Below are 56,010 nucleotides of genomic sequence, written 5' to 3' on the forward strand. Positions count from 1 at the left end.
CACCGCCGCCCAGTTGGAGGAGACGGCGGCCCGGGTGGAGGCCCTGCGCCGCCGGGCGGAAGGGGCCCGCGCCGAGGAGGCGGCCTGCCGCGCCGCCCTGCCTGCCGCCCTGCAGGGGGTGCAGGACCTGCCCGCCCAGGACGCCGCCCTGAAAGATGAGCTCGCCCTGCTGGCGGCGGAGGAGCGGCGGTTGGCAGACCAGGTGGCGGCCTTTATCCCCCTGGACCAGCTGGCGGCCAAGGGGCTGGACACCCCTGCGGGCTGCGAGCTGGCCGCCTCCCGCCAACAGAGCCGGCGGGAGGCCCTGGAGGAGGAGCGGGGGCAGCTGGCGGACCTCCCCCTCCCCCATCAGTTGGAGGGGGAGGCCGCCGCGGCCGAAGCTGAGGCAAAGACCCTGGCCGAGCAGATCGCGGCCCGGCGGGACGCCTTTTCCCGGGCCCAGGAGCGGCAGGCCAGCCTGCAAAAGGCGGTGGACATCTACGCCGAGAGCGCCCGGGAGGCGGCTGCCGCCGCCGAGGCGGAAGAGGAGACGGCCCGCCAGAAGTTTGCCCGCCAGGGGCTGCGGGCCGACGCCCTGCCCCAGGGCGGGGAGGAGGAGATCCGCCGCCTGGAAGGGGAGATCGCCGCCTACCGGGAGCGGGGGGCCCAGTGGCGGGCCCGGCTGGAGGGATTGGCAGAGTACGAGGGAAAGACCCCCTGCGATCTGGAGGAGGCCGCCCGCCGGAGCGAACAGCTGGCCGCCGAGGAGGAGGCCCTAGAGCGGCAGCTGTCCGAGGGACAGGTCGCCCTGGCCCAGAACGGCGGTTGCAGGGAGGCCATTGCCGCCCTGCTGGCCCAGCGCGACCGCTGGGGCGAGGGCTACCGGGACGCGGTGGACCTCTACCGGGTGGCCAGCGGCCAGAACGCCAAGAAGCTCTCCTTCGAGCGGTACGTCCTCTCGGCCTATTTCGACCAGGTGGTGCGGGCGGCCAACCGCCGCTTTGCGGGGATGACCGAGGGCAAGTACACCCTGCTGCGGCGCACCGAGCGGGAGAAGGGAAACCGCGCCTCTGGGTTGGACCTGGAGGTGCTCGACAGCCTCACCGGCAAGACCCGCCACGTGAACACCCTCTCGGGGGGCGAGAGCTTTCAGGCCTCCCTCTCCCTGGCGCTGGGGCTGGCCGACGTCATCCAGCTCTTCTCCGGCGGGGTCAGCCTGGAGACGGTCTTTATCGACGAGGGGTTTGGCAGCCTGGACGCCGAGGCGCTGGAGTGCGCGGTGGACACCCTGGAGCGGCTGCGGCGGGAAGACCGGGTGGTGGGGATCATCTCCCACGTGGAGTGGCTGGAGGAGCGGCTGCCGGTGGCGCTGGCGGTGCGACCCCTGCCGGGGGGCGGCAGCCGGGCGTCGGTGCGCCGGGGCGGCCGAGAAAGCGATTGAAACTTTGTCGCCCGTTTGCTATACTAAAGCCAGACAGAGCGAGACGAGAGAAAAGGGGTATATGAGATGAACATCTGGCACGACATCGAACCCGCCTGCATCAAGCCCGAGACCTTTACCGCGGTCATCGAGATCCCGGCGGGCACCAAAAAGAAGTACGAGTTGGACAAACACACCGGCCTGCTGCGGCTCGACCGCATCCTCTACACCTCCACCCACTACCCGGCCAACTACGGCTTTATCCCCCGCACCTACGCCGACGACGGCGACCCCCTGGACGTGCTGGTCATGTGCTCCGAGACCCTGGATTCCCTGGTGGAGGTGGACTGCTACCCCATCGGCGTGATCCGGATGATCGACGGCGGCGAGGTGGACGACAAGATCATCGCCATCCCTTGCCAGGACCCCACCTGGAACTTCTACCAGGACATTTCGGCCCTGCCGCCCCACATCAGCGACGAGGTCAAGCACTTTTTCGAGGTGTACAAGGGGCTGGAACACGGCCACACCACCACCTCTGAGGCCCTGGGTCGCCAGCGGGCGGAGGAGATCATCGCCGAGTGCATCCAGCGCTACGAGGTGCACTTTTGCGGCCTGAGACTCAAGGGCGAAGAGAACTAGGAATCACTTGACACAAAGAGAGAGCGGGCGGGTGCGATCGGTTTCGCACCCGCCCGCTTTTTTTGCCCTTCGGTGCACCAAACCTCTGGCTCTGCCGGGAAAGTCAAGTGGCTTTGGCAAAAGACCTTCGGAACGGAAACGCGCTCAAGGCGAAAAAAGGCGATTTTGGGGGGGACAGACGACGCGAAATGGGGTCCTAGATTGCCGTTTTGCCGGCGGCAATGTGTGGTGATGAAATAGCATTTAGTGCCCCTTGAGGGGCTACGCCTGGATGGCGCCCTTTTCGGGCCGGTGCGTGCTGTACGTTTTACCGATGGCTTTGACTGCGCTGTTAAAAGAGGCGGCTCTGCTGGATTTCATCCCCCTCCGGTGGAGCGCACCGCTCTCTGTCCAACAGGGGCGGCGTCTGTCCCAGCAGGGCGAGGGCGGCGCCGGTGTCGGTCAGCCACCCCTCCAGCTGGCCGGGGGCGAAGAGGACTGGCATCCGGGGGTGAATGTCGGCCATCGAGGCGTTGGCGGCGGTGGTGAAGAGGGTGTAGCGGGCCTCTCCCCCCTCCAACCGGTAGCAGCCGGCCAGGTAGAACAGGGGCTGGCCCGGCAGGGTGAAGCGGTATTTGGCGCTGGGGCGGCAGGATCTGTCCCACTCAAAAAAGCCGGTGGCGGGGACGGCGCAGCGGCGCTCTAGTAGGCTGTCGCGAAAGAGAGGGCGCTCGGCCGCCGTCTCCGCCCGGGCGTTGATGACAAGCCCCCCACCCTTGGGGGAGGAAAAGCCCCACCTGGCCAACCCCGCCGCCACCCGCCTGCCGGTGTGGGCGAGGACGGGGGCCCAGTTGGAGGGAAAGACCTCTCCGCTGGCGGTCTGGCTGGATTTTTCGGGGTAGCGGCGGGCGATCTCCGCCAGAATGGCCCGCAGCTGGGCGTTTTCGCGCTCGGTGTACAGGCTATAGCGGCCGCACATAAAAACTCCCCCTTCCCTTTGCGCTTTTTTTCATTATAGCGCAAAGAGAGGGGGGAGAAAAGCGGGAGAAGGGGGAAACCCATCACTGGTCGATGTTGACAATGCCCCGGCAGCGGGGATAGTTGGTGCAGCCGTAGAACTCCTTCCCCGCGTTGGGGCCCCGGGTGGCCCGCCGGCGCACCATGGGGGCCCCGCACCGCGGGCAGAGAAGCTGGGGGGAGTGCGCGGCAGAGGAGGGGGGCGGATCGGCCTGGGGTTCGGCGGATTCGCCCTGCTGCTGCCGGTATTTGGCGGTAAAATCGGCGGAAGCGGGGTGGTGTTGGGCGAGGAAGAAGCGGGCCAGGGCCTCCATCTCTTTGTTGCTGGCGGAGGACAGGTTGGACTGGGCGTTGGAGCGCCGGATATAGTCGGCCAGTTGGTCGGCGCGAATGACTATTTCCCGCACCTCCCGCTTGGCGTAGCGGGTGTTGAGGACAGTTTTGGGGTTGGCCAGCACGATGACCGACCGATAATTTTCAGAGAAGTTCTTTTCAAATAGGGAGCGGATGAGGACGTTGCTCTTTTCCGCCCGGCGCAGCTCAAAAATCAAGTCCAGGTGGCGCTGATTTTGGGTGATGGGGGAGTAGATGCCCTCTTTCTGAAAGCGGCCGCCGTAGGAGAGGGTGCGCACAAAGTCCCCGCCGCTGCCAATTTCGATGTTCCCGTACAGATTCTTGCACTCCACCACGTAATTGCGGCGGCGGGTGATGAGCAAAAAGTCGATTTGGGCTTTCTTCCCGTCAAACTCGAGATTTAAATCGCGGAGGACAAACATGGGCAGATGGCTGTTCTCCAGTTCAAAGAGGATGTTTTTCTCCCCGGCGATCCCAGCTTGTAGGGCGCGGATGTCCCGGTCGATTTGCTCTTGGAGCGCCGGTGGCACGGTTTCCCGCAGCGCTTGCAGGGCCGCCAACTGTTCGTCGGCGCTGCTGTCCCGCTTTAAAAAGACCGGCTCTTTGATTTTCTCGAACAGCCCCATGTCCCTCTCCCCCTGTTGCCGCGAGCGCTTGTGCCCGCAGCTTTTAGTGCAGTGTACTGCCATTGTATCAACAGGGCGAAGATTTGTCAAAAAAGGGGAAAAAGAGGAGGGCCCGCAACGGTTGCGCCGATATGGACAAAAGAAAACAAAAAAAGGCACCCGGTCATCGACCGAGTGCCTTTGGTGCAGACGATGGGATTTGAACCCACACAGGCTTACGCCCACTACCCCCTCAAAGTAGCGTGTCTGCCAGTTCCACCACATCTGCATGTAAACGGCCCGGAAGCCGTTTAACAGGTTGTATTATAGCATCTATCTCCCCGTTCGTCAACTGGGAAAAGAGAGATTTTTTTGTGCCATCGGTCAGCGGTCCCACTTTTCGCACAGGGCGATGATCTGGTCGCGGAACCTGCTCAAATCCTTGTTGCTGCCGCCCTGGTTGTGGGCAATTACATCCAGCAGGCGGGTCCCGGCCGCCAGCAGCCTGCCGAAGGCCTGGTTGGAGGAGCCGTTTTTGCGCTCGCACTTGGGGCGCAGCTGCTCAAAGGGCACCCCGGCGCTGACGATCTGCCCGGCGGCCAGGTCGTACACCTCGCTGAAGTTGGGGGCGTGGGCCGAGAGGCCCCGCGCCTCCAGCGCCGTGCAAAACTGCCGGCAGACCCCGTCCTCCCCGTGGACCACGAACACGTGGGCCGGGGCGGGGGAGAAGGCGCCGATCCAGCGCAGCAGGCCGTTTTTGTCGGCGTGGGCCGAGAGGCCGGGGAAGTTGACGATGCGGGCCTTGACGGCGATCTCCTCGCCGAAGAGCTTGACCTGCCGCGCCCCTTCCAGCAGGGCGCGCCCCAGCGTCCCCTCGGCCTGGTAGCCCACAAAGACCACCGTGCACTCGGGTCGCCAGAGGTTGTGTTTCAGGTGGTGGCGGATCCGCCCGGCCTCGCACATCCCGCTGGCCGAGAGGATGACTTTGGGGGTGGGATCGGCGTTGAGGGCCTTGGACTCCTCGCTGCTCTCGCACATCCGCATCCCCTCAAATTCCAGCGGATCGCTGCCCAGGTGGAGCAGTTTCAGGGTGTCCTCGTCGGCATAGGGAAGCAGGTCGCTGCTGTAGATGCGGGTGGCCTCGGTGGCCAGGGGGCTGTCCACGTAGACGGGGAAGTGGGGGTTGGCTCCCACCAGGTGCCGGTCCTTGATCTCCCGCAGGAAATAGAGCAGCTCTTGGGTGCGCCCCACGGCAAAGGAGGGGATGACCACATTGCCCCCCTTGGCGAAGGTCTGGTTGAGGATGTCGGCCAGGTCGGCCACATAGTCGGTGGAGGGCTCGTGCAGCCGGTCGCCGTAGGTGCTCTCCATCACCACGTAGTCGGCCTGGGTGAGAAATTGGGGGTCGCGGATGATGGGCTGGTCAGTGTTGCCGATGTCGCCGGAAAAGACCAGTTTCTTCTCCACCTGCCCCTCCCGCACCCACAGCTCGATGGAGGAGGAGCCCAACAGGTGCCCCGCGTCCTGAAACCGGGCCCGCACCCCGTCGGCGATCTCCACAAACTCGCCGTAGCGGCAGGGGGTCAGCAGGGGCAGGACCCGCTCCGCGTCCTGCACGGTGTAGAGGGGCTCCACCCCCTCGTCGCCGGAGCGGCCGCGCTTGCGGTTTTCCCACTGGGTGTCCACCTCTTGGATGTGGGCGCTGTCGCGCAGCATGATGGAGAGGAGGCGACAGGTGGCGTCGATGGCGTAGATCTTGCCCTGAAAGCCGTCCTTTACCAGCAGGGGCAGCCGGCCGGAGTGGTCGATGTGGGCGTGGGTGACCAGCACCGCGTCGATGCTGGCGGCGGCGAAGGGGAGCTGCTGGTTGTCCTTTTCGTCCCGCCCCTGCTGTAGGCCGCAGTCGACCAGCAGGCGGGTGTTCCCCACCTCGATGCAGTGGCAGCTGCCGGTGACCTCGTGCGCGGCGCCGTAAAATGTCAGTTTCACAGGTCGTTCCCCCTTTTGGAGGGGGATTCAAAGAGCCCAGAAGCCCCTTCCCCCTCTGCTTTCATTGTAAGGGCACTTTATGTCCGGTCTGTGCGCAGTTTTCGCAATTTCTGTGAACGGATCGCGATTTTGGTGGACTTCACAAAACCGCTTTGTTTTTTGTAGCAAAAGGGCAAAGGGCGGCGGGCGGCGCATATCTGCCCGGCGGCGGGGAAAAGTGAAGGGTGAAGGCGGCTGTTTTCGGCGGCCGCCAACCCAAAACCAGGGAGGGACACAGGATGAGCGATGCCAAGAAAAAGGTAAAAGCCTATATGGACGAGCAGATTGCCGTGCTGGAGGAGGGCCTTGACCGGCTGTACGCAGAGGAACGGCAACCCGCCAAAGAGGGCAACCTCTACAACGGAATGCTCAAGAGCACGGTGGAGTTTGAAATCACCCACATGCGCCACCTGAGCGAAGACCTGCAGAAACTGTTGTAGCCAAAAAAGGCCCCGCCCTCTCGCAAAAAGAGGGCGGGGCCTTTTTTCATTTGTCCGCAGTGGGAGCGGCCGGTGTGTTTTGCCGGCAGAGGGCTTCAAACGCGTCCGCCGGGAGAGGGCGGGCATAGAGGTAGCCCTGGGCGTGCTGGCAGCCGATCTGCAGCAAAAAGCGGGCCTGTTCCGGCAGTTCCACCCCTTCGCTGATGACCAAGATCCCCATCTCGTGGGCCAGCTCCACCACCTTTTGGACAATGATCTGGGAGCGGGGGGAGGAGAGGGCCTTGTCCATAAAGGTGCGGTCGAGTTTGATGGTGTCCAGCGGAAATCCCCCCAGCAGGGAGAGGGAGGAGTAGCCGGAGCCGAAGTCGTCGATGGAGAGGAGAAAGCCGATCTCTTTGAGCTGCCTTCCCAGTTCCTCGAGGTGGCCCAGCTCGTTGAAGGCCGTCTCGGTGAGTTCCAGTTCGATCAGGCCGGGGGGCACCCGGTGGCGCTCCACCATCTCCGTCAGCCGCTGCAGGTACCCCTCCTCCTGCAGGTGGAGGCGGGACTGGTTGACCGAGATGGGAAAGGCGGGGAGCCCGCTGTCCAGCCGGCGGCGCAGCAGGGCGCAGGCCTGGTCGAGGACGCAGAAGTCCACCTCGGTGATAAAGCTGTTTCGCTCGAACAGGGGGATGAACTGGTCGGGGTAGTAGAGGTGAGAGGGGCCCCGCTGCCAGCGGACCAGGGCTTCCGCCCCGCAGACCTCGCCGGTGGCCATGTTGAATTTGGGCTGGTAGTAGGCCACGAACTCCCCGTCCGCCAGGGCCTGTTCCATCTGGTCCTCCATCTCCCTGTTTTGGCGCAACTGCTCTTCCAGCTCGCCGGAGAAGAAGAGGACCGGGTCGGGGCGGATGCGGGCCTCGCGGCGGGCGATCTCCGCCGCGTCGACAAAGGCGGTAAAAGGGGTGTGATCGTCGCCGATCTCAGCGACCCCAAAATTGAAGCGGAGCTTGATGTGGTGGCTGGCGGCGGCGTAGTCGCTGTTTTGGGCGCCGAATCGCAGCAGGGCGGCGCGGGTCCCCTCCTCGCCGGAAAAGGGGAGCAGCAGCAGAAAGTGGTCGGCCTTGACCCGGGCCAACAGCGCTTCCCCGCCAAAGGTCGCCTGCAGGGCTTTGGTCACTTGCAGGATGATGTCGTCCCCCATCTGCCGGCCGTAGCTGTCGTTGATGGTGCTGAAATGGCTGATGTCGGTGGAGACGACGCAGAGGCTGTGGGGCGCGGCGGCCCGCCGCCGGCGGGTGCCCTCTTCCTCAAAGTAGTTGGCGTTGGCGATCCCCGTCAGCAAGTCGGCGTAGGCCAGCCGGTAGAGGTGCCGGTTGAAGCGCTGACGAAAGAGGAAGACCGCCACCAGGATGGCCAAAAAGGCGCCCAGAAAGAGGAGCAGCAGGTTCAGGGGGGAAAAGGCATGGGGGAAGAGGACCATGCCGGTGCCCCACAGAAGGGCAAAGAGCCCCGCGCAAAACAGGGCGGAGAGAAGGATGAACTTGTTGTCAGTAATGCGTTTCACGAATGGACCACCGCCTTTCAAAATGGGGTGGAAATACGACCCGACAGAAGGGGCTTGCTCTGGGGCCACGGCTGATGCGAGGCCCCCTTGTTCTATTTTCACTTTACCATCTTTTTCTCGCGAAGTAAAGAAAGAATGGGGAGGGGGGATCGGTGCGGCCTTTTTTAATAAAGGAACGCTCCCGCCGGCTGGGCACAGCGGCAAAAAAGAGGGCCGCGCCGGCCGGCGCAGCCCTCTCCTCCGGCCCTCGGCCGGTCAGATCCCGTATTTCTCCAGATAGGCCTCCATCCGGGCCTTCATCTCGTCGTCGATGTAGACCTTGCCGTCGATTTCCCGGCCGTGCAGGTAGGAGATGATCTCCCGCACGGTGACGATGGGGTAGGCGTCGATGCCGTACTGCTCCTTCACCTCTTGGATGGCGGACTTGTCGCCGGTGCCCTTTTCCATCCGATCCACCGAGATGACGAGGGCGCGGATGTCCACCTTGGCGGCGCCCTGCAGCACCGGCAGGCACTCGCGGATGGCGGTTCCGGCGGTGATGACGTCTTCAATGATGGCGACCCGGTCGCCGTCTTGCAGCTTGTAGCCCACCATGGTGCCGCCCTCGCCGTGGTCCTTGGCCTCCTTGCGGTTGAAGCAGTAGTTCACGTCCTGCCCGTACTGCTCGTAGAGGGCGATGGAGCAGGACACCGCCAGGGGGATGCCCTTGTAGGCGGGGCCGAAGAGGGCGTCCACCTGGTCGCCCAGGTTGTCGTGCAGGCAGGCGGCGTAAAACTGCCCCAGTTTGGAGGCCTGATAGCCGGTCTTGTAGTTGCCGGTGTTGATGAAGTAGGGGGTTTTGCGGCCGCTCTTGGTGGTGAAGTCGCCGAAGGTGAGCACCCCGGAGCGCACCATGAACTCGATAAATTCCTCTTTGTAGGTCATCTCTTCCAACATCCTCCCGTCGCCGGCGCGCCGGACAGCCCCGGTGCGGGGCCGCCCGGCGGCGCGGACAATCTTTACTGTGCCCAATTATACCACAGCCCCGCCGGGCGGCACAATCCCCCGGCAGAGGGGATCTCCAGCTGTCCCAACAAAAAAAGAGGAGCAGTGCTCCTCTTTTTTACTTCTGGGCCGTGACGGTAAAGGCGGCGCTGTCGCCGGTGCGGTCAAAGCGGTAGACGCGCTGGTTGTGCTGGTACTGGGTGTGGATCTCCTCCTCGCCGGTCGCTACCTTTGCAAAGGCCAACTCCTCAATGAGGGTGTTGAGCTCCTCTCCCCGCAGGTTGTTGTCCATCACCACCATCAGGATGCCGGCGCAGCCGGAGAAGTTCTTCATGTGCTCCTCGCTGTCGAGTTTGCCGGTCAGGGAGACGGCCGAGACCACGCCCCCCTCCTTTTCGGCGGTGTAGGCGAGGGTCATCTCCTCCCCCGTATAGGTGGCGTCCCCGGCGGCCTTGAAGTTGGGGAATTTGCCGGCGGCCTTGGCGTTGAAGGTGTCGGTGACCTGCTTGGCGGTGAGGATAAAGGCCCCGTCTTTCACGTCGTTTTTATAGCCGGTGTCGCAGCGCACCAAAACCAGCAGGGCGCAGGCGATGGTCAGGATCCCCACCAGGATCAGGGTGGCGTGTCTCTGCTTTTTGTCCATTCTCTCTGTCAAACCGTCCTTTATCGCATTTCGCTCGATACTGCCTTTCAGTATAGCGCATTTTGCCCGTTTGCGCAATCGGCCGGGCGGCGCTTTTCTTTTTGCGGGCAGATATGCTATACTGCTGTTACAAAATTTTTCTTTTCCCGACAAAAAAGGAGGCCGTTATGGGTCCTGACCGAGCCCGCGCAAAGGGCCGCCTGCTCCACCTGGGGCAGACGGTCTTGATCTTGCTTGTCTGCACCGCCGTGGCCGCCCTCTTCGACCGCGTCGGCATCCGCCAGGAAAACATCACCATGGTCTATCTCACCGGTGTGCTGGTGATCGTGGTGGAGACGAGCGTCTTTTTCTGGGGGATCGTGGCCTCGCTGGTCTGCGTCTTCGTCTTCAATTTCCTCTTCACCCAGCCGCGGCTGACCTTTCGCATCGCCGACCCCAGCTACATCGTCACCCTCATCCTCTTCTTGCTGGTCTCCCTCATCGCCGCCAGTCTCACCTCCCAGCTGCAAAGGCACGCCCAGCTGGCCCGCAAAAAGGAGGACCAGACCCAGCGCCTCTACGAGATCAGCCGCAGCTTCCTCAACCTCTCGGGGCTGAAAGAGGTGGTCTGCCACGGCGTCGCCAGCATCTACGAAGGGGTGCAGCGGCGGTGCGTGGTCTATCTCATCGAAGAGGGCGGGGGCCTCTCCCAGCCCTACTACCTGCCCGGCCACTACCTGGACGGGGTGGAGGTGGGGGATGACACCCTGGCCAAGTGGTGCCTAAAGGAGGGGGAACCCTGCGGCTGCGGCACCGAAAATTTTGCCATCTCCCAGTGGCGCTATGCCCCCTTTAAGAGCGGCAGCCGCCCCCTGGGGGTGGTGGAGGTGTACTGCGGCAACGCCCCCTTGGGGGAGGAGGAGACCCTGTTCATCGACACGGTGATCAGCCAGCTGGCCCTGGCGGTGGAGCGGGAACAGCTCTACGCCCTGCAGCAGCGCAACCAGGTGGAGATCGAAAAGGAGAAGCTGCGCAACAATCTCCTGCGGGCGGTCTCCCACGACCTGCGCACCCCTCTCACCGGTATCGGCGGCTCGGCCGAGTTTTTGCGCCACAGCTACGACCAGCTGGACCGGGAGACGGCGATGAAGCTGTTGGGCGACATCTCCGGCGACGTGGCCTGGCTGGAGAGCATGGTGGAAAACCTGCTCAACATGACTCGCATCCAGGACGGCAAGCTGGCGCTGCAGGTGAAAAACGAGGTGGTGGACGACGTGGTGGCCGAGGCCACCGCCCGCCTGGCGAGGCTGCCCCACGCCCGCCCGGTGGCGGTCTCCCTGCCCGACGAGCTGCTGCTGGCGCCCATGGACGGCAAGCTGATGGTGCAGGTGCTGGTCAACCTGCTGGGCAATGCCGTGGCCCACACCCCCGACAGCGCCGCCATCCGCCTGGCGGTGCGCGGGGAGGGGGAGCGGGTGGTCTTTGAGGTGAGCGACAACGGCGGGGGCGTTGCCCCGGAGCTGCTGCCCCACCTCTTTGACAGTTTCGTCACCTCGCCGGGGGACAGCCGGCGGGGGATCGGCCTGGGGCTCTCCATCTGCCAGTCCATCGTGCAGGCCCACGGCGGGGGGATCGAGGCGGAGAACAACGACATCGGCGGCGCCACCTTCCGCTTTTGGCTGCCGCTGGAAAAGAGCGAGGAGGAGGGCAAAAAATGTTTGCAGAGCGCCGTATTCTGATTGTCGAGGACGACAAGAGCATCTCGAACTTCCTCTCCATCTCCCTGCGCACCAGCGGCTACGACATCCAGGTGGTCACCACGGGGATCGAGGGGATCGGGCAGGTGATGAACGACCCGCCCGACCTGGTGCTCCTGGACTTGGGGCTGCCCGACCTGGACGGGCTGGAGGTGCTGCACCAGATGCGCTCCTTTTCGCAGGTGCCGGTGATCGTGGTGTCCGCCCGCACCCAGGAGAGGGAGAAGGTGCAGGCCCTGGACGGCGGGGCCAACGACTATGTGACCAAGCCCTTCTCCATCGGCGAGCTGTTGGCGCGGGTGCGGGTCGCCCTGCGCACCCCGCCCGCCGCCCTGCCCCAGGAGGAGGTCTTTTCCACCGGCGACCTGACGGTGGACTTTGGCCGGCGGCAGGTGCGGGTGAACGGGGAAGAGGTGCACCTGACCCCCATCGAGTACAAGCTGTTGTTGCTGCTCATCGAGCACCGGGGGAAGGTGCTGACCCACAGCTTTATCCTCAAGGAGATTTGGGGGTATTCCGGCACCGAGGACTCCCAGTCCCTGCGGGTGTTCATGGCCAACATCCGCCGCAAGATCGAGACGGACACCGCCCACCCCCACTACATCCTCACCGAGGTGGGGGTGGGGTATCGGTTTGTGGACGAATAAAACTTCGTGGGTCCCCATCCCACGAAGTTTCGACATCCTCCCTTCGCCCACTTAAGTGGGCGATTTTGCTTTGCAAAACCGGGCGGATGTCAAGGGAAGGGAGCTTTGGGGGGCGTTGGGTCCCCATCCCACGAAGTTTCGACATCCTCCCTTCGCCCACTTAAGTGGGCGATTTTGCTTTGCAAAACCGGGCGGATGTCAAGGGAAGGGAGCTTTGGGGGGCGTTGGGTCCCCATCCCACGAAGTTTCGACATCCTCCCTTCGCCCACTCAAGTGGGCGATTTTGCTTCGCAAAACCGGGCGGATGTCAAGGGAGGGAAGCTTGGAGGGGGGCATTGGGTCCCAACCCCGCGAAGTTTCGACATCTGCCTTTCGCCCACTTTGAGTGGGCGATTTTGCTTTGCAAAACCGGACAGATGTCAAGGGAGGGAAGCCTTGGGGGGCATTGGGTCCCCATTCCACGAAGTTTCGACATCTGCCCTTCGCCCACTCAAGTGGGCGATTTTGCTTTGCAAAACCGGACAGATGTCAAGGGAGGGAAGCCTTGGGGGGCATTGGGTCCCCATCCCACGGAGTTTCGACATCTGCCCTTCGCCCACTCAAGTGGGCGATTTTGCTTTGCAAAACCGGGCGGATGTCAAGGGAGGGGAGCTTTGGGGGGATATTGGACCCCTATCCCACGGGGGTTCAGCGTTCGCTCTTCGCCCGTTTGGGGCGAGCGGATGTCGAGAAATATGGATTCGGAAAAGACTGGGCGGCTATCTCATACAATATACAATGGGGTGTCCACCTCTCCCTCTCAAAATCGAGTGGACTGACCGTGAAAAAGAGTTGGCTGCCGGGCAGCAGAAGAAGGCCGCGGAGCGGCTGCCCTTGGAAGGGGAAAATGCCGCTCACACCGGGGGAGGTGGGATGGATTTCTGCTTGCAACCCGGGGGCGGATATGGTACAATTATTTCGTTATGAAACAGGGCAAACGCGCACTCTGGTATGCGGATATGCGGGTCCTGTGCGACAGGACGCCGTGAACCATGTCAGGCGGGGAACCGAGCAGCATTAAGCGGGTCGTCTTGTGTGCCGCAGATCAACCTGTGTGTCCGCATACCACAGTGTACGGGCCCTGTTTTTGCGCTATTTTCAAAAAAGGAGGTGGCCGCCATCTACCGCGCTCTCTACCGCAAATACCGCCCCTTGACCTTTGACGACGTGATCGGGCAGGAGCCCATCGTCACCACCCTCAAAAACCAGGTGGAGACGGGGAAACTCTCCCACGCCTACCTCTTTACCGGTTCCCGGGGCACCGGCAAGACCACCTGCTCCAAAATCCTGGCAAAGGCCATCAACTGTCCCAACGTCAAGGACGGCCAGCCCTGCGGGGTCTGCGACATCTGCACCGGCATCGACGAGGACTCCATCACCGACGTGGTGGAGCTGGACGCCGCCAGCAACAACGGGGTGGACAACATCCGCGCCCTGCGGGAGGAGGCAAACTTCGTCCCCACCCGCTGCAAAAAGCGGGTCTACATCATCGACGAGGTGCACATGCTCTCCCCCAGCGCCTTCAATGCCCTGCTCAAGATCATGGAGGAGCCGCCCGAGCACGTGGTCTTTATCCTGGCCACCACCGAGCTGCACAAGCTGCCGGTGACCATCCTCAGCCGCTGCCAGCGCTTTGACTTTGCCCGCATCACCGCCGAGCAGATCGCCGGGCGGCTGGCGGTCATTGCCGAAAGGGAAGGGGTGCAGCTGGACGACGACGCCCGCTTCTTGCTGGCCAAACTGGCCGACGGCGGGATGCGCGACGCCCTCTCCCTGCTGGACAAGTGCGCCTCCACCGGCGAGCGGGTGAGTTTGCAGATGGTCAAGGACCTCTGCGGCGTGGCCGACAAGAGCTACCTCTTTGACCTGTTCGACTGCCTGCTCGACCGCGACCTGGGCCGGGCGATCGCCCTGCTCGACGACCTCTTCGCCCACTCGGTGGACATGGGCCGCCTGGCGCAGGAACTGCTCAGCCACGGCCGGGACCTGATGCTCTGCAAGGTGATGGAGGACTTTGACACCCTGGTCCTCTGTCCCCCCGACGACCGCCAGCGCTATGTCGAGCAGGCCGCCCGCATCCCCCAGGGGGAGATGATGGGCTGGATGGCCCGGCTGATGAAGGGGGCCGACGCGGTGGGGCGGGCCGCCTCCCCCCGCATCGCCATGGAGATGCTGCTGGTGGAGATCACCGCCGCCGCAAATCAGCCGGCGGCCCCGCAGGTCACTGCAGTCCGGGTGTCCGCGGCCAAGCCGGCCGCCGCGCCCCAGGCCAAACCGGTCGCCCGCCCCGCCCCGGAACCGGCGCGGGAGGAGCGGGAAGAGGAGGTGCCCCTCCCCGACGCCCCGCCCCCGGCGGAGGACGCCGGCTGGCAGGAGCCTGCCGCCCCTGCCCCCGCCGCGCCACCGGTCCCGGAAGCAGTTCCCGAAAAGCCGGTGGCGGCAGCCGCTCCGGCCGCAGGGGCCGCCCCCCAGCCGCTGGCGGAGTGGCCCCAGGTGCTCGACGCCCTGGCCAACCACAACCGGCTGGCCGCCGCGGCCCTGGCAAACTCCCGGGCCTACCTGTCGGGCGACCTGGTGCTCATCGCCTCGGAGAACGCCACCTTTTTGAAGATGATGCGGGAAAACGCCCGCACCAAGGCGGACATCCGGGCGGCGGTGAGCGAGGTGACCGGCAAGACCTGCCGCCTCGGCCCCTACCGGGAGCCGGAGGACGAGGCCGCGCCCACAGAGGGGGGCGGCCAGAAGCTGGATCAGCTCATCGCCCGGGCCCAGGCCCAGGGGATCGACGTGACGATCAAGGAATAGGCGGCTGTTTCGGACAGCCGATGAGATGGAAAAAGGAGTGCAATCGCCCATGAAAGCCAGACTGCCCCAGGGCTACGGCCCGAAGAATATGAACCAGATGATCAAGCAGGCCCAGGAAATGCAGGAGAGGATCGCCCAGGTGCAGGACGAGATCGAGGAGAGCGAGTTCAAGGTGTCGGCCGGCGGCGGGATGATCGAAGTCACCATCAACGGCAAGAAGGAGCTCACCGCCCTGGAAATCAAGCCCGAGGTGGTGGACCCCAACGACATCGAGATGCTGCAAGACCTGATCATGGCGGCTGTCAACGAGGCGGTGCGCAAGGTGGAGGACGAGGCGTCCTCCCGGATGGCGGAGGTCACCGGCGGGGCCGCCGGCCTGCCCGGGATGCCCTTCTAGGCCGTGTCCTACAACATCAACGCCCTCAGCGAACTGTCCGAGCAGTTTGAAAAGCTGCCGGGCATCGGCCGCAAGACGGCGCAGCGGCTGGCGTTTTACGTGCTGGGAATGAGCGCCGAGGACGCCCAGAGATTTGCCGAGACCATCGTTCGGGCCCACCGCGAGATCAAGCGCTGCAAGGTCTGCCAGAACCTGTCGGACACCGAGGTCTGCTCGGTCTGCGCCGACGAGGGGCGGGACCGGAGCACCATCTGCGTGGTGGAGGACCCGCGGGACGTCTTTGCCTTTGAGCGCACCAAGGAGTACTTTGGCATCTACCACATTTTGGGGGGGCTCATCTCCCCCATTGACGGGATCGGGCCGGACAAACTCTACATCAAAGAGCTGCTGGCCCGCCTGAACAACAGCGAGGTCAAGGAGATCATCATGGCCACCTCCCCCACCGTGGAGGGGGAGGCCACCGCTATGTACGTCTCCCGGCTCATCAAGCCCCTGGGGATCAAGGTGACCCGGCTGGCCTATGGCATCCCGGTGGGCGGGGTGCTGGAATACGCCGACGAGGTGACCCTCTACCGGGCGCTGGAGGGGCGCAGCGAACTCTGACACAAAAACCAGCCCTGCCCCCTGTTGCGGGGTGCATGAAACGGAGCAAAACGGCATACCCTCTCCCAGAGAGGGGCCGAAGAAGGAGGGGAGACCCGTGGGGAACAAAGAGGCCATCAAGACCATCGCCCAGAACAAAAAAGCCCGCCACGACTACTTTATTTTAGAGAGCATTGAAGCGGGGATCTCCCTGGCCGGGACCGAGGTCAAGTCCCTGCGGGCGGGGGCGGTCAACCTGAAGGACAGCTGGTGCGACATCTACAAGGGCGAGGTCTACGTGCTGGGGATGCACATCAGCCCCTATGAAAAGGGGAATATCTTCAACCGGGACCCGGTGCGGGAGCGCAAACTCCTCCTCCACCGGCGGGAGATCAACCGCCTGCTGGGCCAAATCAAGCAGGAGGGGTTGACTTTGATCCCCATTTCGGTATACTTTAAGGGGTCGAAGGTCAAGGTGCAGCTGGGCCTGTGCAAGGGCAAAAAGCTGCACGACAAGCGGGCGTCCGCCGCCGAGCGGGACGCCAAGCGCCAGATCGACCGGGCGCTCAAAGAGCGCACCCGCTGATAAAAGCCGGCACACCCAGGCGTCCGCAGGGGCGCTTAGATAAGGGGGCGCAATGGTTTCGACGGGGATCGTGAAGCACGGGAAGCGAGTGGCGGTGCGGGACCGCCTCAACAATCCGCACCTTAAAAGTAAACGTCGATAACAACGATTACGCTTTAGCGGCCTAGTGCCGCTCATCCGGCGCGGGGGGGCCACGGACCGCGTTCGGGTGTCATTTTAGTGGCGAACATGTATACGCGAGGGCCTCGTAGCGTATCAGGTATATGAGGATACTTGGCCCGCGAGCCTGACCACCGGCGCGCGGGGCGGGGAATGTAAAAGATGGTCTGCACTCGGAGATGCCCGTGGGGAGCGGTTTTCGGACACGAGTTCGATTCTCGTCGCCTCCACCAAAAGTTTGTTACTCGAACTTTTATCTCTAAAAAAATTTGAGTAACTTTGTATAAACGTGGAATTATCCGCAAAAATGCCGCATCCGGGTTTATCCAGAATGCGGCTTTTTGCAATACTATTGTTCTCAGAATCTTTGCACTCAGTAGGTGCGAGAATCATATCGAATGGTGGCCTATATTCATGCTCGATTGTTAAAGGGGCATCTTCGTTATAGGTTACATAGATTTTCTCAAATAAGGCCTGGTTCATCAGGCGCTTAATCTTATCGCTGGCCTGCCTGTATGCTGCACCGCAATCATTGAGCATCTCCAGCGCATAGGACAGATTTTTCGAGATTTCATCAAAGGTCACCTCATGTTGCTTGATTTCGTGTTCGACTGCAGCCAGCTCTTTTGTGATTTTTTGCTGCTCAGATTTCATAAAATCCAGCGGGATCGCGTCCATGTAATGGACCTCCATCAGCTTAGCACGTTTATGCTCCAGCTCGTTTTTCCTGCCCTGCGAACCTTCTATTTCTGTATCATATTTCTGCTTTTCGGAAGCAATCACAGTTTGTAACTGTTCTTCCAGTTTCGCTTTTATGTCATCGGGGATTTGGATTTTATCGTAGAGTTTTTCGACTTCGCGTTCTACCGCCGAGATCAGAATGTACTTTGTTTTGCAATCGCGACGGCGTTTGCTGTGCCGACCGGCACAGACAAAATATGGATAGACCGTACCCTCATTCTTTTTCTCGTTGCTAATAATCATACGTTCGCCACAGTAGACGCAATAGACGGTGTTTTTGAGATAGTGCGGATGTTTGTTTGTGCGCTCTCCATTCGCGCGAGAACTCATAATAAGCTGTACTTTCTTCCATGTTTCATTGTCAATAATGGGTTCATGTGAGCCTGGATACTCGGCGCCTTTATATCGCACGATGCCCTTATAGTACGGGTTGGAAAGCATTTTGTGGAGCATCTGGATGGGATAGGCTTCGATGGAATCTTCGGCGTAGAGCGCGTTGTAAGGCCACACGCGCCGAGATAATCCACCAGACTAACTTGTCCACTGTTCCGATGCATAGGCCTCAAAAGCCATTTTTACCAGTGGAGCACGCTCTGGATCAAGGATAACCGTGTGCTCCTCGCGGCCTTTATCGTCGACACGGCGAACATTTTGATAACCAAGCGGTGCACGAATTGTACCGCCGCCTTTAATTTTCTCGTCCATGCCTTTTTTGACTTCGGTAGCAAGGTTCTGTGAGTAGAATTCTGCAATAGAACTCTAATGCCATGAAGCAACATACCTGCCGGAGTTTCATCGATGCTTTCTGATGCCGATACCGGCTGAACGCCACATTCGCGTAGCGTGCGCATGATGTCACTGTCGTCATCGTGATTACGGGCGAGACGATCGACTTTATGGACTACTACATAATCCACACGATTAGCATTTTCTTTAACATATTCCAGCATCGCCTGAGGCTGTGAGCGGGCAGCAGATTTTGCCGATGCGCCACGGCCGACAAATCCCTTACCAATCATTGCGCCTAATGATGCTGCTTTTTTCTTGTTGGCCTCACGCTGGGCGGAATTGAGAAACCTTCATCATACCCACCGCCGCGTTCAGTCTGTCCTCGTGTGGATACACGGAGATACGATACAGCAAATTTTGGTGCCATGGATTCCATCAACGCCTGTGCCGTATTCGCCATAGTTGTGGTACTCATATAGAGCTACCTCCTTTCTCTATTAGTCATCGCATGATAGCTCTCTTTTGAGAAGAAAGCCAGTCTTTCTGCGAAGAGTTTACAATTTATTATCTTCTTCGGTTTTGCCTTCGAATGGGTATTTGGATAACTATCTGTCACTTAGTATTGACAGACGCTCGGAAATGTTATCCCCACTTGCAACATAGCAAAGATTTTGTCAAGGGAAAATAAACCCGAATCGCAACTTTTGGAACGATGCTGCCATCGACAAGATATAGCTCGCTCCTGTAAAAAACAAGCGTTCCGGGAAAGTATTAGCACCGATAATACGGTGTTGTGATATTTACAATAATAGGCGAATTTTGGCACAAGCACGATACGGACAGAGAATTTTGGGAAGTCCGGTCGTCTGACCTGTCGCATCGATCATCATGAACATTTTTGCGGCACCGTTCCGGGATTTGTTCTTTTCTTTGGAAAAGACGGATACTGCTTTTCGCGTATCCTTTTACCCTTGGTAGGCGCACATCTAAGCTAGTTTGCTATATCTGACTTTTATTTGCTTTATGAGACATTTTTGTGATATATTAATGTACAGATGACGCATATGGATATTTTGCGAGGAATCAGAAAATGAATGTTAGTTATAAAAAGCTTTGGAAACTACTTATTGATCGTGACCTAAAAAAGAAAGATCTTGAACAGATGGCTAATATAAGCCACTACACAATGAACAGACTCACTCATGGCGAGAATGTTACTACAGATATCGTTGGACGTATTTGTAGGACACTAAAAGTTACGATGGATGATATTATGGAGTTTGAAGGCTAAGAATTCTAAAACCACTGAATACGACATGAGAGGATAGATATATATGACGAAAAAAACTGAGGATATGGTAAGAGATATCGCACGCGATACGCTAGGTTTAAGTAAAAGAGAACATGCACAGTATGGCGTGGGTCAGCTTACTACATTTAATCAGCTGGGATTCCCCGGAGTTGCAGACAAACCGGATGGCTGGTATTTACCAGATAATCATGCTGATGTAGCTTTGATATTGGAAACTAAAGCCTCAACTGTAAGTCTTGGAGCCAAACAAGTTGATGAGTTGCTAAAAAATATCAAGATTGCAAACACACAGTACAACAAGGTTATCGGTATTCTTTATAATGGTGATGATGTTCGTGTCTTTATGAATGATACGGAAATGGAAACCGTAAAACAATTGCAACGACTGGAATATTATCTCGCTTTGTTTAAAGCAGATACCATCGATAAAGAACATATCTATGAGCTGACTGCTAAAATTAATAATTATTTGCACTTTGAATTTGGTATTAAAAATTTGTATCACCGCATGATTTTTACGGCATGTGCATTGGTAGCGAAGAGATACGACGCTCTCATGGTTAGGGGAATGGGATATTCAGAATTTCATAATGCAATTTTGAACTGTCTAAATAAGGAGCTGATTCGTGATAAGCAGCAGAATCGCAAACTTAGTATTTTGACGGATGTGTTTGCTCGCATTGAAATGAATCTGGATGTAGATTCAGAGGATGCAAAGCAGCAGCAGCATGTTAAAGAGTTGATTGCTGAGTTTATCGAATGGGTTACGGACATATCTGACTGCTTGAATTCTGATGCATGGCGCGGCGAAGACGTGATGGGTATCTTCTTCAATGAGTTCAACCGATATAAGAAGAAATCTGAAGCGGGTCAGGTATTTACCCCTGAGCATATTACTGATTTTATGTACCGAATTCTTCAAGTGGATAAAGACGACCATGTTTTGGACGGATGCTGCGGCAGTGGAGGGTTCCTAATAAAATCCATGGCGAACATGATTCAGGAAGCCGGCGGAGTGCAAACGGATAAAGCTAAACAGATTAAGTGTGAACAGCTTTACGGTATCGAATTTGATAAGGAAATCTATGCGCTTGCCTGTGCCAATATGCTGATTCATAAGGATGGTAAGACAAATCTGGAACAGATGGATGCCAGAACAGAAGAAGCCAGTAAATGGATTGCAAAGAAAGGTATTACCAAGATTTTGATGAATCCTCCGTATGAGAACAAGTACGGATGTATGACGATTATCGAAAATATGATGGACAGCGTTCCGGCACATACGATGTGCGGATTTATTCTCCCTGACAAGAAACTAGAAAAGGCAAGCAAGACACAGACTAGACGCATCTTGAAAAATCATCGGTTGAAAAAAATAATCAAACTGCCGGAAGACTTGTTCTTTGGCGTTGGGGTGACAACCTCTATTTTCGTTTTCGAAACAGGCATCCCGCAGGGAGATAACGAGATTTTTGGCTGCTATATGGAAACAGACGGCTTGCAGACCGTCAAGAACAAGGGGCGGCATGATGTTCGAGGTCGATGGGGCGACATCGAGAAATACTGGGTAGACAGCGTCTTAAAGCTCCGCGACGATAAGTATGATACGGCGCAGTGGATTAAACCTTCAGAACATCTGTCATATCAGATGCCAGAGAAGCCCTTTGAGGTCTTTGAAGAGGACTTCAGGAAAACTGCTATGGATTATCTGATGTTTCAGCGTGGGATTGATACCAAGGAGTTTGGCGATAAACTGCTGAATGCAGTGATGTATTCCAGTCGAATTTCTGATAGTGATGATTTAGTTAGCATTGCGCTTGTGAAGGGCGGTGATACAGATGGCGAGGATTAATACAAGCAATTGGGGTGAATTTGAGATTGGGACTCTGTTCGAGGTCAGTCGACCTGCAACTCGATCACAGGCGAAATATGAGGATGGTGGTATTCCGTTCGTAGCATCCGGTAACTATAACAACGGTGTTGTTAAATACTGCAAACCGTTGGGTGATGAAATTTTAGATAAAAAGGACTGTATTTCGGTTAGTCCCTTGGATGGATCGGCTTTTTATCAACCATACGATTTTCTTGGTCGCGGTGGGGCTGGTTCCGCAATTTTGCTGCTCAGAAATGAGAATATGAAAGAAATGAATGGACTGTTTATCTCATCTGTGTTGCGTGCAGCATTGACAAAGTTTTCGTACAATGACCAGATAAATTCCCATTCCATTCTTACTCAAACAATCAAACTTCCCGTCACATGTGATGGTTCCCCAGACTGGGATTGCATGGAACAGTATATGCAGCAGATTTTTGAAGAATCTAAGGCAAGCCTTGAGAATCTAGGGCAAGCCGATAGTGAACCTACTAGAGTCGATACGGAGGATTGGGGGAATTTTGTTATCGGGGACTTATTTCCTGCAATTATAAAACCTCCAGTATATCATACACGGGAGGTTACTGAGGACGATAATGGGATTCCATATGTCGTAAGAACGAAGTTTGATAATGGGATTAAATGCCGAGTAATCAAAACGGAAGATATGGATCCGAGTCCGGCAGGTGTGATTACATTTGGTGCCGAAAATGCTACATTCTTCTATCAGGAAGAAGAATTTGTTTCGGGACGCGATATTTATTATATTGATGTTCGGGGCATCAATAGATTTGCGTGTTTATTTTTGACGGCCTGTTTGCAACCTGTAGCGCAGAAGTATTCTTACAATTACGGTATGTTTCCTGATTTAGTTAAACAGGATATTATCAAACTTCCTGTCACATCCGAAGGTGCGCCAGATTGGAATTATATGGAGAATTATATGAAACAGGAGTTTCAAACTGCTGAAAGACATCTTGAAGTATTGCAATGACATTATAACTCGTAACTCCATCTGGTTCGCTTAGTAGAAATATTGTGCCGCTTCAGGCACTTATATATCGCTCCGTCGCAGACGCTGAGTGTTTTAGCGATTTCAGATACAAGCTTCATTTTGTCTACATATAGATGAATAACTTCTTCCGGCCGATATTTTCTACCCTCGATATGTTTATCTATAATGATACCGTTTTGCTTTAGTATGTTGCAGCCCGTAATTCGGTGACAGCCATATTCTTTCGCTAATGTATTGGTAGATATGCCGGAGTTATATTTACGGATAATCTCCTGAACTTCACGGTCAGATAGATGTTTCTGTTGTTGCTTGAGTGATTTTACGGTGCAATCAGGATCATAGGATGTGTCAGTGATGGATGAGTCTATTGGCTCCTCGACAGCGGTAGTATGCAATCTTCTTCGGTATTGCACAACAGCTATATAATTCTTCGAGTTATCATCCGATAGCCCTGCCAAATGAAAGCGCATGACAAAGCCATTTGTCATGCGCTTTTCTCTTTTCATAACCCACTTTATAACCCGTTTTTGGCGCAAAATAAAAGGCCCCGAGCAAGGGGGGCCTTTTATCTGTGGAATATATCTGCGCAGTACAGTGTCAGTGAGCTGGACTGCTCGCCCCCCTCTCCGTCTGCTTGCGGGGAAAGCCGTTTTTTACTGGCAGTTTTCATATGTGCACTGTCAAAATATCAACGCGCTGTCAAGGGACGTCCTCATCGAGCTTGTAGACCATATTGAGGTTTGCGAAAACGGCAATAGCAAGGTGCGGTTTAAGTTTGCCGACGAACCCAAACGAATTGTAGCGTGTATCAAAGTTAGCACCGACACCCCCGGTCAAGCGGCGGGTTTATCCGCTTGACCCCCTTTCTGGCAGCTTGTTTCCCTAATAAAACGCAGTCATATCTAGTATAATTTTCTTACTGGCAGGGATGCAGCAAGCCGGAACACATTGGTTTTTTGCTGATCGTATTCCTTTTTTATACAATTCTCTGTTTTAACAAATAGCAGTTTCACGAGGCTTTCTGTCAGTGTTATTGCATCCATTGTTTTGCAAAGCTCTATTGGTCTGTAAACAATTGATCGACTGGATGATTTTTACAGTTTGCGTCGCGGTGTAAAAGTGGCGTTGGACAGCAAAGACCACTTCCTTCAAATGACGTCGGGCGAAGAGGGGAAGGCGTGTTTTGTTTTTAACTTGCAAATTTTTCTTGACTTTTTGTCGACTAAATACTACAAGATTTTTAGCCGACGGAAAGTGAGGTGAATTCATGTCGGGGAAAAAGATGGGGCGTCCGCCATCTGAAAACCCCTTATCGGAGCGAATCTACCTGCGGGTGGACAGAGAGACCAAAGAGGTCCTCGACCAGTGCGCCAAACAAATGCACGCCACCCGCTCGGAAGTGGTCCGCAAGGGGATATACCTGGTGAGGGATGCCCTCAAAAAATGAGAGGAAGCGGCTTCCTCTTCACAAAAGCAGCCGCTTCCCAACACCACTCGCCGCCCGAAGGCAACTTGCAGCGCAAATATGATACCATGCGCGGCGGTTTCTTTCAAGGGTCGGCGACCGACTGAGAAGGGAGCAAACCGATGACAGACAACACGCTGTTGGAACGGCTCTTTCGCGGAGAACTCTGTCCGCAAGATACAATCGATCCTTGCAGCGACGCCTACCGACAGACGGCAAAAGCCCTGTGTGACGGACTGGACTGGTGGAAGGACAGGTTGTCGCCGAAGGAGCTCATCGAGCTGCAAGAGATGCAGCGGCTGTGGAACGACCGGTACAGCATGGAGCAGAGCGAGGCCTTTCGCTGTGGGGTGACCTTGGGCGTCCTCTTCTTGATGGAGGCATTGGAGGGCCGCGAGGCATTCCTTCGCCAAGGGCAGTTCAGTTGATACCTCCGAAGCATTAGATAGATTCAATAGAGGAGAAGAGGCCGACGGAGAGCAGTTTCCCGTCGGCCTCTTTTTGTTGTGGGGCAGAGACAGAGCGGCCGGTTTGCCCAGCGGAGAAAAGGGCCAGAAAGAAGGGCCCCGCCCTGCCACTGTAAAAAAATTTAGAAAGGGGGTTGCAATTCAAACTGAAACTGATATAATAACAGTTAGAAACTGATACAAAACAAATTACAGTTTGAGGTGAGTCGAGATGAAGAAAAAGGGAAGGGCACTGGCGGCCGCCCTGTTGGGCTCGCTGCTGGCCCTCACCGGTTGCGGCGGGGCGGGCGGCGGGTCAGCCGCCTCCGCGGCCGCGGGGGAGTACCACAAGATCTCTCCCCGAGAGGCCAAGGAGCGGATGGAGGCCGGCGGGGCGACGGTGGTGGATGTGCGCACTGCCGAGGAGTATGGGGAGAGCCACATCCCCGGCGCGGTGCTGGTGCCGCTGGACACCATCGGCAGCCAGCGGCCCGCCGCCCTGCCGGACACTGGGGCGGAGCTGCTGGTCTACTGCCGCAGCGGGGTGCGCAGCAGGGCCGCCGCCGAGCAGCTGGCGGCCCTGGGGTACCAGCAGGTGTACGACTTCGGCGGTATCATCGACTGGCCCTACGAGACTGTCAGAGGGGAGGAATAGGGGTTGACCAGTGAATTCAATGTGGCGGTGCACGCCCTGGTCTATTTGAGCCACCGGGGCGGCACCCTGTCCAGCGAGGAGCTGGCCCAGAACATCTGCACCAACGCCGCCCGGGTGCGAAAGGTGCTCTCCAAGCTCAAAAAGGCGGGCCTGGTGGAGACAAAGGAGGGGGCCGACGGCGGCTACCTCTTTGACCGGGACGCGGGCGAGGTGACCCTCCGCCAAATCGGCGAGGCGCTGGACTGCTGCTTTGTCTCGGCCAACTGGCGCAGTGGGGACACCGACCTGCCCTGTCTGGTGGCCTCTGGCATGGGCAAAATTATGGACGACATCTACGGCGAACTGGACGAGTGCTGCAAGGCGCGGCTGGAGGGGATCACCATCCGCTCCATCGGCCAGAAGATATTCGGCAAGCAGCCCTGACACAGGGCTTTCCCAGCCGCAGGCCTTTCCCCCGCGGTTTGGGTCGATACACGCGGGCGGGCGCCCAGTGCGCCCGCCCTGTCAAAAGGGAAAAGAGGTCTTTTCGTTGAAAAAGTACGACGCCATTGTGATTGGATTCGGCAAGGGGGGCAAGACCCTGGCCGGGGCCCTGGGAGCAGCGGGCAAACAGGTCGCCCTGATCGAGCGCTCGCCCGCGATGTACGGGGGAACCTGCATCAATGTGGGCTGCATCCCCTCCAAGTCGCTGGTCCACAGCGCCGCCCTCTCCAAGGTGCAGGGGGGCAGCTTTGCGGAGAAGGCGGCCCGGTACCGGGAGGCCATCGCAGAGAAGCGGCGGCTCACCGGCGCTCTGCGCCAGAAAAACTACGACAAGTTGGCGGGCAACCCCAATGTCCAGGTCATCGACGGGACGGCCAGCTTCCTCGGCCCCCACGCGGTGCAGGTGACCGACGGGGCGGGGCAGGTCCAGCTGCTTTGGGGGGAGAACATCTTCCTCAACACCGGCTCCCACCCCTTTGTCCCCCCGATCCCCGGCTTACAGGGGAACCCCCGGGTCTATTTGAGCGAGGGGCTGCTGGACCTGGAGGAGCTGCCCCGCCGGCTGGCCATCATCGGCGGCGGGTACATCGGGATGGAGTTTGCCTCCCTCTACACCTCCTTCGGCAGTCAGGTGACGGTAATCCAAGACGGCGGCCGCTTCCTCCCCCGGGAGGACGGGGAGATCGCCCAGGCCGTCCTGCAGCGGTTGCAGGGCCTGGGGGCGGAGGTGCTCCTCTCCACCCAGGTGAAGGAGGTGCGGGAGGAAGGCGCCCAGGCGGTCCTCGCCCTCGAGACCCCCGACGGCCCCCGCGACCTGCAGGCCGACGCGGTGCTGGTGGCCACCGGCCGCCGCCCCAATGTGGAGGGGCTCGCCCTCGACGCGGCGGGGGTGGAACTGACCGAGCGGGGCGCCGTCAAGGTGGATGAACAGCTGCGCACCACCGCCCCCCACATTTGGGCCATGGGCGACGTGGTGGGGGGGCTGCAGTTCACCTACATCTCCCTGGACGACAGCCGCATTGTCCGCTCCCAACTGCTGGGGGACGGCAGCCGCACCACCCAAAACCGCGGCGCTGTGCCCAACAGCGTCTTCCTCGACCCCGCCTTCTCCCGGGTGGGCCTCAGCGAGGAGGAGGCCCGGGCCAAGGGCTACCGGGTGAAGGTCGCCCGGCTGGCGGCCGCCGCCATCCCCAAGGCGCAGGTGCTGCAAAACCCGGCGGGGCTGCTCAAGGCGGTGGTGGACGGGGAGACCGGCCAGATTTTGGGGGCGCACCTCTTCTGCGAGGAGTCCTACGAGATGATCAACCTGGTCAAACTGGCCATGGACGCGGGCCTGCCCTACACCGCCCTGCGCGACGGCATCTACACCCACCCCACCATGAGTGAGGCGCTCAACGACCTGTTTGCCGCCCTCTCCTGAGCGCAGACAGCGCCGATTCTTTTCAGTGAAGGAGGTCCTCTATGGGCTTGTCCATCGAGACCGACGTGCCGGTCCTCACGGTATTTTTGCAGGGGCTGTTGAGCTTTTTCTCCCCCTGCGTCCTCCCCCTGGTGCCCCTCTATGTGGGGTACCTGGCGGGGGGGACCAAGTCGCTCGGCCCCGACGGGCAGATCCGCTACAAGCGCAGCACGGTGCTGCTGAACACCCTCTTTTTTGTGCTGGGGGTCAGCTTCGCCTTCTTCCTGCTGGGCTTTGGCTTCACGGCCCTGGGCAAGTTTTTTAGCGGCAACCGGGCGCTCTTCGCCCGCGTCGGCGGGCTGATCGTCATCCTCTTCGGCCTCTACCAGCTGGGCTTTTTCGGCGGCAAGGGGTTCAGTCGGGAGCACCGCCTCCCCCTTCGGATGGACCGCTTCGCCATGAGCCCCCTGGTGGCCCTGGTGCTGGGTTTCACCTTCAGCTTTGCCTGGACCCCCTGCGTGGGCCCGGCCCTGGCCTCGGTGCTGCTGATGGCCTCCTCGGCCGGCTCCTCCCTGGTGGGCTTTGGGCTGGTGGGGGTCTACACCCTGGGCTTTGTCCTCCCCTTTCTGGGGGTGGGGCTCTTTACCAGCAGCCTGCTGAACTTCTTCAAGCGCCACCAGAAGGGGCTTCGCTACACCGTCAAGGTGGGGGGCGCGCTGATGATTTTGATGGGGGTGATGATGTTCACCGGCTGGATGAACGGCATCACCGGCTATCTCTCGGGCATCGGCACCGGCGGCACCGAGCAAAACGGGGCCTCCCAGAGCGCCTCCTCCTCCACCAGCGACGCGGGGGAGGGGAGCACCTCCTCCGGCGGCAGCCAGTCCCAGGGGGGCAGCTCGCAGACCAGCGCCTTCCCCGCTCCCGACTTCACCCTGGTGGACCAAAACGGCAGGACCCACACCCTGTCGGAATACAGGGGCAAGGTGGTCTTTCTCAACTTCTGGGCCACCTGGTGCGGCCCCTGCCAGCGGGAGATGCCCGACGTGCAGGCCCTCTACGAAAAGTACGGAGAGAACAGCAGCGACGTGGTGGTGCTGGGGGTGGCCAACCCCAAGAGCGCCAAGTACCCCCGCAACCAGGACGTCAGCCGGGAGGAGGTCGTCTCCTTCCTGCAGAAAAACGGATACGACTACCCGGTGGTGATGGACGAGACCGGCGCGGTCTTTGACGGCTACGGCATCACCGCCTTCCCCACCACCTATATGATCGACCGGGACGGCAATCTCTTCGGCTATGTGCCGGGGATGCTCACCCGCTCGGTGATGGAACAGATCGTACAGCAGACCCTCGACGGCAGCAGCCGGTCTTGAGGGAGGAGAAAGGATGCGTTTGCAAATGGAACCACTGGTGTTGACAGAAGCCAATTTTGAAGCGGAGGTCGAGCGCTACGACGGCCTGGCGGTCATCGACTTTTGGGCCCCCTGGTGCGGCCCCTGCCGGATGTTTTCCCCCATCGTCGACGAGATCGCGGCCGACCCGCCCGCCGGGGTGAAGGTCTGCAAGGTCAATGTGGATGAGCAGCCCGGCCTGGCGGTGCGCTACCAGGTGATGAGCATCCCCACCCTGCTGCTGGTCAAAGGCGGCCGGGTGGCGGCCACCAGCATCGGCTTTCAGGACAAAAAGGCGGTCCTCGCCCTCATCGAAAAACACCGCTGAACAGCGCAGAGAGGCGCCCCGCGCCCCCACAGGGGGGAGCGGGGCGCCTCTTTTGTGGCGGAGAGAAGTCATAAAATATTCAGAAAAAAGGGCGCTGGATGGCGGGGGGATCGTGTATACTGGTAAGCAGAGAAGAGAGAGGGGGAAGAGGGGATGGAGCACAGAGAGGCCAGGCGGCTGGTCCGCAAAGCGCTGCCCAACCTGCTCATCGTGTTGGCGGGGGTGCTGCTCTACGCCTTTTTCTCCCACTTTGGGGAGATCTCGCGGGCCGCGGGGGCGGCGCTGGGGCTGCTGGCCCCCTTTTTGGCGGCCTTTGGCATCGCCTATTTGCTGGCCAAGCCCCTCGGGTGGATCGAGCGGCGCTGGCTCTGCGGCGTCAAGAGTCCCCGCGCCCGCCGCATTGCGGCGGTGGGGATCGTCTACCTGCTCTTTCTGGGGCTGATCGCCGCCCTGGTCGCCCTGCTCATCCCCCAGCTCGTCGCCAGCATCCGCAGCCTCATCGCCCAGAGCGGCGGCCTCATCGCCCAGGGGAGCGCCTTTTTGCAGCGGGTACTGGCCGAATACGGCATCGGCCCGGACCGGATCGCCGGCGTCCTCCAGTCCTGGGAGGGGATCTGGGACAAGGCCATCGCCTTTTTGCAGGCCGCCCTGCCCAAACTGGTGGGCTGGTCGATGTCGGTGGGGGGCTTTTTGGTCAAGGCCCTGCTGGCGCTGGTGGCCTCGGTCTACCTGCTCTACAACAAAGAGCGGTTTTGCTCCCAGTGCAAGCGGGTCCTCTACGCCCTCTTTTCGCGGCGGCGGGTGGATGGCGCGCTGCGGGTGGGGGCGCTGGCCCACCGCACCTTCGGCGGCTTTCTCACCGGGCAGATCGCCGACTCGCTGCTGGTGGGGGTGCTCTGCTTCATCGGCACCTCCCTGCTCAAAATCCCCTACGCGCCGCTGGTGAGCGTGGTGGTGGGCTGCACCAACGTCATCCCGGTGTTCGGCCCCTTTTTGGGCGGGGTGCCATCGGGGCTCATCATCCTCATCGCCGACCCGGTCAAGTGCCTGTGGTTTGTCCTCTTCATCCTCTGCCTGCAGCAGATCGACGGCAACTTCATCTGCCCCCGCATCCTGGGCCAGTCCATCGGCCTCTCCCCCTTCTGGGTGATGCTGTCCATCGTGGTGGGTGGCGGTCTTTTCGGCCCCCTGGGGATGTTTCTGGCCGTGCCCACCTTTTCGGTGCTCTACACCCTCTTTGGCGAGTTTGTCGGCCGGCGGCTGCGGCGCCGGGGCCTCGCCCCCGCGGGGGAGGAGGGCTCGCCGCCCCCTCTCGAGGGGAGGGCCGAGTGACCGTCCCCGCCCGGCGGGTCGCCCCCATGCAGAGGGGCGGCCCGCTTTTTTTGCGCCGGTTGACAGGGGGGCGGGCAGCTTGTAAACTAACAGAGAAAGGGGCGCTTGTGACCGGTGCGGGCCGCGCCGAAAGCGCCTTGACAAAAGGGCTGTGCGGGCCCGGTACAGAAGGGGTGTTTTGCAGTGGAGAGAGAGCGGGTCTGGCTGTTGGATTCCACCATGCGCGACGGCGCGCAGGGGAAGAACATCTCCTTTTCGGTGGAGGACAAGGTGGAGATCTTGCGGGCCTTGGACCGGCAGGGGATCCCCTATATCGAGGCGGGGAACCCCTCCTCCGGGCCCAAGGACCTGCTCTTTTTTGAGCGGGCGCGGCAGGTCCCCCTGGAGCACAGCAAGCTGGTGGCCTTTGGCGCCACCTGCCGCAAATTCCTCGCCCCGCAGGAGGATCGGGGGATCGCCGCCCTCTGCGAGGCGGGGACCCCGGCGGTCTGCATCTTCGGCAAGAGCTGGGACCTCCACGTGAAGGACGTGCTCAAGACCACCCTAGAGGAAAACCTGCGGATGATCGGGGAGACCGTCGCCTACCTGAAGGGGCAGGGGAAGGAGGTCCTCTACGACGCCGAGCACTTCTTCGACGGCTACCGCCAAAACCCCCGCTACGCCATGGAGACCGTCCGCGCCGCCCGGGACGCCGGGGCCGACTGGGTCGTCCTCTGCGACACCAACGGGGCCACCCTCCCCAGCGAGGTCCGACGGGCGACCCAGCAGGTCTGCCGGGAGCTGGGCTGCCCGGTGGGCATCCACTGCCACAACGACATCGGCTGCGCCGTGGCGGCCAGCCTGGCGGCGGTGGAGGGCGGGGCGCGGATGGTGCAGGGCACCTATGTGGGCTTTGGCGAGCGCTGCGGCAACGCCAACCTCTCGACGGTGCTCCCCACCCTGCAACTGAAGATGGGCTACCCCTGCGTGGAGAAGGAGCAGATGGCCCGCCTGACCAAGACCGCCCGCATCATCTCCGACGTGGCCAACCTCACCCTGCCCGACAGCATGCCCTATGTGGGGGGCGGCGCCTTCTCCCACAAGGCGGGGATGCATGTGGACGCCGTGCACAAGAACAGCCGCACCTTTGAGCACATCTCCCCCGACCTGGTGGGAAACAAGCGCCACATCCTCATCAGCGAGGTGGGGGGGAAGGCGGTGCTCTACCACAGCATCCGCAAGGTCGACCCCACCATGCCCCCCGACGCCCCCGAGATCACCGAGGTGCTGGAGGACGTGAAGGCCAGGGAGCTGCGGGGTTACCAGTACGAGTCGGCCGAGGCCAGCTTGCAGGTGCTGATCCTCAAGCACCTGGGGATGCACCGCCCCCACTTCAAGTTGGAGCTCTACCGCATCTTCAGCGAACAGGAGTCGGGGGTGTTCAGCACCTCCTCGGCCATCTGCAAGGTGCGGGTGGGGGACCAGTACGAGATGACCGCCGACGAGGGGCGGGGCCCGGTCAACGCCCTGGACAACGCCGTGCGCAAGGCGGTGACCCGGTTTTACCCCGCCATCGCCCGGGTGCGGCTGACCGACTACAAGGTGCGGGTGGTGGAGCAGAGCGCCAACTCGGCCTCCCGGGTGCGGGTGCTCATCGAGTCCACCGACGGCGAAAATGTCTGGACCACGGTGGGGGTCTCCCACGACATCATCCGCGCCTCCCTGCGCGCCCAGGTGGATTCGCTGGAGTACAAGCTCCTCCGGGACGACGGCATCCTGTGACCCCTCATTCGCCCCCTAAAACTGGAAAAGGTGTACAGAATTTGAGCGATTGTTTGCGCCCTCTGGTGGAATTGCCAAAAACAGAGGGCGCCTCTGTTTTTCTGTTGACTTTAGCGTGCTACTATGCTACTATGATGAAGCAACAAGGCGGAGACGCCGACACGATGAAAACCAATAGGGGGAATCACAGATGAAACAGATGGATCGAGTGAAGCAAATTTTGGGCATCGCCCTGGCGGCGATGATGGCGCTGGCCACCTTTACCGGCTGCGGCGCAGCGGCAGCCGACGCCTCTTCCAAGGGAGAGGGGCAGGATCTGCTGGCCCAGATCAAAGCCAAAGGCAAGATCGTTGTGGGAATGAACGCGGAATTCGCCCCCTATGAATTCCACGCCATCGTGGACGGCAAGGACACGGTCTCCGGGTTTGACGTCGAGCTGGCAAAGGCCATCGCCAGCGACCTGGGCGTCGAGCTGGAAATCAAGGAGATGGAGTTTGAGGGGCTCATCAGCGCCCTCAACGCCGGGCAGTGCGACGTGCTGATCTCCGGCCTGGCCACCACCGAGAAGCGCCGCCAGCAGGTGGACTTCTCCGACCCCTACTACACCGGCAAAAACCTCCTCTTGATGAACAAGAAAAACACCGAGGGGATGGACAGCGTGGCCGAGTTGGCCGACAACAAGATCGGCATTCAGATGTCCTCCACCCAGCAGGTGTACGCCCAGAACAACTTGGAGCCCCAGGGCACCCAGGTGACCTACATCGGCAGCATGAACACCCTGCTCATGTCCCTCAAGGCCGGGCAAATCGACGGCATCGTCACCGACGACACGGTCTGCCGCACCATGGTCATCTCCAACCCGGACCTGGTCATCAACCAGAACTGCACCTTCCCCAGCGAAAACCCCGGCGAGGACTCCACCGCCGTGGCCATCCCCAAGGGGGAGAGCAGCCTGACAGCCGAAATCAACAAGACCATCGCCCGCCTGAAAGCCGACGGACAGATGGAGAAGCTGGTGGACGAGGCCTGCGCCCTGGCGGCGCAGAACGCCGGCAGCGAGGAATAGCACCCCACACCGCAGAGCAAAAACGGGCGAGCAAAGCCGCCCGTTTTCCTTTGCCGAGATCCCGGCCGGCCCGGCCGGATGCAAACGGGCCAGCGACCGGCCCCCGCCCCGGCGGGAGGGGGCCAGAGAGGAAGATGTCACCGTGAATTTCAGTTTTTGGAGCGGGTACAAGGCCAGCTACTTTTCCAGCCTCTGGATGACTTTGAAGCTCTCCCTTGTCTCGATCCTCTTCGCCACCCTGCTGGGGGTGCTGCTCTATTTTCTCAAGACCTCCCGGCTGGGGTATAAAAAACTTCGCCCCCTGTCCCTCCTCGCCTCGGCCTTTATCGAGGTGATGCGCTGCGTGCCCATGCTGCTTTTGATGATCATCGTCTACTCGGGCAGCAAAATCGCCCTGGGCTTCAACTTCACCTCCTTTCAGGCGGCGGTGATCGCCATTGTCATGAACGCCAGCGTCTACATCTGCGAGGTGGTCCGCGCCGGGATCGAGGCGGTGGACCGGGGCCAGATGGAGGCCGCCCGCAGTCTGGGGATGAGCCGCCGCAAGGCCATGTGGCTGGTGGTGATGCCCCAGGCGGTCAAGAACATCCTGCCGGCCATCGGCAACGAGTTCGTGGGGGTCATCAAAAACTCCTCCATGGCCTCGGTCATCGGGGTGGCGGAGCTGCTCTTCACCTCGAAAAACATCTCCGGCGCCACCTTCCTGCCCCTGGAACCCCTGCTGGTGGCCGCCGCCTTCTACTTCGTTTTGACCTTTACCCTGGGGCGGCTGATGCTCTGGGTGGAGAGGAGGTACAAAGTCAGTGATAACCGTTAAAGATCTGTACAAATCCTTCGGCGAAAACGGGGTGCTCAAGGGCATCTCGGAAACGGTGGAAAAGGGCGAGGTGGTGGTGGTCATCGGCCCCTCCGGCTCGGGCAAATCCACCTTCCTGCGCTGCCTCAACCTGTTGGAGCGGCCCACCTCGGGGACCATTGTCTTTGAGGGGCAGGAGATCACCGGCAAGCGCTTTGACGAGGACAAACTGCGGGAGAAGATGGGGATGGTCTTTCAGCAGTTCAACCTCTTCCCCCACAAGACGGTGCTGCAAAACGTGACCATGGCCCCCATCAAGGTCAAGGGCCAGAAGCCGGAAGCCGCCCGGAAGCGGGGGCTGGAACTGCTGGAGATGGTGGGCCTTTCGGACAAGGCCGACAGCTACCCGAACTCCCTCTCGGGCGGGCAGAAACAGCGGGTGGCCATCGCCCGCGCCCTGGCCATGGACCCGGACGTGATGCTCTTTGACGAGCCCACCTCGGCCCTGGACCCCGAGATGGTGGGGGAGGTGCTGGCGGTGATGAAGCAGCTGGCCCAGGGGGGGATGACCATGGTGGTGGTCACCCACGAGATGGGCTTTGCCCGGGAGATGGGGGACCGCATCCTCTTCATGGACGACGGGGTCATCGTGGAGCAGGGCAGCCCGGAGGAGCTCTTCGGCAACCCCCAAAACCCCCGCACCGTCGACTTCCTCTCCAAGGTGCTTTGAGCGGGGGGAGGGGCAAAAAAGAAATTGACAAACCCCAACCGGTGGGGTATGATGAAGTCGCTATCAAAAACAAATAGTCAAACGGGGGGCTGGCGTAAACCGGCTGAGATTGGGCAGTGACCTGCCCTGACCCGCGAACCTGTACGGATAATGCCGGCGTAGGGATTTGTCAGCAAGGGAACAGACTGCCAAGGCTGTACGGGTGCGCGCCCGTGCAGCCTTTTTTGCGCTGCGATGAGAGAAGGAGGAAGAAAAAATGAGTGAAAAACAGCCGGAGTGCAGCATTGCCATCCAGGTCCTGCCCAAGGTGGAGGGCGAGGAGGTCATCCGCGTGGTGGACGAGGTCATCGCCTACCTGAAATCCAGCGGTCTGCCGGTCTTTGTGGGCCCCTTTGAGACCACGGTGGAGGGCCCCTTTGACCAGTTGATGGAGATGGTCAAGGAGTGCCAGAAAATCTGTATCCGCGCCGGCGCGCCGGGGGTCAGCTCCTACGTGAAGATCGCCTACAATCCGAGTGTGGGGGTGTGGTCCATTGACAAAAAGGTCACGAAGCATCACCAGTAAACTCTACCCCTTTGCCCTCATCGCCCTGCTGCTGGCGATCTGGAGCGGCATCTCCTACTTCGGCGTCCTGCCGGGGTATATGCTGCCCTCCCCCTGGGCGGTGGCGCGGGCCTTTGTCAAGGACTTCGGGCTCTTGATGGACCACGCCCGCATCTCCCTCTGGGAGTCCTTTCTGGGGCTGTTTTGCAGCACCGCCCTGGCCTTTGTGCTGGCGGTGCTGATGGACCGCTTCCTCTTTTTGCACCGCTCGGTCTACCCGCTGCTGGTGCTCACCCAGACGGTGCCCTCCATCGCCATCGCCCCGCTGCTGGTGCTCTGGTTTGGCTACGGCCTCACCCCCAAGGTGTTGCTGATCGTCATCGTCTGCTTTTTCCCCACGGTCATCGGGCTGCTCTCGGGCTTTGCCGCGGTGGACCGGGACGTGATCCGCCTCTTCACCTCCATGGGGGCCTCCAAGTGGCAGATCCTGTGGCAGGTGAAGATCCCCTCGGCGCTGCCCCACTTCTTCTCGGGCTTTCGCATCGCCGCCTCCTACTCCATTGTGGGCGCGGTGGTGGCCGAGTGGCTGGGGGGCGAAGGGGGCCTGGGCGTCTACATGACCCGGGTGCGCAAGTCCTATGCCTTTGACAAGATGTTCGCCGTCATCTTTTTGGTGAGCATCATCAGCCTGCTGCTGCTCAAGCTGGTGGGCTGGGCGGAGAAGAAGGCAATGCCCTACAACCAAAAACAGAAGTCTTGAAAATCGAGGAGAAAAGAAGAGATGAAGATGAAAAAGTGCTTGGCTGTCCTGCTGGCCCTCACCCTGTGCGCCCTGCCCATGAGCGGGTGCAGAAAAGGCGACTCCGGCGAAAAAGACGGCCTGACCGACATCACCGTGGTGCTGGACTGGGTGCCCAACACCAACCACACCGGCATGTACGTGGCCCTGGAAAAGGGCTATTACGAGGAGGCGGGGCTCAAGGTGCACATCCAGCAGCCCCCCGAGGACGGCGCCCTCTCCCTGCTGGCCGGCGGCAAGGCCCAGTTCGCCGTCAGCGTGCAGGAGCAGATCGCCGCCGCCCTCGCCTCGGACAGCCCGCTGCCGGTGACCGCCGTGGCCTCCATCATCGACCACAACACCTCCGGCATCATCTCCCTGAAGGAGACCGGCATCCGCTCCCCCAAAGACCTGGAGGGCAAGCGCTACGCCGCCTGGGACAGCCCCTTTGAAAAGGCCACCCTCACCGACATCATGTCCGCCGACGGGGGGGACTACGACAAGGTGAAGATGATCCCCAACAGCGCCACCGACCTGATCACCGCCCTGAACACCGACATCGACGCCGCCTGGATCTTTTACGCCTGGGACGGGGTCGCCTGCAAGGTCAAGGGGATGGACTTTGACTACATGAACATGAAGGACCTGAACCCCGTCTTTGACGAGTACACCCCCCTCCTGGCCTCCAGCAACGCCTTTTTGCAGGAGCACCCCGACCAGGCCCGGGCCTTTTTGGCCGCCACCGCCAAGGGGTACCAGTACGCCATGGAAAACCCGGAGGACGCCGCCAAGATCCTGGTCAAGCACGCCCCCGAGATCGACGAGGCGATCGCCGTCGAGAGCCAGAAGTGGCTGGCCGACCAGTACCAGGGCGACAAGCCCCACTGGGGCACCTTTGACCCGGTGCGCTGGGGGAACTTCTTCAAGTGGATGGAGGAGAAGGGCCTGGTGGACAGGGACATCAGCACCGAGGGCTTTACCAACGACTACCTGCCCGCCCAGTGAGGGGAAACGCCATGTCTTTTTTTACCGCCGAAAAAATCACCAAGTCCTATGACGGGCGCACCATCATCCGCGACATCGACCTGCGGGTGGAGGAGGGGGAGATCGTCTGCCTGCTGGGGGTCAGCGGGATCGGCAAGACCACCCTCTTCAACGTCCTCTCCGGGCTGGAGCCGGCCGACAGCGGCCGGGTGACCCTGGACGGGGCCGACATCACCGGCCGCACCGGGGTGGTCAGCTACATGCAGCAAAAGGACCTGCTGCTCCCCTTCAAGACGGTGCTGCAAAACGTCTGCGTCCCCCTGCGGCTGCAGGGGGTGGGGCGCAAGGAGGCCCGGGAGCGGGTGCGCCCCTACTTTGCGCAGTTCGGCCTGGCGGGGTGCGAGGACCAGTACCCCAACCAGCTCTCGGGGGGGATGCGGCAGCGGGCCGCCTTTCTGCGCGCCTACCTCTTTTCCAGCAAGATGATGCTGCTGGACGAGCCCTTTGGCGCCCTGGACGCCATCACCAAGTCGCAGATCCACAGCTGGTACCTGCAGGTGATGGAGGCCGTTCGCTCCTCCACCCTCTTCATCACCCACGACATCGACGAGGCGATCCTCCTCTCCAACCGCATCTACATCCTCACCGGCGCCCCCGGGGAGATCGGGCTGGAGCTGCCGGTGCGCTGCAGCGGCAGGCGGGACGCCGACTTTCCCCTCACCGACGAGTTCCGGGAGACCAAGCTGCGCATCCTCCACTTCATCCGCCAGTCGGTGGAGGGGGAGTAAAGGGCAGCCCGTTCGCCTTCCCACATCGACAGCCCGCCCGGATGGCGGGCTGTTTTTGGTTGCAATTTTGGCGGCCCCTTTCCGGGGAGGGCCAGAGGGTCTTCACACCGGGCTTCCCGAGAGGGAAGGGCGCGAAAGGCGCAATGAGCAAGGCGATTTTGGAGATGGATGGCAAAAAATAGTCGCCCAGACGACCGGTTTGCCGGTGGCGGTGCGGGTCGTGTGGTCCTGAAATTTCGGTGTCCCTCGCGGAACGAAACCCGCATGATGTCCTTTTAGGGCCGGCGCATCCCACCTGTTCAACGGGCGGCTTTGATTGCCCGCACCGCCCTCCACTCCCTTTTTACGGGCCCTTTTTCCGGCGGCAGGGAGGGGTCCCCGCGGAGAGCGCCTTTCACCGGTTGGAAAAAAAGTGAAAATTTTACCGCTTTCCACCTTTAAAATCCATCGGGAATGGAGTATAATAGGCCCATCGAAAAAGGAAAGAAAAGGAGGATCTTGCAAGTGAAACAGACCTTTATCACCGGCGGCAACATCGTGGATGTGGAGGCCGGAACGGTTCTCACCGGCAGCAGCATTTTGGTGGAGGACGGGCTCATCAAAGAGGTGGGTGTCCTACAGGCCCCCGAGGGGGCGGAGGTGATCGACCTCAAGGGCGCCACCGTCCTGCCGGGGCTCTTCAACTGCCATACCCACATGAACCTGGCGCCGGTGGCCAACCCCACCTACACCGAGACCGACGCCCAGGTCACCATGTTCTCCCTGGAGCAGCTGAAGATGCACATCCAGTCGGGAGTGACCTTCATCCGCGATGTGGGCGGCATCCACTACATCGACGTGGACATCCGCGACGAGGCCAAGGCCGGCAAGATCCTCGCCCCGGACATGCAGGTCTCGGGCAAGTGCATCTGCATGACCGGCGGACACGGCTGGTCCATGGGGCGGGAGGCCGACGGCCCCGACGACTGCCGCAAGGCCGCCAGAGAGCAGCTCAAGGCGGGGGCCGACTGGGTCAAGGTGATGGCCACCGGCGGCGTCATGACCAAAGGGGTGGAGCCGGGTTCCCCCCAGCTGGGCGAGGACGAGCTGCGGGCCGCCATTGAGGAGGCCCACAAGGTGGGGGCCAAGACCTGCACCCACGCCCAGGGGATGACCGGCATCAAAAACGCCCTGCGGGCGGGGGTCGACTCCATCGAGCACGGCTTTTTTATGGACGACTGGTGCTTTGACTACATGAAGGAGCACGGCGTCTACTACGTGCCCACCCTGGCGGCGGTGCACTGGATCGTGGTCAAGGGCACCGAGGCGGGCATTGCCGACTACGTGGTGCGCAAGGCCGAAAATGCGGTGGAGGCCCACCTGGACACCTTCCGCCGCGCCCACGAGGCCGGGGTCAAGATCGCCCTGGGCACCGATGCGGGCACCCCCTTCAACAGCCACGCCATGACCGCCTACGAGATGGTGCTGATGGTGAAGGCGGGCATGACCCCCATGGAGGCCATCCGCACCGGCACCATCGACGCCGCCGAGCTCTGCTCGGTGGAGGACAGCTTGGGCAGCATCGCCCCGGGCAAAAAGGCCCACCTGGCGGTCTTTGCCGAGAACCCGGTGGAAAACATCGAGGCCGCCCTCAACTGTGTGATGACCATCAAAAACGGCGAGGTCGTCTACCGGGCGTAGGACCCCCTTGTAAAGAGCGCCAAAAGGCCTGGAAAACCAAACGGTTTTCCAGGCCTTTTTTGCCCGTTTTGCCCGCCGCGGGAGAGGGGGGCGGTTACAGCCACTCGCCCCAGCGCCTGACATAGAGCCGCTTGACCAGCTGGGAGGCCACGCAGTAGCCGCCCAGCAGCAGGGCCAGACAGGGGAGGAAGGCCAGGGGCAGGGGGCGCAGGTCGATGGCCGCAGCCGCCGGCCCAAAGCCCAGAAAGAGGGCCACGGCCCCCACCACCCCGGTGGAGAGGGCCAGGGGCAGGGCGGCCCTGCTCTGCACAAAGGGGATGCGGGCGGTGCGGATCATGTGCACCACCGCGATCTGCGACAGGGTGCCGAAGACAAAGCAGCCGCACTGAAAGAGGGGGGCCAGCCCCGCTGTATTCGCCCCCAGCCAGAACCAGAGCAGCAGGTAGAGGGCGATGTCGAACAGCGAGCTGAGGGGCCCCATGATCAGCATGAAGCGCTGGATGGTGCCGGTCTCCCAGCGGCGGGGGGAGCGGAGGTAGGAGGCGTCCACCCGGTCGAAGGGGATGCCCAGCTGGGCGAAGTCGCAGAGGAGGTTTTGGATGAGGATGTGCACCGGCAGCAGGGGGAGGAAGGGGAGAAAGAGGCTGGCCACCATCACCGAGATCATGTTGCCGAAGTTGCCACTGGCGGCCATTTTGATGTATTTGACGATGTTGCCGAAGGTGCGACGCCCCTCCAGCACCCCCTCTTCCAAGACCATCAGGTCCTTTTTCAGCAGGATGATGTCGGCGGTCTCCTTGGCGATGTCCACGGCGCTGTCCACCGAGATGCCCACGTCCGCCTGGCGCATGGCCGGGGCGTCGTTGATGCCGTCGCCCATGTAGCCCACCGTGTGCCCGGCGCGCTGAAAGGCCTCCACCACCCGGCTCTTCTGCAGGGGGGAGAGCTTGGAGAAGAGCTGGCAGCGCTGCACGGCCTCGCCCAGGGCGCTGTCGTCCATCTCCTCCACCTGGGCGCCGGTGAGCCGGTGGCCGGTGTCAATGCCCACCTTGCCGCAGACCTTGACGGCCACCCCCTCGCTGTCCCCGGTGAGGACCACCGTGCGCACCCCGTGTTGGCGCAGGGCGGCGACAGCGGCCCCGCTGCTCTCCTTGGGCGGGTCGAGAAAGCCGATGAAGCCCAGCAGCACCATCTCCCGCTCGTCGGCCACCGAGAAGTTTTCGGCCGCCGGGAGCTCGTTTTTCTGGGCGACGGCGATCATCCGCAGCCCCTCGGCGCTGTGGGCGGCGCAGAGGGCGAGGGCCGCCTGCCGCACGTCGGGGGTCAGGGGCAAAATGGCCCCGTCCAGCTCGGCGAAGGCGCAGATCGAGAGCACCTCCTCCACCGCCCCCTTGGTGATGAGCTGCCGCTTGCCGCTGCCGTCGGACAGCACCACGCTCATCCGCCGGCGGCTGAAGTCAAAGGGGATCTCGTCCACCCGGGTGTAGCCCTCCAGCAGCGGGGGGAGGCCGTTTTCCCCGGCGCGGCCGATGATGGCCAGGTCGATGAGGTTTTTGAGCCCGGTCTGAAAGGCGCTGTTGAGGTAGGCGTGGCGGAGGATGCGCAGGTCGTCCCCGCCCCGCACGTCCATGTACTTTTCCAGCACGATCCGGTCCTCGGTGAGGGTGCCGGTCTTGTCGGTGCAGAGCACATCCATCTCGCCGAAGGTCTGGATCGAGCTGAGGGTCTTGACGATGGTCTGGTGTTTGGACATGGCCACCGCCCCCTTGGCCAGGGTGGAGGTCATGATCATGGGCAGCATTTCGGGGGTGAGACCCACGGCGATGGTGACGGCGAAGAGGAGGGCGCCGCCCCAGTCCCCCTTGGTGAAGCCGTTGACCAGAAAGATGACCGGCACCATCGCCAACATGAAGCGGATGAGCAGCCGGCTGACCCCGTCCACCCCCCGCTCAAAGCTGTTTTTTGCCCGGTCGCCCGACAGGCTCTGGGCCATGGAGCCGAAGTAGGTGTTGTTCCCGGTGGCCACCACCAGGGCGGTGGCGCTGCCGCTGATCATGTTGGAGCCCATAAAGCCCAGGTCCCCCAGGTCGGTGAGGGCCCCCTCTTCGCCCCCGGGCAGCTGGGCGAACTTCTCCACCGGGGCCGATTCCCCGGTGAGGGCCGCCTGGGAGAGAAAGGCGTCCTTGGCGGCGAGGAAGCGGACGTCCCCGGGGATGATGTCCCCCGCCGAGAGGCGGACCACGTCCCCCGGCACCACCTGGTCGATGGGGATGGAGCGGGTCTCGCCCTCCCGCACCACGTCGACCTGGTTGGAGATCATCGACTGCAGGGCGGCCGCGGCCTTGCCCGAGCGCTCGCCCTGCACAAAGGAGACCAGGCCCGACAGCCCCACCAGGGCCAGCACGATGACGACGGTGGTGACGTCGCCGCTCTGGGAGAGGAGCACGTCGGTGACAAAGGTGATGGCCGCCACCAGCAGTAAAACCAGGTTAAAGGGGTTGACAAAGGCCTGCCCCAGCCGGTAGAGAAGGCCGTGGCGCGCCTCGCTGCGGATGCGGTTGGGGCCGCACTCCTCCAATCTCTCGGCGGCGGCAGCGGCCGAGAGGCCGCGGGGGCCGCTGCCCTGCAATTGCAGGGCCTCCTCCCCGGTGCAGCGGGCGTAGGGGCGCAGCAGCTCCTCGCTGGCCCGGCGTTTTTGAATGGCGCGGTTGGAACCGGCGCCGCTGTGTCTTTGCAGAAACATCTTGCATCATCCTCTCCATTCCAGTGTTGCCAAAAATGCAGAGCTGGATGAACAGGACCGAACGAAACTGTCTTTTTTTCGCCGCCTGGGCGACGGACTGCGCGCCCCCTACCGAAAGCGGGAGGGGAGAGGCCGCGCAGCGGCGCACAGGGCGATTCGCCCCGGAAGGCAGTCGGGTCCGGCCGATCTGTCCCTCCACCTTCGAACGCGCATCCTCTCTCACCTCCCGATGTGCACAGTGTATGGGGGCGCCTGTCTCTGCGCCCCCTTTTGGCCCTCCCATTATACGGCCGCCAGGGGGTGGGAACAAGGGCCAATTGCCACGAAGATGGGGGTGCGTCCGGGCAGAATTTTGGGCATTTGGGGCAGAAAAGCGCCCCCTGCCTTGGGGCGGCTGCGGGGAAAAAAGGCGGTTGACAACCGCTGTCGGGAAGGGTAAACTAAAAACGAAGTTACACGCTGCTAACCGCTGGGCGCGGCGCGCTGTAAAGGGGAGAGAGGGTGGCCGCAAAGACCCGGGCAAAGGGGCTATGCGGGGCGCAGCTGACAGCGGCAAGGCTGCGCTACCCGCTCATTTTGAAAGAGGGCGGGCGGCTGCGCTCGGCCGACCGGGCGCGGCGGCTGGGGGGCACCCGGGCCAGCGTCGACCGGATGCTGCCGGCCCTGGCGGCAGACGATCTGGTGACCCAGCGGGAGGGGCGGCCCTGCCTGCCTCCCACCGGAGGGCAGGCGGCCCGGGCGCTGGCGGCGCGCTACTGACAGGTGGGGGAGTGCCTCTGCCGCCTCCTCGACCTCTCGCCCCAGGCGGTGCTGGCCCTCGGGCTGGACAGCCGCTGAAGCCCGGCTTTTGACTGGCACGCGCCGCCGAGCTGTGGTACACTAGAAGAAAATTGGGAGAGAGGAGGGGAGAGCGATGCGGGCTTTTTTGTCCCCCGCTAAGCAGATGCGCCCCTACACCCGCCCCGACGCGGTCCTGCGCGCCCCCCGCTTTGCCGCCGACGCTGCGCAGCTGGCGGGGCAGCTGCGGGAGTTGGCCCCCTGGCAGCTGGAGAGTTTGATGAAGATCAGCCCCAAGCTGGGGCTGCAGGCCTTTTCCCTCTACCAGGAGTTTGGGGTGGAGCGGCCCCTGGCCCCCGCCCTCTACGCCTATGTGGGGCTGCAGTACAAGTACCTGGCCCCCGAGGACTTTACGGGCGAGGAGCTGGCCTTTGCCGACGCCTGCCTGCGCATCGGCAGCGGCCTCTACGGCCTGCTGGCCCCCTGTGACGGGGTGTCCCCCTACCGGCTGGAGATGGGCTGCAAGCTGGCGGTGGGGGAGAGCCGCGACCTCTACGCCCACTGGGGCGACCGGCTGGCAAAGGCCCTCTTTGAGGGGGGCGAGCCGGTGCTCAACCTGGCGTCGGGGGAGTACGCCCGCGCCATTGCCCCCCACCTGGGCGGCGGGGAGGAGTGGATCACCTGTCGGTTTTTGGTGCGCCGGGGGCGGGCGCTCAAGTGCCTCCCCACCGAGGCGAAGATGGCCCGGGGGCGGATGGCGCGCTACCTGGTCAAGCACCGGGTGACAGACCCGCGCGCCGTCCGGGATTTCTGCGAGGACGGCTACCAGTTCTTGCCCCGGCTGTCGGGGGAGCGGACCTACACCTTTGCCAAGGGGCTGTAAAAAGGGGCTGGACCCGCATGGGTCCAGCCCTTTTTCTCATTTTTCGCCGGCCATCCCCTCGTCGGGGGAGGGCTCCTCCTGGGGGAGGAGGCGGCGCAGGGTGGCCAGATAGGTGGGGATGATCAGGGCGCAGGAGCCCAGCCAGGCCAGGGGGGAGGCCAGGCAGACGCCGGCGTAGCCGATGAACCGGGCCAGCACCAGGGCGGCGGCCACCCGCATCACCAGCTCAAAGACGCCGGCCACCATGGGGACCATGGCCCGCCCCATCCCCTGGATGGTGTTGCGGTAGACAAAGACGCAGCCCAGCAAAAAGTAGAAGATGGAGACCAAGTTGAGATAGGTCTGGGCCTGGGTGAAGACGGTGGGGTCGGCCTCCCCCACAAACAGCCGCACCAGCGGGTGCCCCAGGCCGATGACCAGCCCCGCCCCGGCTAGGGAGAACGCCAGGGAGAGAAGGGTGGACTTGCGCACCCCGTCCCGGATGCGGCGGTACTTTCCGGCGCCGTAGTTCTGGGCGGAAAAGGTGGCGATGGCCACCCCGATGGAGGCCAGGGGCTGGGTGGCCAGCTGGTCGATCTTCGAGGCGGCGGTGAAGGCTGCCACTGTAGTGGAGCCAAATCCGTTGAGCACCCCCTGCACCACGATGCTGCCCACGGCGATGATGCAAAACTGAAAGGCCATGGGGGTGGCGATGCGCAGGTGCTCCCAGGCAAAGCGGCCGCGCCAGACCCAGTCCTCCCGGTGCAGCCGCAGGATGGCAAAGCGCCGAAAGATGTAGAGCAGGCAGAGCAGCCCGGAGAGGACCTGGGCGATGACGGTGGCCCAGGCGGCCCCGGCCACCCCCATGCCGAAGTTGACGATGAAGACGATGTCCAGCACCACGTTGCAGACCGAGGCGATGATAAGGAAGAACAGCGGGGTGCGGCTGTCCCCCAGGGCCCGAATGACGCTGGAGAGGAGGTTGAAAAAGAGGGAGGCGAAGATGCCGGCGAAGATCACCGACAGGTAGCGGTAGGCGTCGTCGATGATGTCGGCGGGGGTGTTCATCCCCTCCAGCAGGGGGCGGGCGGCCAGCAGGCTGACGGCGGTGAGCAGCAGGGTGAACCCGGCGCTGAGGAGGATGGAGGTGGTGAAGGAGCGACGGACCCCCGCGGCGTCCTGCGCGCCGAAGCGCTGGGCGGTGATGACCGCCAGCCCCCCGGCCAGGCCCTGGGCAAACCCCAGCACCAAGAACATGATGGAGCCGGTGGCCCCCACCGCGGCCAGCGCGTTCACCCCCAGGGTGCGCCCCACGATGATGGTGTCGGCCATGTTGTAAAACTGTTGAAACAAGTTTCCGATGAGGAGGGGAAAAGAGAAGGTGAGCAGCAGGCGGATGGGGCTGCCCTGGGTCATGTCGCGGGTCACGGCGATCATCCTTTCTTGACGGTTCCGGGGGAACCGGTTTTTTAATAACTCTTCTATCGTATTCCTTTTTGGCGCCAGGTCAAGGCGACAGAGGGATTTTGGGAAAAACTGTGCATCTGTCCAATTGCGGGGGAAGAGGTACAGAGTTTTTGGGGAAGAGTTGGAGAAAGCCAACCCCTATCGACGGGCTTCGCCCCCCTTTGCGCCCGGGGAACCGGGCGCAAAGGGGGAAAAAACCGCTTTACAAAGCGAAAAATTTGCCTTTTTTTCAAAAAATGGTATACTGAATACACGATATCACCGGCAGTCTTGCCTTTATACATAGTATTGTTTTGTCGACGATCCCTGCCGCCGGTTTATAAATGAGACGACTATTTGGAGAGAAGGAGCCAACACCATGCCTGCAAAAGAGACAAGCTTGAAACTGACCGCCACCAAGGTCTACACCATTTCCGCCAAGGACAGCACCAAAGTGATCGAGGCCGCCGGCGAGGGCCGCGAGGCCATCTACCTGGCCGAGGCGGGCGCCGCCAAGGAGCAGCAGTGGCAGTTTAAAAAAGAGGGGCGCTTTTACAAGATCCTCAACAAGGGCACCGGCAAGTGCCTGGACGTGGAGATGGGCGGCACCGACAACGGCACCCGCCTGCACCAGTGGGAGTTCGCCGGCGGCGACAACCAGCTCTGGTTTTTAGAGGAGATCGGCGAGAACCTGGTGCGCATCAAATCCAAGCAGACCGGCAAGTGCCTCGACATCGTCGACATGGCCAAGTGCGACGGCGCCCAGCTGCAGATCTGGGACGACGTGGCCGGCGACAACCAGGCCTGGCTGATCACCGACGTGACCCCGGCCAAAAAGACGGTGACCCGCACCTCCAAGACCGCTTCTAAGACGGCTGCCAAAAAGCCCGCCGCCAAGAAGGCACCGGCCAAGAAACCGGCTGCCAAGAAGCCCGCCGCCAAAAAGGCGGCCCCCAAAACCGAAGAGAAGTAGCGCTTTTCACACCGCGACAAAAGGCGGGGAGGCCCATTGGGCCTCCCCGCCTTTTTCGCGCAGTGGACGCGCTAGCGGTCCATCAGCTTCTCTGCGTACTGGCGCAGCTCCTCCTGCGAGGAAAACTCGACTCCCGTCTGCTTGATGGTCTCCTGAATCAGTTTGGGCAGGCCGGCAAAGTAGCTGTCCTCGCTCAGGTGTGCGGTAAACTCGTTCATCTCCCGATCCTCCTTGTCAAATGGCGCTGTACTGCTAGTCTGCGCCGGCGGCCGCCGGGTTATTCCGGCGGCCTTTCTCTTTGTGCATACCCCCTGCAAAAAATTGCCATACTCAAGGCAGCAAAACGAGAGGGGGCTTCTTTTTTGAAGCTGCAAGACAGCAAGACAAAAGAACATTTGATGCGCGCCTTTGCCGGCGAGTGCCAGGCCCGCACCCGCTATCTGCTGGCGACCGACGGCGCCGAGAGGGAGGGCTGCCTGACCGTCTGCCGGACCTTCCGCCAGACGGCAAAAGAGGAGGAGGCCCACGCCCGCGCCTTTTACCGGCTGCTGGCCCCGTTGGCGGGCAGCCAGATCGAGTTCACCGCCGCCTACCCGGTGCACAGCGGCGACCTGGGCGCCTCCCTGCGGGACGCGCAGGAGGACGAGTACCGGGAGTGGGAGCTCTACGCCGCCCTCTCCCAGATCGCCCGGGACGAGGGCTTTTTGCAGGCGGCGGCCCTCTTTCTGGCGGTCTCCTCGGTGGAGAAGACCCACGGGGACCGCTTTGGGCAGTTGGCGGCCCAGGTCGAGGGGGGGACCCTCCTGCGGGCGCGGGAGGCGCGCGGCTGGCGCTGCCAGCGCTGCGGCTTCCCCGCCTACGACTGCGCCCCGCCCCAAAACTGCCCCCTCTGCGGCGGCGGGCAGGGGGGATTTGCGCGCTCCGGCGGGGGAGAGGGCTGACTGACTTAGACGGGGGAGAAAAAAGGGGCCGCGCCCTGCGGCGCGGCCCCTTTGCGGGTGTACTAGCGGATCTCGATTTGGTGGGACGGGGGAGTGATGGTGGGCTCTTTGGGCAGGGTGACGGTCAGCACCCCGCTCTTGTACTCGGCGTCGATGCCGTCGGCCTGGATGCCGGCGACGCTGAAACTCCTGGTGTAGGAGCCGCTTCTGCGCTCCCGCCGCAGGTAGTTGCCGTGGCGGTCCTCCTTGGACTCGTCGTGCTGGGCGGTGATGGTCAGGGTGTCGCCCTTGAGGTCCACCTTGATGTCCTTTTTCTCAAACCCCGGCAGGTCGGCTTTCAAAACGTATTTGTCCGGCTTTTCGATGATGTCGGTGCGAAACTGGGAAAAGTCGCTGCCGAAATCGCCAAACAGCTGCTTTTCCAATTTGTCCAGCTCGTGGAACGGGTTGTTGCGGATGGTCCCAAAAGGCATGAGTTCAAACATTGTCGATTCCTCCATTTCTCATTCTCTGCTGTGAACGGGTTTTCGGACTCCATTTGCGGGGTCACATTCGATTGTGTCCCATTGGAAATCCCCTCTTTCTCTTCCTTACAACTGCAGTATACTGCGCATTTGTGACAAATCAAGGGATGAAATATGAACAATTTTAAAATGATTGGCAATCAAATTAATAGAGTGCTAAAATTTAAAAAAGGGGTGGGTGTATTGTGAAACGCCGGTTTGTGGCCCTGCTGTTCTGCGCCTTCTCCCCCTTCCTCCTCACCGGTGGCAGCGGGGCGGGGGGCGCGCTGACCGCCCGCCCCTGTGCGGCCGTCTCCGCCCATCTCCCCGCGATGGAGGAGGGGGGCCCTGCCACCCCCTTTGCGGCGGAGGAACTGGGGGAATTCACCCTCTGCGCCTACTGTACCGAGCGCTACGCGCACATCTGCGGCGGCTCGGACACCACCCGCAGCGGCGACCCGGTCTGCGCAGGGGTGACGGTGGCGGTGGACCCCGAAGTCATCCCCCTGGGCTCCACCCTCTACATTGAGGGGATCGGCTTTCGCAAGGCGCAGGACACCGGCAGCGCCATCCGCGGCCAGACCATCGACCTGGCGGTGGGCCGGCACAGCGACGCCCTCTCGTTCGGGGTGCAGCACCGCCGGGTCTGGCTGGTGCAGTGACCCCTTTTCAAAGCCTGCCGGTTGTGGTATGCTTTGAAAAAAAGAGAAGAGGGGGACGCGCGATGCGCCGCCAACTGGACATCAACCCCAAGGCGTTTGGGAATATTTTAAACGGCTCAAAGGAGTTTGAGCTGCGGCTGTACGACCGGGAGACCTGGGATCTGCAGCTGGGGGACGAGATCGTATTCACCGACTTTGCCGACCGCAGCCGCCGGCTGGTGGTGCGGGTGGAGGGGCTGCTGCGCTACCCCACATTTCGCGCCCTCTTTTCCGACCTGGAATACGGCCGCTGCGGCCCGGCGGACAGCTTGGAAAGGAAGATGGCGGGCATCTACCAGTACTACACCCCCGCCCAGGAAGAGGCGGCCGGGGTGGTGGCCATCAAGATGCGGCTGCTGGAGCAGCTGTAGGGCATAAAAACAAAAAGTTAAAGGGCATAAAAACAAAAAAAGCAGAGGCGCCCGCTGGGGGCGGCTCTGCTTTTTATCTGCAAAAATTTACAGCAGTTTGGTGGGCTCCCCCTCCTCGGGGTAGAGCAGGGCGGTCAGCCCGTCCAGGTAAAAGACCACGTACTCGGGGTTTTCGGGGGTGCCGTAGATGGCGTCCAGGGCGGGGTCGGCGACAAACATGGCCTCTTTGGCGGCCTTGTCGTCTACAAAGACGGCCTTTCCGCGCAGGCGCAGCCACTCCTCCCCCTTGAGGGCGCAGATCTCGCATTTGGGATTGGCCGCCAGCTGGCGGTACACGGCTTTGGTGTTCTCGGTGCAGAAAAACAGCTTTCCCTCAAACTCCATCACCGAGCCGAAGGGCCGCACCCGGGGCTGGCCGCCGTCGTCGGTGGCCAGGAAGAAAGCGCCGGCATCTTGCAGGAAAGAGACGATTTCACGCATAGAAAGACCTCCCAAATTTTGTGTTGGCAATCTCTGCCACACCCCTATGGTGCACGGTTTGGACGGTTTTTGCAAGGGCCCTTAAAAGCTGGTTTTTCCCTCGGCGATCTGCTGGACAAAGGCGGCCATCTCCTGCTTGGAGCCAATTTGGTGGGTGTGCTCGACGATTTGGCGCTTGGCCGCCTCCGGCAGGGAGCCAAAGCGCTCCATGGCGGGGAAGTTGCGGGCCAGGGCCATTCCCAGTCCCTCCGGCAGTTCGGCGAGGGGGTCGGTGTTTCTCTTGATTTCAGACATCTGCAAAACGCCTCCTTTTTGTATAGGGAAAGTATGGGCCTCCGGCGGCCTTTTTATGCCCCCGCCTTGACGGGGCGCGCCCTGCCGTGATACAATAAACCGCTTTGCGTGATTGCAAAAGACCAGGCGGGCCTGCGGGCCGCGCAGAAAGGACAATGCACTGTGAAACCCATTTCGTTTTGCCCCCACGTGGGCTGCTGGGACAGCATTGCCCACCGCTTTCCCCGCAGGCCGCCCCCGCAGGGAGCCGCCGCGCTGCGGTGAGCGACCGCCCCTTTCGCAGCGACCGGCCGTTTCCATCGGCGGCAAATTGTGCAAAAGGATGATGGTTTACAATGACCTGGTTTTGGTTTTCTATGTTGGCGCTGCTCGGGTGGAGCGGCTCCGACCTCTTTAGCAAAATGGGCTCCAAGCCCTCTGACAAGTACAGCCACTGGAAGATGGTGATGGCCGTGGGGCTGGTGATGGGCGTCCACGCCCTCTACCTGCTGTTCACCGGCACCCCCTTTTCGCCGCGGGACATCATCACCTACCTGCCCGCCAGCTTCCTCTACATTCTGGCCATGATCTTTGGCTATGTGGGGCTGCGCTACATCGAGCTGTCCATCTCCAGCCCCATCTGCAACTCCTCCGGGGCGGTGGCGGCCCTCCTCTGCTTTGTCTTCTTAAAGCAGACCATGAACGGCATCCAGTTCTTCGCCGTCTTTCTCATCTGCCTGGCGGTCTTCCTCTTGAGCCTGCTCGAAAAGCGGCGGGACGACCAGTTGCGGCGGGAGGCGGCCCTCTCGCCGGACAAGAAGTACACCCGCAGCATCATCGCCGTCCTCTTCCCCATCCTCTACTGCGTCATCGACGGCCTGGGCACCTTTGCCGACGCTCTGCTGCTGGACACCGTGATCGCCGAGGAGCAGGCCAACATGGCCTACGAGTTCACCTTCCTCTTCCTGGCAGTCTGCGCCTTCATCTACGTGGTGCTCATCAAAAAGCAGAAGCTGGTGGTCTGGGATGAAAAGCCCAAGATGGCCGCCGCCCTCTGCGAGACGGTGGGGCAGTACTTCTACGTCTTCGCCATCGGCGCCAACCCCATCATCGCCGCGCCGGTCATCAGCAGCTACTGCCTGCTCAGCGTGGTCTGGAGCCGGATCTTCCTCAAGGAAAAGCTCACGGCCAAACACTACGCCCTCATCGCCATGGCGGGGGTGGGGATGGCGATCCTCGGCTTCTTCGACGCCTGATCGGCTGCGCCCTCTACTCCCCCTCAAAATGGGGGCACAGCGAATCAAAAGCACCCGGCAGGGAAATATCCCGCCGGGTGCTTTTTTTCGGCCAGAGGGCTGTTTTAGGGGCGTTTACTCGCGGCGCTCGCCGTAGTCCACCTGGTACCCCCGGTCCACCGTGATGACGGCGTTGTAGCGGGGGTCGACTTCCCGCAGCTGTGCCTCGATCTGGGTGCAGAGGTCGTGGTTTTTCACCGGGCAGTCCACCGGCACCATCACGTCGAAGATCAGGTTGCTGTGGGTCTCGCCCAGCACCGCGCGAAAGTCGTGGATGCTCAAGTCAGGGCGGACGCGCTGCACGCACTCCAGCACCGTCTGCCGCAGGGCGTTGACGGTGTCGTTGTTGGTGACGATGGGGTCCATGTGGATGACCATCTGGATCCCCATCTCCTGGGCCAGGTCTTTTTCGATGTTGTCGATGAGGTCGTGGCTCTGCAGGATGTCGGCGGAGCTGTCCACCTCGGCGTGGAGGGAGGCGAAAGTCCGCCCTGGGCCGTAGTTGTGCACCATCAGGTCGTGGATGCCCAGCACCTGCGGGTGGGAGAGGACCTTGCGGGAGATCTCGCTCACCAGGGCGCTGTCAGGGGCCTGCCCCAGCAGGGGGCCCAGGGTGTCCTTGGCCACCCCGTACCCGGAAAAGAGGATGAAGGCCGCCACCGCCAACCCCATGTACCCGTCCAGGTTCAGGGGGGTCAGCAGGGAGACCACCGCCGCCGTCAACACCGCCGAGGTGGCGACCACGTCGTTGAGGCTGTCCTGTGCGGTGGCGAGGATGGTGGTGGAGGAGATGGCCCTGCCGATGCGCCGGTTGAAGGACCACAGCCACACCTTGCAGGCGATGGAGCCGGCCAGCACCGCCAGTGTCACCGCCGAGGTCTCCACCGGGGCGGGGTGGAGGACTTTGTCCAGCGAGGTGCGCCCCAGTTCAAAGCCCAGCAACAAGATCAAAAAGGCGATGATGAGCCCGGCCACATACTCGGTGCGGCCGTGGCCGAAGGGGTGGTCCCGGTCCGCCGGTTTTTCGGAGATTTTAAAGCCCAGTAGGCTGATGATGGAACTGCCCGCGTCGGAGAGGTTGTTCACCGCGTCCGCCACGATGGAGACGCTTCCCGCCAGGGTGCCCACCGCCAACTTGGCGGCGAAGAGCAGGACATTGGCAGCGATGCCCACCGCGCCGGAGAGGGTGCCATAGCGGGCCCGGACCCGGGTGTCCCCCACCTGTTCGCAGTCTCGCACAAAGGCCTTGACCAGCAGAGAGGCCATATCACTGCCCCCTTTCTAAAAAATTGGCGCCAAAAAGGCCGGGGAGGTACGCCCCCTCGCCCCCTTTGTGCGCTTTGGTGCCGGAGATAAAAATACCCATTTATTTTACCGCATCTGGCGACAGAAAACAAGGTGCTTCTCTTGAAGATGCCCGCTTGCAATCGCCTCCTCCCCGCGCTGCCGGCGCGGCGAGAAGGGATGGGTGCAACCTGTTTGCGTGAGCGGGGGCGGGCGCATCCCCCTGGACGCAGGTGCGCGGCCGGGGCTGGGCCGCCCCGTGGCGTGGGCGGGGCCTGCGCGGGGAGAGGGGAGAACGGGCAGCAGCTGGGCAAGCGCCCGATTGCGGGGACTAAAAAAGCCCCGGACGACCCCTTCGTCCGGGAACTTTTACACGAGCCATTTAGCGCTGCGCCTTGGGCGGGGGAGCGGGGTGCTGTTGCAGAAAGGCCTTGGCCTGCTCGGGGTCGTCAAAGGGCTCCACATCCTCCCCCAAAAGGTAGGCAGCGGCGTCGTTCCACTCCTGCAGAGAGTGGGTGTGGGCGGGCACCCGCGCGACGGCCTCCGGCAAAAATGCCCGCAGGTCCGCCCGGCGCAGGTCGGACAGATAGGTGCAGTGAAGGCTGTCCGCCAGCTCTTCCAACAGGTCTTTCGGCAAAGTCGTCCCCTCCCTCTGCTGCTCGATATAGCAGACAATTTCTTTCGCTGCCAGTATAATGGGAAATGTGTAAAAGGCGCTTCAAAAGGCCTGTTTTCCTGTAAAAGTTGACATTTTTTAGGCTCTGTTTCAGGAACCTTTTTCCGCGTGAGAAGCGGGTTTGGCCAGTTGCGGCGCGAAAGGTAAAGTCTACCATTTCTTTTTATAAAAATTTCCAACGGGCCGCATCTCTTCAGTGTTCCCGGGTCCAGCGCAGAAAGGTGTCCTGGGAGACGCCGAGGCGCTTGGCCGCTTCGCGGGAGCTGATGGCGCCGCCCTGCCACTGCCGCTTGAGCAGGGGAAATTCGGGCGGGATGGGCTTTCGCGGGCGGCCAAAGGCGACCCCCTTGCGCTTGGCCGCGTCGATCCCCTCCCGCTGCCGCTGGCGGATGTTCTCCCGCTCGGTCTGGGCCACGTAGGAGAGGATCTGCAACACCAAATCGGAGATGAAGACGCCGGTCAGGTCCCGGTCGCCCTGTCGGGTGTTGAGCAGGGGCATGTCCAGCACGGCGATGTCCACCTGTTTGCGCTTGGTGATCTCCCGCCACTGCTGGATGATCTCGTCGTAGTTGCGCCCCAGCCGGTCGATGGACTTGATCACCAAGAGATCGCCGGGTTTGAGCCGGCGCATCAACCGCTGGTAGCTGGGGCGGTCAAAGTCCTTGCCGCTTTGCTTGTCGGTGTAGATGTGGGTCTTCGGCACGCCGAACTCCTGCATGGCGATCAGCTGCCGGTCTTCGTTTTGGTCGCGGGAGGAGACCCGCACATAGGCGAATGTACTCATTTTTATTACCTCCTAGTAGATAGTCTTTCCTTAAGCATCATACAGGAGATAGAAGCCGTGCAGACCCCTTTTTTCGACAAGTTTCACGATTTGTGAAAACCGCGAAGGCTTTTCCACCGCCCCGCAATAAAAGGAAAATTTTAGGTAAAAAAATCGCCCCTCCGGCAGTGCGGAGAGGCGATTTTTAATGGGAGGCCGTTGTTATTTGGGCGAGCGCTCCATAGCGCGCATCACCAGGGAGACAAACTTCTCCCGGTCGGCGTTCAGGGCGACCGCGCAGTTCTTGCGGGCCTTTTTGTCGCGGGTGTTCACATCGCAGATGGTCATGCCGTCGGCAAAGCCGCCGGAGAAGTCCACGTCCACATAGAGCTGGCGCACGTCTTTGAGGACGGTGGGGTCGATGACCGCGGCCACAGCCAGGGCGTCGTGGATGGGGCCCCAGTCGTCCTGCTCCATGGGCTGAAAGACCCGGTAGCCCTTGATGCGGTAGCGGGCAAACTCCGAGGTGGCCTTGGAGGCGCGGGTGTTCATGGCGTCGAGTTGATCGCACTCGCCCAGGGAGATGCAGGCGCGGTGGGTGGCGTCCAGGGGCACCAAGGTGATCTTGGCGCCGCAGTCCAGCACGATCTTGGCGGCTTCGGGGTCGATCCAGATGTTGAACTCGGCGGCGGGGGTGATGTTGCCGTACTCGTAGGCGCCGCCCATGATGACGATCTCTCTGATCTTCTCCACGATCTCGGGCTGGATGCGGATGGCGGCGGCGATGTTGGTCAGCGGCCCCACCGGGATCAGGGTGATGTCCCCGTCCGAGGCCATCAGGGTGTCCACCAGCCAGCTGACGGCGTTTTGCCGCTGGGGCTGGATGGTGGCGGCGGGCAGGTAGTCCAGGTAGTCGCTGTGGACGTTCTCCTCCGGGTCCTCCTGGCCGGTGAAGGGCATGTGGGGCCGGCGGCCGGGGGTCAGGGAGCTGACCAGGGGCAGGTGGCAGCCCTTGAAGACCGGCACGTCGCTGCCCAGGTACTCCACCACCCGCAGGGTGTTTTCGGTGGTCATCTCGATGCAGCGGTTGCCGTTGACGGTGCAGATGCCCAGCACCTCCAGCTCGGGAGAGAGCAGGGCGGTCATGATGGCGACGGCGTCGTCGCTGCCGGTATCCACGTCTAAAATGACTTTTTTCTTGTCCATTGGCTCGATTCCTCCAGTAGTGGGGACGGCCCGCGCCGCCCCCTCTTTTTTTACCAGTGTAGCGCCAAATTTGCCCTTTGCCAAGGACAGATGTCTCCCAAAAAAAGGCAGCTGTGGAGGAGCAAATCGAAAGAAAGTCGTCAAGTATTTTTTCGGGAGATGGTGTATACTCTAGTAAATGAGAGCAGTTGTGAGAGGAAGTGTGAAATTGCCGCCATCCACCGTCCGGCGAAGGCCGCCGCTGAAAAAGGTTTCCCGCCCTTGCCCTCGCCCTCGCCCGCGCGGGCGGGACAGGCACCTCCCTTTGCGCCCCATCCTCTTTGGGCTGCTGGCGGTGCTGTTGGGGGGGCTGCTCGTCCTCTCCCGCTGCCGGTACCGACAGCCAGTGGAGCCCTCCCGGGCCCAGACCATCGCCGGCATCCCGGTGACCGAGGAATTTATCCCCGAGGGGAACGCCGGCCGCCCGGGCATCAAGCGGGAGATCAAGTGGGTGGTCATCCACGAGACGGCCAACCACTCAGAGGGGGCGGACGCCCAGCGCCACAGCGAGTACATACAGAAAAAGTCGGTGGAGAGCACCCTCTCCTGGCACTACACGGTGGACGACCACCAGATCTACCACCACCTGCCCGACGACGAGGTGGGCTGGCACGCCGGCGACAAGCTGACCGCCGGCGGGGGGAACCAGTGCGGCATCGGGGTGGAGATCTGCGTCAACGACGACGGCGACTACGCCCAGGCGGTGGACAACGCCGCCAAGCTCACCGCCTACCTGCTGGACTACTACGGCCTGGGGATCGAGAACATCAAGCAGCACCACGACTTTATGGAGAAAAACTGCCCCCAAATCATGCGGGACACCGGTGGCTGGGAGGCCTTTTTGCAGAAGGTGGAGGGCTACCGGGCGGGATGACAACCCCCGCCCTCTGTGCTATAATAAATAGAAAAGCAGCCGCGCTTCGGGGAGCCTGCAAGGACTTCTGTGCAACCTGACAGGGCGGACGCCCCTCCCCCGATCGGGGGGAGAGATGTGGAAAAATTTGAGAATCGCCGCCGGGGACGGATGAGCCGGGCGGCCCAAAAAGGAGAGGACCGCAAAATGGGTCTGGATCTGCAAAACGAGCGCAATTTGACCATGCTCACCGACTTTTACGAGCTGACCATGTCCAACGGCTACCTGGAGAGCGGGATGGACGACAAGATCGGCGTCTTTGACATGTTCTTCCGCAAGATCCCCGACGGGGGCGGCTACGCCATCTTCGCCGGGCTGGAGCAGCTGGTGGAGTACATGAACAACCTCCGCTTCACCCAGGAGGATGTGGACTACCTGCGGGGCAAGCACATCTTCAGCGAGGCGTTCCTCGACTACCTGCTGCACTTTCGCTTCACCTGCGACGTCTGGGCCGCCAAGGAGGGGGAGCCGGTCTTCCCCGGCGAGCCGGTGGTCATTGTGCGGGGTCCGGTGATCCAGGCCCAGCTGGTGGAGACCATGGTCCTGCTGACTGTCAACCACCAGTCGCTGCTGGCCACCAAGGCCAACCGGGTGGTGCGGGCCGCCGACGGGCGGCCGGTGATGGAGTTTGGCTCCCGCCGCGCCCAGAGCTACGACGGCGCCATTTTGGGGGCGCGGGCGGCCTATATCGGCGGCTGCGCCGCCACCGCCTGCACCATTGCCGACCGGGACTATCACATCCCCGCCACCGGCACCATGGCCCACAGCTGGGTGCAGATGTTCGACTCGGAGTACGAGGCGTTCAAGACCTACGCCGAGATCTACCCCGACAGCTGCACCCTGCTGGTGGACACCTACAACGTCATCAAGTCGGGCATCC

56 protein-coding genes, 1 tRNA gene, 2 other RNA genes, 2 pseudogenes and 1 riboswitch (1 of these 62 only partly in view) are annotated in these 56,010 nt (G+C 61.3%); of the genes and pseudogenes, 40 read left to right on the forward strand and 21 right to left on the reverse strand.

Going from position 1 to position 56,010, the window contains the following annotated elements; all coding sequences use genetic code 11:
• Together KQI11_RS06760 and KQI11_RS06765 are read left to right on the forward strand one after the other, a co-directional pair.
• The coding region (locus KQI11_RS06760) for an SbcC/MukB-like Walker B domain-containing protein (RefSeq protein WP_286172621.1) at window positions 1-1,420 on the forward strand (1,420 nt) is incomplete at its 5' end.
• A gap of 66 nt (window positions 1,421-1,486) precedes the next feature.
• Entirely contained in the window at window positions 1,487-2,041 is a 555-nt protein-coding gene (locus tag KQI11_RS06765; RefSeq protein ID WP_185916086.1) for an inorganic diphosphatase, read from the forward strand.
• A 331-nt stretch (window positions 2,042-2,372) separates the two neighbouring features.
• Here the strand turns inward: KQI11_RS06765 and KQI11_RS06770 are convergent, their stop codons facing one another.
• From KQI11_RS06770 to KQI11_RS06785, 4 genes are all read right to left on the reverse strand, one after another.
• Window positions 2,373-2,999, reverse strand: coding sequence for an SOS response-associated peptidase (locus tag KQI11_RS06770; protein ID WP_216401579.1), 627 nt, complete (start codon window positions 2,997-2,999; stop codon window positions 2,373-2,375).
• A gap of 82 nt (window positions 3,000-3,081) precedes the next feature.
• On the reverse strand, window positions 3,082-4,017 hold the full coding sequence (locus tag KQI11_RS06775) for an NERD domain-containing protein (RefSeq protein WP_216401580.1): 936 nt from the start codon (window positions 4,015-4,017) through the stop codon (window positions 3,082-3,084).
• 181 nt (window positions 4,018-4,198) lie between these two features.
• Window positions 4,199-4,285, reverse strand: a tRNA-Leu gene (locus KQI11_RS06780).
• Window positions 4,286-4,380: 95 nt separating this feature from the next.
• Window positions 4,381-5,985, reverse strand: coding sequence for an MBL fold metallo-hydrolase RNA specificity domain-containing protein (locus tag KQI11_RS06785; protein WP_185916089.1), 1,605 nt, complete (start codon window positions 5,983-5,985; stop codon window positions 4,381-4,383).
• Between the two features lie 278 nt (window positions 5,986-6,263).
• Between KQI11_RS06785 and KQI11_RS06790 the strand changes: the two genes are divergently transcribed.
• Window positions 6,264-6,464 (forward strand): hypothetical protein, encoded by a 201-nt coding sequence (locus KQI11_RS06790; protein WP_216401581.1) that lies wholly within the window; start codon window positions 6,264-6,266, stop codon window positions 6,462-6,464.
• 46 nt (window positions 6,465-6,510) lie between these two features.
• On the opposite strand, the gene KQI11_RS06795 is transcribed toward KQI11_RS06790, so the two are convergent.
• The 3 genes from KQI11_RS06795 to KQI11_RS06805 form a co-directional block, all read right to left on the reverse strand.
• Complete coding sequence (locus KQI11_RS06795; protein ID WP_216401582.1) at window positions 6,511-8,010, reverse strand: putative bifunctional diguanylate cyclase/phosphodiesterase; 1,500 nt, start codon at window positions 8,008-8,010, stop codon at window positions 6,511-6,513.
• A gap of 255 nt (window positions 8,011-8,265) precedes the next feature.
• Window positions 8,266-8,934, reverse strand: coding sequence for an orotate phosphoribosyltransferase (gene pyrE, locus KQI11_RS06800; RefSeq protein WP_185916092.1), 669 nt, complete (start codon window positions 8,932-8,934; stop codon window positions 8,266-8,268).
• 178 nt (window positions 8,935-9,112) lie between these two features.
• The gene (locus KQI11_RS06805) at window positions 9,113-9,637 is read right to left on the reverse strand and encodes a hypothetical protein (protein ID WP_216401583.1); all 525 of its coding nucleotides are present in this window, start codon (window positions 9,635-9,637) and stop codon (window positions 9,113-9,115) included.
• Between the two features lie 167 nt (window positions 9,638-9,804).
• Between KQI11_RS06805 and KQI11_RS06810 the strand changes: the two genes are divergently transcribed.
• From KQI11_RS06810 to ssrA, 8 genes are all read left to right on the forward strand, one after another.
• Entirely contained in the window at window positions 9,805-11,355 is a 1,551-nt protein-coding gene (locus KQI11_RS06810) for an ATP-binding protein (protein ID WP_216401584.1), read from the forward strand.
• Window positions 11,331-12,020: a response regulator gene (locus tag KQI11_RS06815; RefSeq protein ID WP_185916095.1), complete on the forward strand. Its 690-nt coding sequence runs from the start codon at window positions 11,331-11,333 to the stop codon at window positions 12,018-12,020. The genes KQI11_RS06810 and KQI11_RS06815 overlap by 25 nt, the downstream gene beginning before the upstream one ends.
• 998 nt (window positions 12,021-13,018) lie before the next feature.
• An RNA gene (ffs, locus tag KQI11_RS06820) (signal recognition particle sRNA small type) lies at window positions 13,019-13,118 on the forward strand.
• 51 nt (window positions 13,119-13,169) lie between these two features.
• Window positions 13,170-14,864 (forward strand): DNA polymerase III subunit gamma/tau, encoded by a 1,695-nt coding sequence (gene dnaX, locus KQI11_RS06825; RefSeq protein WP_216401585.1) that lies wholly within the window; start codon window positions 13,170-13,172, stop codon window positions 14,862-14,864.
• A 49-nt stretch (window positions 14,865-14,913) separates the two neighbouring features.
• Complete coding sequence (locus tag KQI11_RS06830) at window positions 14,914-15,261, forward strand: YbaB/EbfC family nucleoid-associated protein (RefSeq protein ID WP_216401586.1); 348 nt, start codon at window positions 14,914-14,916, stop codon at window positions 15,259-15,261.
• A 3-nt stretch (window positions 15,262-15,264) separates the two neighbouring features.
• Complete coding sequence (gene recR, locus KQI11_RS06835; RefSeq protein WP_216401587.1) at window positions 15,265-15,864, forward strand: recombination mediator RecR; 600 nt, start codon at window positions 15,265-15,267, stop codon at window positions 15,862-15,864.
• Window positions 15,865-15,961: 97 nt separating this feature from the next.
• Complete coding sequence (gene smpB / locus KQI11_RS06840) at window positions 15,962-16,429, forward strand: SsrA-binding protein SmpB (protein ID WP_021659421.1); 468 nt, start codon at window positions 15,962-15,964, stop codon at window positions 16,427-16,429.
• Window positions 16,430-16,472: 43 nt separating this feature from the next.
• Window positions 16,473-16,821: a transfer-messenger RNA gene (gene ssrA / locus KQI11_RS06845) on the forward strand.
• A 625-nt stretch (window positions 16,822-17,446) separates the two neighbouring features.
• Here ssrA and KQI11_RS13470 read toward each other — a convergent pair.
• The 3 genes and pseudogenes from KQI11_RS13470 to KQI11_RS13475 all read right to left on the reverse strand — a co-directional run.
• Window positions 17,447-17,782 (reverse strand): annotated as a pseudogene (locus tag KQI11_RS13470) (recombinase family protein); the annotation flags it as partial.
• A gap of 78 nt (window positions 17,783-17,860) precedes the next feature.
• Complete coding sequence (locus tag KQI11_RS13240) at window positions 17,861-18,034, reverse strand: hypothetical protein (protein ID WP_286172622.1); 174 nt, start codon at window positions 18,032-18,034, stop codon at window positions 17,861-17,863.
• Between the two features lie 44 nt (window positions 18,035-18,078).
• Window positions 18,079-18,348: pseudogene (locus tag KQI11_RS13475) on the reverse strand (recombinase family protein); the annotation flags it as partial.
• 800 nt (window positions 18,349-19,148) lie between these two features.
• Here KQI11_RS13475 and KQI11_RS06865 point away from each other — a divergent pair.
• Genes KQI11_RS06865 through KQI11_RS06875 form a run of 3 tightly spaced genes read left to right on the forward strand, consistent with a single transcriptional unit; the run spans window position 19,149 to window position 22,237 of the window.
• Entirely contained in the window at window positions 19,149-19,349 is a 201-nt protein-coding gene (locus tag KQI11_RS06865) for a helix-turn-helix domain-containing protein (protein WP_216401588.1), read from the forward strand.
• A 43-nt stretch (window positions 19,350-19,392) separates the two neighbouring features.
• Window positions 19,393-21,222, forward strand: a complete 1,830-nt coding sequence (locus tag KQI11_RS06870) for an HsdM family class I SAM-dependent methyltransferase (RefSeq protein WP_216401589.1) — start codon at window positions 19,393-19,395, stop codon at window positions 21,220-21,222.
• On the forward strand, window positions 21,209-22,237 hold the full coding sequence (locus KQI11_RS06875) for a restriction endonuclease subunit S (RefSeq protein ID WP_216401590.1): 1,029 nt from the start codon (window positions 21,209-21,211) through the stop codon (window positions 22,235-22,237). The genes KQI11_RS06870 and KQI11_RS06875 overlap by 14 nt, the downstream gene beginning before the upstream one ends.
• Window positions 22,238-22,239: 2 nt before the next feature.
• Here KQI11_RS06875 and KQI11_RS06880 read toward each other — a convergent pair whose 3' ends face one another.
• Window positions 22,240-22,746 carry a hypothetical protein gene (locus KQI11_RS06880; RefSeq protein WP_216401591.1) on the reverse strand — a complete coding sequence of 169 codons (507 nt, stop codon included), beginning with the start codon at window positions 22,744-22,746 and terminating at the stop codon, window positions 22,240-22,242.
• Between the two features lie 779 nt (window positions 22,747-23,525).
• Here KQI11_RS06880 and KQI11_RS06885 point away from each other — a divergent pair.
• From KQI11_RS06885 to KQI11_RS06965, 17 genes are all read left to right on the forward strand, one after another.
• Window positions 23,526-23,705 carry a type II toxin-antitoxin system TacA family antitoxin gene (locus tag KQI11_RS06885; RefSeq protein WP_216401592.1) on the forward strand — a complete coding sequence of 60 codons (180 nt, stop codon included), beginning with the start codon at window positions 23,526-23,528 and terminating at the stop codon, window positions 23,703-23,705.
• A 140-nt stretch (window positions 23,706-23,845) separates the two neighbouring features.
• Entirely contained in the window at window positions 23,846-24,151 is a 306-nt protein-coding gene (locus tag KQI11_RS06890) for a DUF6809 family protein (protein ID WP_216401593.1), read from the forward strand.
• Window positions 24,152-24,401: 250 nt separating this feature from the next.
• Window positions 24,402-24,824, forward strand: coding sequence for a rhodanese-like domain-containing protein (locus KQI11_RS06895; protein WP_216401594.1), 423 nt, complete (start codon window positions 24,402-24,404; stop codon window positions 24,822-24,824).
• 3 nt (window positions 24,825-24,827) lie between these two features.
• A complete protein-coding gene (locus KQI11_RS06900) occupies window positions 24,828-25,247 on the forward strand; it encodes an RrF2 family transcriptional regulator (protein WP_185916104.1) in 420 nt (139 codons plus the stop codon).
• A gap of 106 nt (window positions 25,248-25,353) precedes the next feature.
• Window positions 25,354-26,727, forward strand: coding sequence for an FAD-dependent oxidoreductase (locus KQI11_RS06905; protein WP_216401595.1), 1,374 nt, complete (start codon window positions 25,354-25,356; stop codon window positions 26,725-26,727).
• Between the two features lie 41 nt (window positions 26,728-26,768).
• On the forward strand, window positions 26,769-28,079 hold the full coding sequence (locus tag KQI11_RS06910; protein ID WP_216401596.1) for a redoxin family protein: 1,311 nt from the start codon (window positions 26,769-26,771) through the stop codon (window positions 28,077-28,079).
• A gap of 25 nt (window positions 28,080-28,104) precedes the next feature.
• Window positions 28,105-28,425, forward strand: a complete 321-nt coding sequence (gene trxA / locus KQI11_RS06915) for a thioredoxin (protein ID WP_216401597.1) — start codon at window positions 28,105-28,107, stop codon at window positions 28,423-28,425.
• A gap of 153 nt (window positions 28,426-28,578) precedes the next feature.
• Complete coding sequence (locus KQI11_RS06920) at window positions 28,579-29,757, forward strand: AI-2E family transporter (RefSeq protein ID WP_216401598.1); 1,179 nt, start codon at window positions 28,579-28,581, stop codon at window positions 29,755-29,757.
• A gap of 183 nt (window positions 29,758-29,940) precedes the next feature.
• Complete coding sequence (gene cimA, locus KQI11_RS06925) at window positions 29,941-31,518, forward strand: citramalate synthase (protein ID WP_185916109.1); 1,578 nt, start codon at window positions 29,941-29,943, stop codon at window positions 31,516-31,518.
• A gap of 190 nt (window positions 31,519-31,708) precedes the next feature.
• Window positions 31,709-32,584 (forward strand): transporter substrate-binding domain-containing protein, encoded by an 876-nt coding sequence (locus KQI11_RS06930; protein WP_216401599.1) that lies wholly within the window; start codon window positions 31,709-31,711, stop codon window positions 32,582-32,584.
• 142 nt (window positions 32,585-32,726) lie between these two features.
• Window positions 32,727-33,401, forward strand: a complete 675-nt coding sequence (locus tag KQI11_RS06935) for an amino acid ABC transporter permease (protein WP_256135898.1) — start codon at window positions 32,727-32,729, stop codon at window positions 33,399-33,401.
• On the forward strand, window positions 33,388-34,110 hold the full coding sequence (locus KQI11_RS06940; RefSeq protein WP_216401600.1) for an amino acid ABC transporter ATP-binding protein: 723 nt from the start codon (window positions 33,388-33,390) through the stop codon (window positions 34,108-34,110). Before KQI11_RS06935 ends, KQI11_RS06940 begins: the two co-directional genes overlap by 14 nt.
• A 72-nt stretch (window positions 34,111-34,182) precedes the next feature.
• Window positions 34,183-34,292, forward strand: a riboswitch (TPP riboswitch).
• 74 nt (window positions 34,293-34,366) lie between these two features.
• Window positions 34,367-34,675, forward strand: coding sequence for a thiamine-binding protein (locus KQI11_RS06945; protein WP_021659402.1), 309 nt, complete (start codon window positions 34,367-34,369; stop codon window positions 34,673-34,675).
• The gene (locus KQI11_RS06950) at window positions 34,644-35,414 is read left to right on the forward strand and encodes an ABC transporter permease (RefSeq protein WP_044992507.1); all 771 of its coding nucleotides are present in this window, start codon (window positions 34,644-34,646) and stop codon (window positions 35,412-35,414) included. The genes KQI11_RS06945 and KQI11_RS06950 overlap by 32 nt, the downstream gene beginning before the upstream one ends.
• 21 nt (window positions 35,415-35,435) lie before the next feature.
• Window positions 35,436-36,437 (forward strand): ABC transporter substrate-binding protein, encoded by a 1,002-nt coding sequence (locus KQI11_RS06955; RefSeq protein ID WP_216401601.1) that lies wholly within the window; start codon window positions 35,436-35,438, stop codon window positions 36,435-36,437.
• An 11-nt stretch (window positions 36,438-36,448) separates the two neighbouring features.
• Window positions 36,449-37,204 (forward strand): ABC transporter ATP-binding protein, encoded by a 756-nt coding sequence (locus KQI11_RS06960; RefSeq protein WP_216401602.1) that lies wholly within the window; start codon window positions 36,449-36,451, stop codon window positions 37,202-37,204.
• Window positions 37,205-37,708: 504 nt separating this feature from the next.
• Complete coding sequence (locus KQI11_RS06965; RefSeq protein WP_216401603.1) at window positions 37,709-38,884, forward strand: metal-dependent hydrolase family protein; 1,176 nt, start codon at window positions 37,709-37,711, stop codon at window positions 38,882-38,884.
• A 94-nt stretch (window positions 38,885-38,978) separates the two neighbouring features.
• On the opposite strand, the gene mgtA is transcribed toward KQI11_RS06965, so the two are convergent.
• On the reverse strand, window positions 38,979-41,627 hold the full coding sequence (mgtA, locus tag KQI11_RS06970; RefSeq protein WP_216401604.1) for a magnesium-translocating P-type ATPase: 2,649 nt from the start codon (window positions 41,625-41,627) through the stop codon (window positions 38,979-38,981).
• Between the two features lie 501 nt (window positions 41,628-42,128).
• Between mgtA and KQI11_RS06975 the strand changes: the two genes are divergently transcribed.
• Together KQI11_RS06975 and KQI11_RS06980 are read left to right on the forward strand one after the other, a co-directional pair.
• Window positions 42,129-42,386: a hypothetical protein gene (locus KQI11_RS06975; RefSeq protein ID WP_216401605.1), complete on the forward strand. Its 258-nt coding sequence runs from the start codon at window positions 42,129-42,131 to the stop codon at window positions 42,384-42,386.
• Between the two features lie 154 nt (window positions 42,387-42,540).
• The gene (locus KQI11_RS06980) at window positions 42,541-43,287 is read left to right on the forward strand and encodes a YaaA family protein (protein ID WP_216401606.1); all 747 of its coding nucleotides are present in this window, start codon (window positions 42,541-42,543) and stop codon (window positions 43,285-43,287) included.
• A gap of 36 nt (window positions 43,288-43,323) precedes the next feature.
• Here KQI11_RS06980 and KQI11_RS06985 read toward each other — a convergent pair whose 3' ends face one another.
• Complete coding sequence (locus KQI11_RS06985) at window positions 43,324-44,694, reverse strand: MATE family efflux transporter (RefSeq protein WP_216401607.1); 1,371 nt, start codon at window positions 44,692-44,694, stop codon at window positions 43,324-43,326.
• A gap of 397 nt (window positions 44,695-45,091) precedes the next feature.
• Here KQI11_RS06985 and KQI11_RS06990 point away from each other — a divergent pair, with 397 nt between their 5' ends.
• On the forward strand, window positions 45,092-45,685 hold the full coding sequence (locus tag KQI11_RS06990) for an RICIN domain-containing protein (protein WP_021659391.1): 594 nt from the start codon (window positions 45,092-45,094) through the stop codon (window positions 45,683-45,685).
• A gap of 71 nt (window positions 45,686-45,756) precedes the next feature.
• Here KQI11_RS06990 and KQI11_RS06995 read toward each other — a convergent pair whose 3' ends face one another.
• Complete coding sequence (locus tag KQI11_RS06995; RefSeq protein WP_185916121.1) at window positions 45,757-45,903, reverse strand: hypothetical protein; 147 nt, start codon at window positions 45,901-45,903, stop codon at window positions 45,757-45,759.
• 144 nt (window positions 45,904-46,047) lie between these two features.
• Here KQI11_RS06995 and KQI11_RS07000 point away from each other — a divergent pair, with 144 nt between their 5' ends.
• Window positions 46,048-46,626, forward strand: coding sequence for a rubrerythrin family protein (locus KQI11_RS07000; protein WP_216401608.1), 579 nt, complete (start codon window positions 46,048-46,050; stop codon window positions 46,624-46,626).
• Window positions 46,627-46,688: 62 nt separating this feature from the next.
• Here the strand turns inward: KQI11_RS07000 and KQI11_RS07005 are convergent, their stop codons facing one another.
• Complete coding sequence (locus tag KQI11_RS07005; protein WP_044992501.1) at window positions 46,689-47,111, reverse strand: Hsp20/alpha crystallin family protein; 423 nt, start codon at window positions 47,109-47,111, stop codon at window positions 46,689-46,691.
• Window positions 47,112-47,335: 224 nt separating this feature from the next.
• Between KQI11_RS07005 and KQI11_RS07010 the strand changes: the two genes are divergently transcribed.
• Both KQI11_RS07010 and KQI11_RS07015 read left to right on the forward strand, forming a co-directional pair.
• Window positions 47,336-47,791 carry a 3D domain-containing protein gene (locus KQI11_RS07010; RefSeq protein ID WP_216401609.1) on the forward strand — a complete coding sequence of 152 codons (456 nt, stop codon included), beginning with the start codon at window positions 47,336-47,338 and terminating at the stop codon, window positions 47,789-47,791.
• A 62-nt stretch (window positions 47,792-47,853) separates the two neighbouring features.
• Window positions 47,854-48,201, forward strand: coding sequence for an ASCH domain-containing protein (locus tag KQI11_RS07015; protein ID WP_185916123.1), 348 nt, complete (start codon window positions 47,854-47,856; stop codon window positions 48,199-48,201).
• Between the two features lie 87 nt (window positions 48,202-48,288).
• On the opposite strand, the gene KQI11_RS07020 is transcribed toward KQI11_RS07015, so the two are convergent.
• Together KQI11_RS07020 and KQI11_RS07025 are read right to left on the reverse strand one after the other, a co-directional pair.
• On the reverse strand, window positions 48,289-48,681 hold the full coding sequence (locus KQI11_RS07020) for a pyridoxamine 5'-phosphate oxidase family protein (RefSeq protein WP_216401610.1): 393 nt from the start codon (window positions 48,679-48,681) through the stop codon (window positions 48,289-48,291).
• A gap of 81 nt (window positions 48,682-48,762) precedes the next feature.
• Window positions 48,763-48,975, reverse strand: a complete 213-nt coding sequence (locus KQI11_RS07025; RefSeq protein WP_185916125.1) for a hypothetical protein — start codon at window positions 48,973-48,975, stop codon at window positions 48,763-48,765.
• A gap of 335 nt (window positions 48,976-49,310) precedes the next feature.
• Here KQI11_RS07025 and KQI11_RS07030 point away from each other — a divergent pair, with 335 nt between their 5' ends.
• Window positions 49,311-50,210: an EamA family transporter gene (locus KQI11_RS07030; protein ID WP_185916126.1), complete on the forward strand. Its 900-nt coding sequence runs from the start codon at window positions 49,311-49,313 to the stop codon at window positions 50,208-50,210.
• A 114-nt stretch (window positions 50,211-50,324) separates the two neighbouring features.
• Here KQI11_RS07030 and KQI11_RS07035 read toward each other — a convergent pair whose 3' ends face one another.
• The 4 genes from KQI11_RS07035 to KQI11_RS07050 all read right to left on the reverse strand — a co-directional run bounded on the left by KQI11_RS07035 (window position 50,325) and on the right by KQI11_RS07050 (window position 54,178).
• Entirely contained in the window at window positions 50,325-51,515 is a 1,191-nt protein-coding gene (locus tag KQI11_RS07035; RefSeq protein ID WP_216401611.1) for a cation diffusion facilitator family transporter, read from the reverse strand.
• Between the two features lie 400 nt (window positions 51,516-51,915).
• Window positions 51,916-52,170: a hypothetical protein gene (locus KQI11_RS07040; protein ID WP_216401612.1), complete on the reverse strand. Its 255-nt coding sequence runs from the start codon at window positions 52,168-52,170 to the stop codon at window positions 51,916-51,918.
• 232 nt (window positions 52,171-52,402) lie between these two features.
• Window positions 52,403-52,993, reverse strand: coding sequence for a recombinase family protein (locus KQI11_RS07045; RefSeq protein WP_216401613.1), 591 nt, complete (start codon window positions 52,991-52,993; stop codon window positions 52,403-52,405).
• 201 nt (window positions 52,994-53,194) lie between these two features.
• The gene (locus KQI11_RS07050) at window positions 53,195-54,178 is read right to left on the reverse strand and encodes a nucleoside hydrolase (RefSeq protein WP_216401614.1); all 984 of its coding nucleotides are present in this window, start codon (window positions 54,176-54,178) and stop codon (window positions 53,195-53,197) included.
• 304 nt (window positions 54,179-54,482) lie between these two features.
• On the opposite strand from KQI11_RS07050, the gene KQI11_RS07055 reads away from it, so the two are divergent.
• Together KQI11_RS07055 and KQI11_RS07060 are read left to right on the forward strand one after the other, a co-directional pair.
• Window positions 54,483-55,091, forward strand: coding sequence for a peptidoglycan recognition protein family protein (locus KQI11_RS07055; RefSeq protein WP_185916130.1), 609 nt, complete (start codon window positions 54,483-54,485; stop codon window positions 55,089-55,091).
• A 186-nt stretch (window positions 55,092-55,277) separates the two neighbouring features.
• On the forward strand, window positions 55,278-56,010 hold the 5' portion of the coding sequence (locus KQI11_RS07060) for a nicotinate phosphoribosyltransferase (protein WP_216401723.1). Its footprint extends 725 nt past the window's final position; 733 of the gene's 1,458 nt are visible here — the first part of the coding sequence; the start codon lies at window positions 55,278-55,280; the stop codon falls past the right edge of the window.

This window comes from Acetanaerobacterium sp. MSJ-12, assembly GCF_018917875.1.
Classification (GTDB): domain Bacteria; phylum Bacillota; class Clostridia; order Oscillospirales; family Ruminococcaceae; genus Bittarella; species Bittarella massiliensis.

Coding starts and splice junctions, on each gene's coding strand:
- KQI11_RS13240 (WP_286172622.1), bottom strand. CDS start 18,034: ATGGACGAGAAAATTAAAGGCGGCGGTACAATTCGTGCACCGCTTGGT.
- KQI11_RS06920 (WP_216401598.1), top strand. CDS start 28,579: ATGGAGCACAGAGAGGCCAGGCGGCTGGTCCGCAAAGCGCTGCCCAAC.
- KQI11_RS07025 (WP_185916125.1), bottom strand. CDS start 48,975: ATGTCTGAAATCAAGAGAAACACCGACCCCCTCGCCGAACTGCCGGAG.
- KQI11_RS06770 (WP_216401579.1), bottom strand. CDS start 2,999: ATGTGCGGCCGCTATAGCCTGTACACCGAGCGCGAAAACGCCCAGCTG.
- KQI11_RS07045 (WP_216401613.1), bottom strand. CDS start 52,993: ATGAGTACATTCGCCTATGTGCGGGTCTCCTCCCGCGACCAAAACGAA.
- mgtA (WP_216401604.1), bottom strand. CDS start 41,627: ATGTTTCTGCAAAGACACAGCGGCGCCGGTTCCAACCGCGCCATTCAA.
- KQI11_RS06910 (WP_216401596.1), top strand. CDS start 26,769: ATGGGCTTGTCCATCGAGACCGACGTGCCGGTCCTCACGGTATTTTTG.
- KQI11_RS06865 (WP_216401588.1), top strand. CDS start 19,149: ATGAATGTTAGTTATAAAAAGCTTTGGAAACTACTTATTGATCGTGAC.
- trxA (WP_216401597.1), top strand. CDS start 28,105: ATGGAACCACTGGTGTTGACAGAAGCCAATTTTGAAGCGGAGGTCGAG.
- KQI11_RS07030 (WP_185916126.1), top strand. CDS start 49,311: ATGACCTGGTTTTGGTTTTCTATGTTGGCGCTGCTCGGGTGGAGCGGC.
- KQI11_RS06790 (WP_216401581.1), top strand. CDS start 6,264: ATGAGCGATGCCAAGAAAAAGGTAAAAGCCTATATGGACGAGCAGATT.
- KQI11_RS06895 (WP_216401594.1), top strand. CDS start 24,402: ATGAAGAAAAAGGGAAGGGCACTGGCGGCCGCCCTGTTGGGCTCGCTG.
- KQI11_RS06995 (WP_185916121.1), bottom strand. CDS start 45,903: ATGAACGAGTTTACCGCACACCTGAGCGAGGACAGCTACTTTGCCGGC.
- KQI11_RS06955 (WP_216401601.1), top strand. CDS start 35,436: ATGAAGATGAAAAAGTGCTTGGCTGTCCTGCTGGCCCTCACCCTGTGC.
- KQI11_RS07035 (WP_216401611.1), bottom strand. CDS start 51,515: ATGGCCTCTCTGCTGGTCAAGGCCTTTGTGCGAGACTGCGAACAGGTG.
- KQI11_RS06990 (WP_021659391.1), top strand. CDS start 45,092: ATGCCTGCAAAAGAGACAAGCTTGAAACTGACCGCCACCAAGGTCTAC.
- KQI11_RS06765 (WP_185916086.1), top strand. CDS start 1,487: ATGAACATCTGGCACGACATCGAACCCGCCTGCATCAAGCCCGAGACC.
- KQI11_RS06775 (WP_216401580.1), bottom strand. CDS start 4,017: ATGGGGCTGTTCGAGAAAATCAAAGAGCCGGTCTTTTTAAAGCGGGAC.
- KQI11_RS06980 (WP_216401606.1), top strand. CDS start 42,541: ATGCGGGCTTTTTTGTCCCCCGCTAAGCAGATGCGCCCCTACACCCGC.
- KQI11_RS06945 (WP_021659402.1), top strand. CDS start 34,367: ATGAGTGAAAAACAGCCGGAGTGCAGCATTGCCATCCAGGTCCTGCCC.
- KQI11_RS06875 (WP_216401590.1), top strand. CDS start 21,209: ATGGCGAGGATTAATACAAGCAATTGGGGTGAATTTGAGATTGGGACT.
- KQI11_RS06870 (WP_216401589.1), top strand. CDS start 19,393: ATGACGAAAAAAACTGAGGATATGGTAAGAGATATCGCACGCGATACG.
- KQI11_RS06890 (WP_216401593.1), top strand. CDS start 23,846: ATGACAGACAACACGCTGTTGGAACGGCTCTTTCGCGGAGAACTCTGT.
- pyrE (WP_185916092.1), bottom strand. CDS start 8,934: ATGACCTACAAAGAGGAATTTATCGAGTTCATGGTGCGCTCCGGGGTG.
- KQI11_RS06930 (WP_216401599.1), top strand. CDS start 31,709: ATGAAACAGATGGATCGAGTGAAGCAAATTTTGGGCATCGCCCTGGCG.
- KQI11_RS06880 (WP_216401591.1), bottom strand. CDS start 22,746: ATGACAAATGGCTTTGTCATGCGCTTTCATTTGGCAGGGCTATCGGAT.
- KQI11_RS07050 (WP_216401614.1), bottom strand. CDS start 54,178: ATGGACAAGAAAAAAGTCATTTTAGACGTGGATACCGGCAGCGACGAC.
- KQI11_RS06830 (WP_216401586.1), top strand. CDS start 14,914: ATGAAAGCCAGACTGCCCCAGGGCTACGGCCCGAAGAATATGAACCAG.
- KQI11_RS06815 (WP_185916095.1), top strand. CDS start 11,331: ATGTTTGCAGAGCGCCGTATTCTGATTGTCGAGGACGACAAGAGCATC.
- KQI11_RS06885 (WP_216401592.1), top strand. CDS start 23,526: ATGTCGGGGAAAAAGATGGGGCGTCCGCCATCTGAAAACCCCTTATCG.
- KQI11_RS06805 (WP_216401583.1), bottom strand. CDS start 9,637: ATGGACAAAAAGCAGAGACACGCCACCCTGATCCTGGTGGGGATCCTG.
- KQI11_RS07015 (WP_185916123.1), top strand. CDS start 47,854: ATGCGCCGCCAACTGGACATCAACCCCAAGGCGTTTGGGAATATTTTA.
- KQI11_RS06960 (WP_216401602.1), top strand. CDS start 36,449: ATGTCTTTTTTTACCGCCGAAAAAATCACCAAGTCCTATGACGGGCGC.
- KQI11_RS07020 (WP_216401610.1), bottom strand. CDS start 48,681: ATGCGTGAAATCGTCTCTTTCCTGCAAGATGCCGGCGCTTTCTTCCTG.
- KQI11_RS07005 (WP_044992501.1), bottom strand. CDS start 47,111: ATGTTTGAACTCATGCCTTTTGGGACCATCCGCAACAACCCGTTCCAC.
- KQI11_RS06810 (WP_216401584.1), top strand. CDS start 9,805: ATGGGTCCTGACCGAGCCCGCGCAAAGGGCCGCCTGCTCCACCTGGGG.